This window comes from Streptomyces sp. NPDC029044 (assembly GCF_040637495.1).
GTDB lineage: Bacteria > Actinomycetota > Actinomycetes > Streptomycetales > Streptomycetaceae > Streptomyces.
In genome coordinates this window covers 1-56923 of sequence record NZ_JBEZWN010000046.1, presented here as the reverse complement: position 1 = coordinate 56923, position 56923 = coordinate 1, and the positions used below count along the sequence as shown (strand labels likewise).

Annotated in this window: 50 protein-coding genes and 1 pseudogene (1 of these 51 cut by a window edge); 32 read left to right on the top strand and 19 right to left on the bottom strand. The window is 72.5% G+C overall.

The features are described from left to right. From AB0E85_RS28945 to rhaI, 3 genes are all read right to left on the bottom strand, one after another. Positions 1–964, bottom strand: partial view of a rhamnulokinase family protein gene (locus AB0E85_RS28945; RefSeq protein ID WP_361933053.1) — the 5' portion only. It extends 500 nt beyond the left edge of the window; only the first 964 of its 1464 coding nucleotides appear in the window; it begins with the start codon at positions 962–964; its stop codon lies off the left edge, out of view. Next, positions 961–3000, bottom strand: a complete 2040-nt coding sequence (locus tag AB0E85_RS28940) for a bifunctional aldolase/short-chain dehydrogenase (protein WP_361933051.1) — start codon at positions 2998–3000, stop codon at positions 961–963. The genes AB0E85_RS28945 and AB0E85_RS28940 overlap by 4 nt, the downstream gene beginning before the upstream one ends. 115 nt (positions 3001–3115) lie before the next feature. Further along, positions 3116–4276, bottom strand: coding sequence for an L-rhamnose isomerase (gene rhaI, locus AB0E85_RS28935; RefSeq protein ID WP_361933048.1), 1161 nt, complete (start codon positions 4274–4276; stop codon positions 3116–3118). Positions 4277–4537: 261 nt separating this feature from the next. Here rhaI and AB0E85_RS28930 point away from each other — a divergent pair, with 261 nt between their 5' ends. The 14 genes from AB0E85_RS28930 to AB0E85_RS28865 all read left to right on the top strand — a co-directional run bounded on the left by AB0E85_RS28930 (position 4538) and on the right by AB0E85_RS28865 (position 22373). Further along, entirely contained in the window at positions 4538–6055 is a 1518-nt protein-coding gene (locus AB0E85_RS28930; protein WP_361933046.1) for a sugar ABC transporter ATP-binding protein, read from the top strand. Beyond that, on the top strand, positions 6052–7092 hold the full coding sequence (locus AB0E85_RS28925) for an ABC transporter permease (protein WP_361933043.1): 1041 nt from the start codon (positions 6052–6054) through the stop codon (positions 7090–7092). Before AB0E85_RS28930 ends, AB0E85_RS28925 begins: the two co-directional genes overlap by 4 nt. After that, positions 7085–8095 carry an ABC transporter permease gene (locus AB0E85_RS28920; protein ID WP_361933037.1) on the top strand — a complete coding sequence of 337 codons (1011 nt, stop codon included), beginning with the start codon at positions 7085–7087 and terminating at the stop codon, positions 8093–8095. The genes AB0E85_RS28925 and AB0E85_RS28920 overlap by 8 nt, the downstream gene beginning before the upstream one ends. A gap of 29 nt (positions 8096–8124) precedes the next feature. Beyond that, on the top strand, positions 8125–9207 hold the full coding sequence (gene rhaS / locus AB0E85_RS28915) for a rhamnose ABC transporter substrate-binding protein (RefSeq protein ID WP_361933035.1): 1083 nt from the start codon (positions 8125–8127) through the stop codon (positions 9205–9207). A 17-nt stretch (positions 9208–9224) separates the two neighbouring features. After that, complete coding sequence (locus tag AB0E85_RS28910) at positions 9225–9545, top strand: L-rhamnose mutarotase (protein WP_361933034.1); 321 nt, start codon at positions 9225–9227, stop codon at positions 9543–9545. A 16-nt stretch (positions 9546–9561) separates the two neighbouring features. Then, on the top strand, positions 9562–10986 hold the full coding sequence (locus tag AB0E85_RS28905; RefSeq protein WP_361933032.1) for a BNR repeat-containing protein: 1425 nt from the start codon (positions 9562–9564) through the stop codon (positions 10984–10986). An 87-nt stretch (positions 10987–11073) separates the two neighbouring features. Beyond that, entirely contained in the window at positions 11074–12099 is a 1026-nt protein-coding gene (locus tag AB0E85_RS28900) for a LacI family DNA-binding transcriptional regulator (RefSeq protein WP_361933030.1), read from the top strand. 120 nt (positions 12100–12219) lie between these two features. After that, positions 12220–13521, top strand: a complete 1302-nt coding sequence (locus AB0E85_RS28895) for an alpha/beta fold hydrolase (RefSeq protein WP_361933028.1) — start codon at positions 12220–12222, stop codon at positions 13519–13521. A gap of 50 nt (positions 13522–13571) precedes the next feature. Then, positions 13572–14306: a PIG-L deacetylase family protein gene (locus AB0E85_RS28890; protein ID WP_361933025.1), complete on the top strand. Its 735-nt coding sequence runs from the start codon at positions 13572–13574 to the stop codon at positions 14304–14306. Positions 14307–14339: 33 nt separating this feature from the next. Then, positions 14340–15236, top strand: coding sequence for an RNA polymerase sigma factor SigJ (gene sigJ, locus AB0E85_RS28885; RefSeq protein WP_361933023.1), 897 nt, complete (start codon positions 14340–14342; stop codon positions 15234–15236). A gap of 108 nt (positions 15237–15344) precedes the next feature. Beyond that, positions 15345–15716 (top strand): trypco2 family protein, encoded by a 372-nt coding sequence (locus AB0E85_RS28880; RefSeq protein WP_361933021.1) that lies wholly within the window; start codon positions 15345–15347, stop codon positions 15714–15716. Continuing rightward, complete coding sequence (locus AB0E85_RS28875; RefSeq protein ID WP_361933018.1) at positions 15713–19981, top strand: AAA family ATPase; 4269 nt, start codon at positions 15713–15715, stop codon at positions 19979–19981. The genes AB0E85_RS28880 and AB0E85_RS28875 overlap by 4 nt, the downstream gene beginning before the upstream one ends. A 3-nt stretch (positions 19982–19984) precedes the next feature. Further along, on the top strand, positions 19985–21511 hold the full coding sequence (locus tag AB0E85_RS28870; protein WP_361933016.1) for a tetratricopeptide repeat protein: 1527 nt from the start codon (positions 19985–19987) through the stop codon (positions 21509–21511). 31 nt (positions 21512–21542) lie between these two features. Continuing rightward, positions 21543–22373: a pentapeptide repeat-containing protein gene (locus tag AB0E85_RS28865; protein WP_361933013.1), complete on the top strand. Its 831-nt coding sequence runs from the start codon at positions 21543–21545 to the stop codon at positions 22371–22373. On the opposite strand, the gene AB0E85_RS28860 is transcribed toward AB0E85_RS28865, so the two are convergent. Further along, complete coding sequence (locus AB0E85_RS28860; protein ID WP_361933011.1) at positions 22335–23831, bottom strand: cytochrome P450; 1497 nt, start codon at positions 23829–23831, stop codon at positions 22335–22337. The two genes, AB0E85_RS28865 and AB0E85_RS28860, sit on opposite strands and share 39 nt — an antisense overlap. Before the next feature lie 109 nt (positions 23832–23940). Here AB0E85_RS28860 and AB0E85_RS28855 point away from each other — a divergent pair, with 109 nt between their 5' ends. Both AB0E85_RS28855 and AB0E85_RS28850 read left to right on the top strand, forming a co-directional pair. Further along, positions 23941–24549 carry a TetR/AcrR family transcriptional regulator gene (locus AB0E85_RS28855; RefSeq protein ID WP_361933008.1) on the top strand — a complete coding sequence of 203 codons (609 nt, stop codon included), beginning with the start codon at positions 23941–23943 and terminating at the stop codon, positions 24547–24549. A gap of 85 nt (positions 24550–24634) precedes the next feature. Then, positions 24635–25363, top strand: a complete 729-nt coding sequence (locus AB0E85_RS28850) for a DUF2470 domain-containing protein (RefSeq protein WP_361933005.1) — start codon at positions 24635–24637, stop codon at positions 25361–25363. Here the strand turns inward: AB0E85_RS28850 and AB0E85_RS28845 are convergent. The 5 genes and pseudogenes from AB0E85_RS28845 to AB0E85_RS28825 all read right to left on the bottom strand — a co-directional run bounded on the left by AB0E85_RS28845 (position 25331) and on the right by AB0E85_RS28825 (position 30375). Continuing rightward, positions 25331–26524 carry a lactonase family protein gene (locus AB0E85_RS28845; protein WP_361933072.1) on the bottom strand — a complete coding sequence of 398 codons (1194 nt, stop codon included), beginning with the start codon at positions 26522–26524 and terminating at the stop codon, positions 25331–25333. The genes AB0E85_RS28850 and AB0E85_RS28845 overlap by 33 nt on opposite strands. Before the next feature lie 91 nt (positions 26525–26615). Further along, positions 26616–27721 (bottom strand): annotated as a pseudogene (locus AB0E85_RS28840) (hypothetical protein). A 46-nt stretch (positions 27722–27767) separates the two neighbouring features. After that, positions 27768–29021 (bottom strand): aromatic acid exporter family protein, encoded by a 1254-nt coding sequence (locus tag AB0E85_RS28835; RefSeq protein WP_361933003.1) that lies wholly within the window; start codon positions 29019–29021, stop codon positions 27768–27770. 111 nt (positions 29022–29132) lie between these two features. After that, positions 29133–29627, bottom strand: coding sequence for an FBP domain-containing protein (locus AB0E85_RS28830; RefSeq protein WP_161366716.1), 495 nt, complete (start codon positions 29625–29627; stop codon positions 29133–29135). 100 nt (positions 29628–29727) lie between these two features. After that, positions 29728–30375, bottom strand: coding sequence for a PAS domain S-box protein (locus AB0E85_RS28825; protein ID WP_361933000.1), 648 nt, complete (start codon positions 30373–30375; stop codon positions 29728–29730). A gap of 152 nt (positions 30376–30527) precedes the next feature. Between AB0E85_RS28825 and AB0E85_RS28820 the strand changes: the two genes are divergently transcribed. The 4 genes from AB0E85_RS28820 (at position 30528) to AB0E85_RS28805 (ending at position 36449) form a co-directional block, all read left to right on the top strand. Then, on the top strand, positions 30528–33710 hold the full coding sequence (locus AB0E85_RS28820) for a cytochrome P450 (RefSeq protein ID WP_361932997.1): 3183 nt from the start codon (positions 30528–30530) through the stop codon (positions 33708–33710). Between the two features lie 30 nt (positions 33711–33740). Continuing rightward, entirely contained in the window at positions 33741–34715 is a 975-nt protein-coding gene (locus AB0E85_RS28815) for an aminoglycoside phosphotransferase family protein (RefSeq protein WP_361932994.1), read from the top strand. Between the two features lie 107 nt (positions 34716–34822). Further along, positions 34823–36112: an ROK family transcriptional regulator gene (locus AB0E85_RS28810; RefSeq protein WP_361932991.1), complete on the top strand. Its 1290-nt coding sequence runs from the start codon at positions 34823–34825 to the stop codon at positions 36110–36112. A gap of 61 nt (positions 36113–36173) precedes the next feature. After that, complete coding sequence (locus AB0E85_RS28805) at positions 36174–36449, top strand: hypothetical protein (RefSeq protein ID WP_361932988.1); 276 nt, start codon at positions 36174–36176, stop codon at positions 36447–36449. Positions 36450–36569: 120 nt separating this feature from the next. Here the strand turns inward: AB0E85_RS28805 and AB0E85_RS28800 are convergent, their stop codons facing one another. The 4 genes from AB0E85_RS28800 to AB0E85_RS28785 all read right to left on the bottom strand — a co-directional run bounded on the left by AB0E85_RS28800 (position 36570) and on the right by AB0E85_RS28785 (position 40775). Beyond that, positions 36570–37598: an SDR family oxidoreductase gene (locus AB0E85_RS28800; RefSeq protein ID WP_361932985.1), complete on the bottom strand. Its 1029-nt coding sequence runs from the start codon at positions 37596–37598 to the stop codon at positions 36570–36572. A gap of 83 nt (positions 37599–37681) precedes the next feature. After that, positions 37682–38824, bottom strand: a complete 1143-nt coding sequence (locus AB0E85_RS28795; RefSeq protein ID WP_361932982.1) for an FUSC family protein — start codon at positions 38822–38824, stop codon at positions 37682–37684. A 205-nt stretch (positions 38825–39029) separates the two neighbouring features. Further along, positions 39030–39695, bottom strand: coding sequence for an HAD family hydrolase (locus AB0E85_RS28790; protein ID WP_361932979.1), 666 nt, complete (start codon positions 39693–39695; stop codon positions 39030–39032). A 39-nt stretch (positions 39696–39734) separates the two neighbouring features. After that, a complete protein-coding gene (locus tag AB0E85_RS28785; RefSeq protein ID WP_361932977.1) occupies positions 39735–40775 on the bottom strand; it encodes a PHP domain-containing protein in 1041 nt (346 codons plus the stop codon). 122 nt (positions 40776–40897) lie between these two features. Between AB0E85_RS28785 and AB0E85_RS28780 the strand changes: the two genes are divergently transcribed. Both AB0E85_RS28780 and AB0E85_RS28775 read left to right on the top strand, forming a co-directional pair. Next, the gene (locus AB0E85_RS28780) at positions 40898–41707 is read left to right on the top strand and encodes an SDR family oxidoreductase (protein ID WP_361932974.1); all 810 of its coding nucleotides are present in this window, start codon (positions 40898–40900) and stop codon (positions 41705–41707) included. Positions 41708–41744: 37 nt separating this feature from the next. Then, positions 41745–41981 carry a hypothetical protein gene (locus AB0E85_RS28775; RefSeq protein WP_031110714.1) on the top strand — a complete coding sequence of 79 codons (237 nt, stop codon included), beginning with the start codon at positions 41745–41747 and terminating at the stop codon, positions 41979–41981. A 105-nt stretch (positions 41982–42086) separates the two neighbouring features. Here AB0E85_RS28775 and AB0E85_RS28770 read toward each other — a convergent pair whose 3' ends face one another. The 4 genes from AB0E85_RS28770 to AB0E85_RS28755 form a co-directional block, all read right to left on the bottom strand. Next, positions 42087–42632 (bottom strand): VanZ family protein, encoded by a 546-nt coding sequence (locus tag AB0E85_RS28770; protein ID WP_361932971.1) that lies wholly within the window; start codon positions 42630–42632, stop codon positions 42087–42089. A gap of 199 nt (positions 42633–42831) precedes the next feature. Then, the gene (locus AB0E85_RS28765) at positions 42832–43494 is read right to left on the bottom strand and encodes a DUF4230 domain-containing protein (RefSeq protein WP_361932968.1); all 663 of its coding nucleotides are present in this window, start codon (positions 43492–43494) and stop codon (positions 42832–42834) included. Positions 43495–43599: 105 nt separating this feature from the next. Continuing rightward, on the bottom strand, positions 43600–43977 hold the full coding sequence (locus AB0E85_RS28760) for an anti-sigma factor antagonist (RefSeq protein ID WP_359630493.1): 378 nt from the start codon (positions 43975–43977) through the stop codon (positions 43600–43602). Between the two features lie 190 nt (positions 43978–44167). Then, a complete protein-coding gene (locus AB0E85_RS28755; protein WP_361932965.1) occupies positions 44168–44605 on the bottom strand; it encodes a MarR family transcriptional regulator in 438 nt (145 codons plus the stop codon). Between the two features lie 103 nt (positions 44606–44708). Between AB0E85_RS28755 and AB0E85_RS28750 the strand changes: the two genes are divergently transcribed. After that, positions 44709–46163, top strand: a complete 1455-nt coding sequence (locus tag AB0E85_RS28750; protein WP_361932962.1) for an aldehyde dehydrogenase family protein — start codon at positions 44709–44711, stop codon at positions 46161–46163. 22 nt (positions 46164–46185) lie between these two features. After that, positions 46186–47292: an NAD(P)-dependent alcohol dehydrogenase gene (locus AB0E85_RS28745; protein WP_361932959.1), complete on the top strand. Its 1107-nt coding sequence runs from the start codon at positions 46186–46188 to the stop codon at positions 47290–47292. A gap of 307 nt (positions 47293–47599) precedes the next feature. Here AB0E85_RS28745 and AB0E85_RS28740 read toward each other — a convergent pair whose 3' ends face one another. Further along, the gene (locus AB0E85_RS28740) at positions 47600–48550 is read right to left on the bottom strand and encodes an NADP-dependent oxidoreductase (protein ID WP_361932957.1); all 951 of its coding nucleotides are present in this window, start codon (positions 48548–48550) and stop codon (positions 47600–47602) included. Between the two features lie 71 nt (positions 48551–48621). Here AB0E85_RS28740 and AB0E85_RS28735 point away from each other — a divergent pair, with 71 nt between their 5' ends. The 6 genes from AB0E85_RS28735 to AB0E85_RS28710 all read left to right on the top strand — a co-directional run bounded on the left by AB0E85_RS28735 (position 48622) and on the right by AB0E85_RS28710 (position 54228). Further along, positions 48622–49566 (top strand): helix-turn-helix domain-containing protein, encoded by a 945-nt coding sequence (locus AB0E85_RS28735; RefSeq protein WP_361932954.1) that lies wholly within the window; start codon positions 48622–48624, stop codon positions 49564–49566. Between the two features lie 270 nt (positions 49567–49836). Further along, a complete protein-coding gene (locus tag AB0E85_RS28730; protein WP_361932952.1) occupies positions 49837–51615 on the top strand; it encodes an ATP-binding protein in 1779 nt (592 codons plus the stop codon). 4 nt (positions 51616–51619) lie between these two features. Further along, a complete protein-coding gene (locus AB0E85_RS28725) occupies positions 51620–52030 on the top strand; it encodes a roadblock/LC7 domain-containing protein (RefSeq protein WP_003994857.1) in 411 nt (136 codons plus the stop codon). Continuing rightward, the gene (locus AB0E85_RS28720) at positions 52027–52398 is read left to right on the top strand and encodes a DUF742 domain-containing protein (RefSeq protein ID WP_358963019.1); all 372 of its coding nucleotides are present in this window, start codon (positions 52027–52029) and stop codon (positions 52396–52398) included. The genes AB0E85_RS28725 and AB0E85_RS28720 overlap by 4 nt, the downstream gene beginning before the upstream one ends. Continuing rightward, the gene (locus AB0E85_RS28715; protein WP_107459759.1) at positions 52379–52981 is read left to right on the top strand and encodes an ATP/GTP-binding protein; all 603 of its coding nucleotides are present in this window, start codon (positions 52379–52381) and stop codon (positions 52979–52981) included. The genes AB0E85_RS28720 and AB0E85_RS28715 overlap by 20 nt, the downstream gene beginning before the upstream one ends. Beyond that, the gene (locus AB0E85_RS28710; RefSeq protein WP_361932948.1) at positions 52978–54228 is read left to right on the top strand and encodes a cytochrome P450; all 1251 of its coding nucleotides are present in this window, start codon (positions 52978–52980) and stop codon (positions 54226–54228) included. Before AB0E85_RS28715 ends, AB0E85_RS28710 begins: the two co-directional genes overlap by 4 nt. A 47-nt stretch (positions 54229–54275) precedes the next feature. On the opposite strand, the gene AB0E85_RS28705 is transcribed toward AB0E85_RS28710, so the two are convergent. Further along, a complete protein-coding gene (locus AB0E85_RS28705; protein ID WP_361932946.1) occupies positions 54276–55307 on the bottom strand; it encodes a 7-epi-alpha-eudesmol synthase in 1032 nt (343 codons plus the stop codon). A gap of 307 nt (positions 55308–55614) precedes the next feature. Here AB0E85_RS28705 and AB0E85_RS28700 point away from each other — a divergent pair, with 307 nt between their 5' ends. Next, positions 55615–56079 (top strand): pyridoxamine 5'-phosphate oxidase family protein, encoded by a 465-nt coding sequence (locus AB0E85_RS28700; RefSeq protein WP_361932943.1) that lies wholly within the window; start codon positions 55615–55617, stop codon positions 56077–56079. A gap of 79 nt (positions 56080–56158) precedes the next feature. Beyond that, positions 56159–56551 (top strand): VOC family protein, encoded by a 393-nt coding sequence (locus tag AB0E85_RS28695; RefSeq protein ID WP_030845174.1) that lies wholly within the window; start codon positions 56159–56161, stop codon positions 56549–56551. Positions 56552–56923: the final 372 nt, after the last annotated feature.

The window sequence follows — 56923 nt, the reverse complement described above, 5'->3', positions numbered from 1 at the left end:
CGCCCAGGTCCGTCTCGCCCCAGGCTCGTACGCACTCCTGGAGCAGCCACAGCCCCATGATGTTGCGCAGGTAGCGGACCGTGCCGTCCAGCCCCAGCTCGTTGGTGAAGTTGGCCGCCCGGCTCTCCTCGGTCAGCACCGGCGCGTCCAGCTCCAGACCGGCCAGCGACCAGGTGCCGGTGCAGATGTACGCGAACCGCTCGCCCGAGGCCGGTACGGCGGCGACCGCGGAGGCGGTGTCGTGCGACCCGACGGCCGTCACCGGCACCGGACCGGCGAGCCCGGTCTCCTCCAGCACCTCGTCGCGCAGCAGCCCCGCCGGATCACCGGGGTGCCGCAACGCTGCGAACAGGCCCAGGTCGACACCGAGCCGGGAGGCGACGTCGTACGCCCAGTCGCGGGTGCGCGGGTCGATCAACTGGGTCGTGGACGCGTTGGTCAGCTCCGTGCCCTGCTCGCCGGTCAGCCAGTACGTCAGCAGGTCCGGCATCAGCAACAGCCGCCGGGCCGCGCCGAGCTGGGCCGTGGAGCGGGCGGCGGTGAGCTGGTACAGGGTGTTGAAGGGCGCGTACTGCAACCCGGTCGCGGCGTACAGCTCCTCGGCGGGCACGGTCGCCCACACCTTCTCCGCGACCCCCTCGGTCCGGGGGTCCCGGTAGTGCACGGGGTTGCCGAGCAGGGCCCCGTCCGCGTCCAGCAGCCCGTAGTCCACGGCCCAGCTGTCGATGCCGACGGAGTCGAGTCGTCCACCGCACTGGGCACCCGCCGCCCGCAGCCCGTCCAGCACCCCGGCGTACAGCCCGAGCGCGTCCCAGCGCAGCCCCTCGGGCACCCGGACGGGCCGGTTGGGGAAGCGGTGTGCCTCGGCGAGCTCCAGGCTGTCCGGGCCCACGCGGCCGACCATGACGCGCCCGCTGGACGCGCCCAGGTCGACCGCGGCGTACGACTTCTCGGCGGCGCTCATCGCAGGAAGGCGGCCGCGACGCCGGCGTCGACGGGGATGTGCAGACCGGTGGTGTGGGTGAGGTCTCCACCGGTCAGCGCGAACACGGCGTTGGCCACGTGCTCGGGGAGCACTTCGCGCTTGAGGATGGTCCGCTGGGCGTAGAACTCGCCCAGCTTCTCCTCGTCCACCCCGTACACCGCGGCCCGCTGGGCGCCCCACCCGCCGGCGAAGATCCCCGACCCGCGCACGACACCGTCCGGGTTGACCCCGTTGACGCGGATGCCGTGCTCGCCCAGCTCGGCGGCGAGCAGCCGCACCTGGTGCGCCTGGTCGGCCTTGGTGGCGGAGTAGGCGATGTTGTTGGGACCGGCGAACACGGCGTTCTTCGAGGCGATGTAGACGATGTCGCCGCCCAGCTCCTGGGCGGTCATCACCCGGGCGGCTTCCCGCGAGACGAGGAAGGACCCGCGCGCCATGATGTCGTGCTGGAGGTCCCAGTCCTTGGCGGAGGTCTCCAGCAGCGGCTTGGAGATCGAGATTCCGGCGTTGTTCACGACGAGATCCACGCCGCCGAAGGCCAGTACCGCCGCCCGGAAGGCCTCGGCGATCTGCTCCTCGGACGTGACGTCGACCGTCACCGCGACGGCCTTGTCGGGTCCGCCCAGCTCCTCGGCGACGGCCTCGGCGTTCTCCGCGTCGAGATCGGCGACGACCACACACGCGCCCTCGGCCACGAGCCGGTGCGCGATGGCCTTCCCGATCCCGCTCCCGGCACCCGTCACCAGCGCCACCCGGGTCGCCAGCGCCTTGGGCTTCGGCATCCGCTGGAGCTTGGCCTCCTCCAGCGCCCAGTACTCGATCCGGAACTTCTCGGACTCCTCGATCGGCGCGTACGTCGACACCGCCTCGGCCCCGCGCATCACGTTGATGGCGTTGACGTAGAACTCGCCCGCGACCCGGGCGGTCTGCTTGTCCTTGCCGAAGGAGAACATGCCCACGCCCGGCACCAGCACGATCGCCGGATCGGCGCCGCGCATGGCGGGGGAGCCGGGCTCGGCGTGCCGCCGGTAGTAGGCGGCGTACTCCTCGCGGTACTCGGCGTGCAGCTCCTTCAGCCGGGCGATCGCCTCGTCGAGCGGGGCGCTCGGCGGCAGGTCCAGCACCAGCGGCCGGACCTTCGTCCGCAGGAAGTGGTCCGGGCAGGACGTGCCCAGCGCGGCCAGCCGCGGGTGCTCCGCGCTCGCCAGGAAGCCGAGCACGACCTCGGAGTCGGTGAAGTGCCCCACCTGGGGCCGGTCCTGTGAGGCGAGGGCGCGCACGTACGGTGCGAGGGCGGCGGCCCGTTCCCGCCGCTCGTCGGTGTCCAGCGCCGCGTACCCGTCGATCACCGGACCGAAGGGCTCGGGCCTGCCCCGCTCGGCGAGGAACGTCTCGGCGGTCCGGATGATGTGCAGCGAGTTGCGCTCGCACTCCTCGGAGGTGTCGCCCCAGGCGGTGATCCCGTGGCCGCCGAGAACGCACCCGACGGCCTGCGGGTTGGCCTTCTTCACGGCGGCGATGTCCAGCCCGAGCTGGAAGCCGGGCCGCCGCCACGGCACCCACACCACACTGTCCCCGAAGCACTCGGCGGTCAGCTTCTCCCCGTCGGCGGCGCAGGCGAGCGCGATCCCCGAGTCCGGGTGCAGATGGTCGACGTGCGCGGCCTCGACCAGCCCGTGCATCGCGGTGTCGATGGACGGAGCGGCCCCGCCCTTTCCGTGCAGGCAGTAGTCGAACGCGGCGACCATCTCGTCCTCGCGCTCCACGCCCGGATAGACATCGACGAGCGCCCGCATCCGGTCCAGCCGCAGCACGGCCAGCCCCGCCTCGGTCAGCGTCCCGAGGTCACCGCCGGACCCCTTGACCCACATCAGCTCGACGTCCCCACCGGTGACGGGGTCGGTCTCGGTGCCCTTGGCGGAGGCGTTACCGCCGGCGTAGTTGGTGTTGCGGGGATCAGACCCAAGCCGGCGCGACCGGGCGAGGAGAGCGGCAGCTTCGGGATGAACAGCCATGCCAGTTCCTTTTCAAGAGAGAGGGAGGTGGGGGGCTCGCTTTCAGGGGCGCGGGGAACTGCGCGATCAACCACGGACGACCCGCACCCCGCAGACAACAGATCTCGGCAGGCGCTTACGCCCCCCACCCCGCCTGCTGCCCGCCAACCCGCTCGGCCACGATCTTCTCGGCCCACCCGGACGCCTTGTACGCGGCGATCGGGTTCGCGTGCAGCCCCATCTCGCCCCGGACCTCCGCGAGCAACGGCCGCACATCCGTGTTGTACGCGTCCATGATCACGGCATTCGCCCCGAGCACGTCACCGGACGCCTGTGCGTCGGCCAGGGCGGCGCGGTCGATCAGCAGCGCCTTCGCCGTGGCCTCCTGCACGTTCATCACCGACCGGATGATCGCCGGGATCTTCGCCTCGATGTTGTGGCACTGGTCGAGCATGAACGCGACCTCGGGCGAGAACCCACCGCCCCGCACGACCTCGTACATGATCCGGAACAGCTGGAACGGATCCGCGGCCCCGACCATGAGGTCGTCGTCCGCGTAGAACCGGGAGTTGAAGTCGAACCCGCCGAGCTTCCCCTCGCGCAGCAGCGTCGCCACGATGAACTCGATGTTGGTCCCCGGCGCGTGATGCCCCGTGTCGACGACGACCTGCGCCTTCGGCCCGAGCTTCAGACAGTGGGCGTAGGCGGTACCCCAGTCGGGCACGTCCGTCGCGTAGAACGCCGGCTCGAAGAACTTGTACTCCAGCAGCATCCGCTGCCCGTCGCCGAGCCGCTCGTAGACCTCGGCCAGCCCCTCGGCCAGCCGGTCCTGCCGCCCGCGGATGTCGTCCTGACCGGGATAGTTCGTGCCGTCGGCGAACCACAGCTTCAGATCCGCCGAGCCCGTCGCGTCCATGATGTCGACGCACTCCAGCAGGTGGTCCACGGCCTTCCGCCGCACGGAGGCCTCCGGATGGCAGATGCTCCCGAGCTTGTAGTCGTCGTCCTGGAAGGTGTTGGAGTTGATCGCTCCGAGCCGCACCCCACGCTGCTCGGCGTGCTTGGCCAGCGCCGCGTAGTCGTCGACCCTGTCCCACGGAATGTGCAGGGCCACGGTCGGGGCGACGCCCGTGAACTCGTGCACCTTCGCGGCGTCGTCCAGCTTCTCGAACGGAGTGCGCGGCACACCCTGCTGCGCGAACACCTTGAACCGTGTGCCCGAGTTCCCGTACGCCCACGACGGCGTCTCGACGGCCTGTGTCTTGAGAGCGGCCTTCGCCGCGGCGAGCTCGGTCACGTCAGGCTCCTGTGACATCGGGTCGTGACGACCACTGAATGAAACGATTCAGGACGCGAAGCTATGGGTCCCCCGAAGGGGTGTCAACCCCTCCGGCCAAGACGGTTTCCCGTGACCCGTGCGTGACCTTCTGTCCTCGAAACTTTTTCGACCGGAACCCATTGACGTGACATGCGCGGCCCGCCTAACGTCCCGGCAACCCAGTTGAAACCTTTCACGACGCCGAGAGGGCCGACCCGCCGGCGTCGTCGAGGAGCCCTCATGACCCACCCGTCCACCACGGGTCCGGCCCCGGTCCTCGCTCTGAAGGACGTCTCCAAGTCCTTCGGCGCGGTCCGTGCACTGCGGGACGTCTCCCTGGAGCTGTTTCCCGGGGAGGTGCACGCACTCGCCGGTGAGAACGGTGCCGGCAAGTCCACCCTCATCAAGACCCTCGCCGGGGTGCACCGCCCGGACGCCGGCCAGGTGCTGCTCGACGGTGCGCCCGTCGCCTTCCACGGCCCCGGCGACGCCCGCGACGCCGGCATCGCCGTGATCTACCAGGAGCCGACGCTCTTCCCCGACCTGTCGATCGCCGAGAACATCTACATGGGCCGCCAGCCGCGCCGCGCCCTCGGCCGGATCGACCACAAGGCCACCCACAACGCGACGGCCGCCCTGATGGAGCGCCTCGGTGTCGAACTCGACCCCGACCGGCCCGCCCGCGGCCTGTCCATCGCCGACCAGCAGATCGTCGAGATCGCCAAGGCCCTTTCCTTCGACGCCCGCGTCCTGATCATGGACGAGCCGACGGCCGCCCTCACCGGCAGTGAGGTCGCGCGCCTCTTCGGCGTCGTGCGCACCCTGCGCGACCAGGGCGCCGCCGTGCTGTTCATCTCCCACCGGCTGGAGGAGATCTTCGAGATCTGCCGGCGCGTCACCACCCTGCGCGACGGCGCCTGGATCGCCAGCGAGCCGCTGGAGGGCATGACCGAGGACGACCTCGTGCGCCGCATGGTCGGCCGCGATCTCGACGAGCTGTACCCCAAGCAGGAGGTCGAGCCGGGCGAGGTCGCCCTGAGCGTGCGCCGGCTGACCCGCGAGGGCGTGTTCACCGACGTCTCCTTCGACGTCCGGCACGGCGAGATCGTCGGTCTGGCCGGACTCGTCGGCGCCGGGCGTACGGAGGTCGCCCGGGCCGTGTTCGGCATCGACCGCTGGGACGCCGGCGAGGTCTCCGTCGACGGCAGGGCCCTGGTCAACGGCGCCCCGTCCACCGCGATGTCCGCCGGACTCGCCCTGGTTCCGGAGGACCGGCGCGCCCAGGGCCTGGTGATGGACATGTCCATCGAGCGCAACATCGGCCTCACCGGGCTCCGCACGACCGTGAAGGCCGGGCTCATGGACCGCGGCGCCGAGCGCAGCCGCTCCCTCGACTGGGCCGTCAGGCTCCAGGTGAAGTACGCCCGGATCGCCGACACCGTCAACACGCTCTCCGGCGGCAACCAGCAGAAGGTCGTGCTCGCCAAGTGGCTGGCCACCGGCCCGAAGGTGCTGATCGTCGACGAGCCCACCCGCGGCATCGACGTCGGCACCAAGGCCGAGGTGCACCGGCTGCTGTCCCAGCTGGCCGCGGACGGCGTGGCCGTCCTGATGATCTCCTCCGACCTGCCCGAGATCCTCGGCATGGCCGACCGCGTGCTGGTGATGCACGAGGGCCGCCTCACCGCCGAGATCCCCCGCACCGACGCCACCGAGGAAACCGTGATGGCCGCAGCCACCGGGAGGGCCGCCGCATGACGGTCGTCACCCCGCAAGAGGCCCCCGTGGCCGACGTGCCCAAGTCGAGCGGCACCCGGCTGGTCGACCGCGTCTTCAAGATGCGCGAACTCGCCATCCTGCTCGTCTTCCTGGTGATGATCGCCGTCACCCAGGCCGGCAACAGCGAGTTCCTGTCCGAACAGGGCATCAAGGACCTGCTGCTCAACGCGACGATCCTGGTCCTGGTCGCCACCGGCCAGTCCCTCGTCGTCATCACCCGCAACGTCGACCTGTCCGTCGGATCCACGCTCGGCATCAGCGCGTTCGCCGCCGGCGTCCACCTCCAGGGCGGTGGCGACCCCGTCGTGGCGATCGCCCTGGCCGTGCTGCTCGGCATCGGCTTCGGACTGCTCAACGGACTGCTCGTCAGCCTCGGTCAGGTGCCCGCGCTCGTCGTCACCCTCGGAACGCTCTACATCATCCGCGGCATCGACTCCATCTGGGTCGGCTCCCGCCAGATCACCGCGGCCGATCTGCCCGGCGGATTCGTCGACTTCGGCTCCGGCGGCATCTCCGCGGTGCCGTACCTGGCGCTGATCGCGCTGGCGGTGCTCGTCGCCACGGCCTACTACCTCAAGCACTTCGCCAGCGGCCGCGAGCTGTACGCGCTCGGCTCCAACCCCGAGGCCGCCCGCCTCGCCGGCATCCCCGTCCGCAAGCGGATCCTCGCCGCGTACACCTTCTGCGGCGCCCTCGCCGGACTCGCCGGCGCGATGTACCTCGCCCGGTTCGGCAACGTCGACTCCGGCACCGGCAACGGCTACGAACTCACCGTCGTCAGCGCGGTCGTGGTCGGCGGCGTCGTCTTCACCGGCGGCTCCGGCAGCGTCTACGGCGCGGCCCTCGGCGCGCTGCTGCTGACCTCCATCAACAGCGTGCTGCCCGCCCTCGGCGTCAGCTCCGTCTGGGTGCTCGCCATCAACGGCATCCTGCTCATCCTCGCCATCGCGGTCGACCGGATCGTCGCGCTGCGCGTGGCCTCCGCCCTGAAGAAGAGGAACGCCCGCCATGGCTGACATCTCCCCGAGCCGAGCGGCCGGCTGGTCCGGCCTCAAGAGGTGGGATTCCGCCGTAGGCGCCCTGCTCGTCGTGGTCCTGCTGTTCTCCTTCGGCTTCGTCGACGGGTTCGGCAACGCCCTCAACCTGTCGTTCCTGATCGGCAACACCCTGCCGATCGCGCTGATCGCACTGCCGATGACCCTGCTGGTCGTCTCCGGCGAGATCGACCTGTCGGTCGCCTCCACGGCCGGACTGTCCGGCGCCGTGATGGGCGCCCTGTGGAACCAGGGCATGACCATCGAGACGATCATCCCGATCTGCCTGCTGCTCGGTGTCGTGTGCGGGCTGGTCAACGGTCTGCTGGTGACCAGGCTGGGGCTGCCGTCCCTCGCCGTCACCATCGGCACGCTGGCCGCCTACCGGGGCATCGCGCAGATCGTGCTCGGCTCCGACGCGGTGACCGACTTCCCGACGCAGTACCTGGACTTCGCGGCCGGCCACATCGGCGACACGTTCATCCCGTACGCCTTCCTGCCGTTCCTCGTCCTGCTCGCCATCGCCGTGGTCGCGCTGCACGCCACACCGTTCGGACGCTCGCTGTTCGCGATCGGGGCGAGCGAGGAGGCCGCCCGATTCGCCGGCATCCGGGTCAAGCGGCAGAAGCTGATCCTGTTCACCCTGACCGGTCTGATGGCCTCCCTGACCGGCATCTTCTGGGCGCTGCACTACGCCAGCGCCCGCTACGACAACGCCACCGGTCTCGAACTGTCCGTCGTGGCCGCCGTGTTGCTCGGCGGCATCGACTTCGACGGCGGCAAGGGCACGCTGGGCGGTGCGATCGCCGGGGTGTTCCTCCTCGGCGCGCTGCAGAACGTGATGAGCCTCCAGGACGTCTCCGCCCAGTCGCAGATCGTCGTCACCGGCGTCCTGCTCGTCCTGTCCGTGCTCGGCCCCCGGGTCGTACGGCAGATCTCCACAGCGAGGGCGGGCCGCAGAGCCGCCTCGACTCCCACCTCGTAACCAGCCCTTCCTCGTAAAGGACCAACGCCATGCGTAAGTCAACCCTGCGCCGCAGCTGCGCGGCCCTCGCCACCGCCACCTCCCTCGCGCTCGCGCTCACCGCCTGCGGCGGCACCACCAAGAAGGACGTCGCGAACGAGGGTGCCTCCGCCGCCACCGCCGGCAAGGCCGACCCGAACGCGGCCACCAAGAAGGGCCTCACCGTCGGGTTCCTGCCCAAGCAGGTCAACAACCCCTACTTCACCAGCGCCGACAAGGGCGGCGAGAAGGCGCTCAAGGAGCTGGGATCCAGTTACAAGGAGGTCGGGCCGTCCAGCGCGACCGACACCGCCGGGCAGGTCTCCTACGTCAACACGCTCACCCAGCAGCAGGTCGACGCGATGGCCGTCTCCGCGCAGGACCCGGGCGCCCTGTGCACCGCCCTCAAGCAGGCCATGAAGAACGACATCAAGGTCGTCACCTACGACTCCGACACCACACCCGACTGCCGCAACGCCTTCGTCTCCCAGGCATCCGCCGAGGACCTGGGCCGCACCGAGGTGCAGCTGCTCGCCAAGCAGATCGGCTACAAGGGCGAGATCGCGATCCTGTCCGCCGCGCAGACCGCGACGAACCAGAACACCTGGATCGACTTCATGAAGGACGAGCTGAAGAAGCCCGAGTACAAGAACATGAAGCTGGTGAAGACCGCGTACGGCAACGACGACGCCCAGCAGTCCTTCCAGCAGACCCAGGGCCTGCTCCAGGAGTACCCGAACCTGAAGGGGATCATCTCCCCGACCACCGTCGGCATCAAGGCCGCCGCCCAGTACCTGTCGGGCTCCAAGTACAAGGGCAAGGTCAAGCTGACCGGCCTCGGCACCCCCAACGACATGCGCAAGTACGTCAAGAACGGCACCGTCGAGGCGTTCGAGCTGTGGGACCCGGCCAAGCTCGGCGAACTGGCCGCCCGCACCGCCGTCGCCCTGTCCTCCGGGCAGATCACCGGCAAGGAGGGTGAGACCTTCAAGGCCGGCTCCATGGGCGAGTACACCATCGGCAAGGACGGCGTGATCAGCCTCGGTAAGCCGACCGTGTTCGACGCCGAGAACATCGACCAGTTCAACTTCTAGACCCTGGGAGGTCGTTGATGCAGCGCGTGTGCTTCCTGCTGAAGGTCCGGGCGGAGCGCCTCGACGAGTACCGCGAGCGGCACGCCGCGGTGTGGCCCGAGATGCTCCGGGCGCTGAAGGAGACCGGCTGGCACAACTACTCGCTCTTCCTGCGCGAGGACGGACTGCTCGTCGGCTACCTGGAGACCGAGGACTTCGCGGCCGCCCAGGCCGCCATGGAAGCCACCGACGTCAACGCCCGCTGGCAGGCGGAGATGGCGCCGTTCTTCGAGTCGCTGGACGGCGCCCGGCCCGACGAGGCCATGAAACCGCTCACCGAAGTGTTCCACCTCGCATGACGATGGAGTCCACGAGATGCACAGACGTACGTTGCTGGCCGCCGCCCTCGCGGGAGCCGTGGTGACCCCCGCCCTCGCCTCCGGCACGGCACGGGCCGCCGACCCCGGCCCGTCGGTCACCCGCACCGGCACCACCACGCTCGACAGCCAGGCCCTCTTCTTCGTGTCCTACGACGGGCTGGTCAACAACAACGCCTTCCAGAAGAACGGCCTGCTGACCTACAAGGGCTACCAGTACGCCGTCTGGTACACCGCCGACCGGGGCGCCGTCGTCGGCCGCCGCGCCCTCGGGTCGAGCACCTGGTCGACCGTGAAGGTCGGGCACACCCTGCGCTACGACGACTCCCACAACGTCATCTCCATGGGCGTCTCCAAGGTCGACGGCCGCCTGCACCTCAACATGGACTCCCACAGCGACGGCTTCACCTACGTCAAGTCGGTCGCGGGACTGATGGACAACCCCGCGGGGCTGAGCTGGACCGCGAGCCGCTTCGGCGCGCCCCAGTCGACGCTCGACGGTCTGGCGCTGACCTCGCAGTTCACCTACCCCCAGTTCGTCTCCACCCCGGACGGCAAGCTCCAGCTGAGCTACCGCGTCGCCGTCTCCGGCAACGGCCGCAACGCCCTTGCCGAGTACGACGGCACCAGGTGGACCAACCTCGGCGAGTGGTCCAGCTCGACGGGCACGTACACCAGCGAGCACGGCTCCTCCACGGCCCGCAACATGTACCTGCACGGCATCGACTACGACCGGAACGGCCGGCTGCACTCCTTCTTCACCTGGCGCGAGCAGAACGGCGCCGTGATGTGCAGCAGCGGCGGCATCACCAACCACGACACCGGCTACGTCTACTCCGACGACCGGGGCCGCACCTGGCGCAACAACGCCGGCACCGTCGTCGGCGTCACCGGCGGCTCCGACAAGGTGTCCGTGACCGACGCCGGCCTGGTCGTCGACCCGCTCAACCCGGACCACTCCCTGATGAACCAGGAGAGCCAGTTCACCGACTCCGCGGGCCGGCCGCACGCGATCATCTCCTACGTTCCGGGCCGCTTCGGCCAGTGCACCACGAACTACGTCGCGAACCGGACCGCGAACGGCCGTGCCTTCCACGTCCGCAGGAACGCCTCCGGCACCTGGCAGAAGACCGAGATACCGGTCCCGCTGAACTCCAGCCAGCGCACCAAGCTGATCCTGGACAAGTACGACAACGCGTACGCGATCTTCCCGTTCGGCCGGATCGCGGGAGCCTCCGCCGCCTCCGGTTACACGGACTGGAGGATCCTCTTCGACGGCAGCGGCCTCAACGCCTTCGGCGAGGTCGTCATCGACGAGACGCGGGTCGCCCAGGACGGGGTGCTGTCCTTCATGTACCAGGAGAAGTCCAGCGGCACGACGCCCTCGGCGCTGCACGTGATCGACTTCCGCCTGCCCGCCTGACCGCATCCGGTTCCCGGGGCGGCGTGCCGGTAATGTGAAGCCGCCCCGGCCGCCGCCCCCTCGTCTCCCTCTGGAGGTCCCTGCCCGATGGCCCAGTCGGTGGGTATCAAGGACGTCGCCCGCGTCGCCGGAGTCTCCGTCGGCACGGTCTCGAACGTGATCAACCGCCCGGACACGGTCGCCACCGAGACCCGGGCCCGGGTGCTGTCCGCGATAGACCGGCTCGGCTACGTCCGCAGCGAGTCGGCCCGCCAGCTGCGTGCCGGCCGCAGCCGCATCATGGGGCTGCTCGTCCTCGACATGGGCAACCCCTTCTTCGTCGACGTGGCGCGCGGCGCCGAGCGCGCGGCCCGCCGGGCCGGACTCGGCGTCATGGTCTGCAACAGTGCCCAGGACCCGGGCGAAGAGGCCGAGTACCTCTCGCTCTTCGCCGAGCAGCGGGTGCGCGGCGTGCTGCTGACCCCGGCCGACGCCACGGGGCGCAACATCGAGGCGTTCCGCCGGCACGGCATCCCGTTCGTCCTGGTCGACCGGGTCGCCGAGGGCACCACCGAGTGCTCCGTCTCCGTCGACGACGTGGCCGGCGGCGCCCTGGCCGTACGCCACCTCGTCGACGCCGGGCACCGCTCCCTCGCTTACGTCAGCGGCCCGCCCGGACTGAACCAGGTCCGTGACCGGCGCACCGGCGCCCTCGAAGCGCTCGCCGAGGCCGGGCTCGGGCCCGACGCGCTGCGCGAGCTGCCCACCGAGCGGCTGGACGTCGCCGCCGGCCGCGACGCCGGGGCCCGCCTGCTCGGCCTCGCCGACCGGCCCACCGCCGTGTTCTGCGCCAACGACCTGCTCGCCCTCGGTGTGCTCCAGGCGATGTACGCGGCCGGGGTCGGCGTCCCCGACGACCTCGCCATCGTCGGCTACGACGACATCGAGTTCGCCGCCGCGGCCGCCGTCCCGCTCACCTCGGTGCGGCAGCCCGCCGTCACCATGGGCGCCATGGCCGCCGACCTGCTCCTGGAGGAGACGGAGGAGGAGGGCGCGGGGCGGCCACACGAGCACCGCAGGGTCGTCCTCCAGCCCGAGCTGGTGGTCCGCCGCTCCAGCCTGTCCGCCCGCTGAGCCGTCCGCCGGGTCTGAACCACCGTTCAGCAAGGTTTCATGATCGAAGGGCTCACGAGCGGACGTTCGCTGTGATGAACTGGGACGCGGCCCGAAAATCCGTCCGTCCCGGGAGCCCTGTTGACCCACAGCTACCGCCAGCCCGGAGTCGTCCTCACCGACCGCCGCTTCACCGTCCCCCTCGACCACGACCGCCCCGGCGGCGAGACGATCGAGCTGTACGCCCGCGAGGTCGTCGCGAGCGACAAGGCGCACCAGGACCTCCCGTGGCTGCTCTACCTCCAGGGCGGCCCCGGCTTCGGCGCGGACCGGTCCGTCGGCCGGCCGGGCTGGCTCGGCAGGGCCCTGAAGGAGTACCGCGTCCTCCTGCTCGACCAGCGCGGCACCGGCCACAGCACCCCCGCCAACCGCCAGACGCTCCCGCTGCGCGGCGGCCCGGCCGAGCAGGCCGGCTACCTCACGCACTTCCGCGCCGACGCGATCGTCCGCGACTGCGAGGCCATCCGCGCCGAGGTCACCGGCGGCACTCCCTGGACCGTCCTCGGCCAGAGCTTCGGCGGCTTCTGCGTGACCAGCTACCTCTCCCTGGCCCCCGAGGGCCTGGCCACGGCCGTCATCACCGGCGGCCTGCCCGCCCTGGACGCCCACGCCGACGACGTCTACCGCGCCGCCTTCCCGCGTATCGAACGCAAGGTCACCGCCCACTACGCCCGCTACCCGCAGGACGCCGAACGCGCCCGCCGCATCGCCGACCACCTGCTCCACCACGACGTGGTCCTGCCGGGCGGCTACCGGCTCACCGTCGAGGCCTTCCAGTCCCTCGGCATCGTCCTCGGCACCGGCGACGGCACCCACCGCCTGCACCACCTCCTGGAGAACGCCTTCGTCCGCACCCCGCAGGGCTCCACGCTCTCCGACGCGTTCCTGGAGCAGGCGCAGGCCATGCTCTCCTACGCCCGCCACCCGCTGTACGCCCTGATCCACGAGTCGATCTACGGCCAGGACGCCCGGCCCACCGACTGGTCGGCCGAGCGGGTCCGCGCCGAGTTCCCGCAGTTCGACGCCGCCAAGGCGCTCGCGGGCGACGAACCCCTCCTGTTCACGGGAGAGTCGATCCATCCGTGGATGTTCGAGTGCGACCCGGCCCTGCGCCCGCTGCGCGAGACCGCCGACCTGCTCGCCGCCCGCACGGACTGGACGCCCCTGTACGACCCGGCCCGCCTCGCCGCGAACGAGGTTCCGGTCGTGGCGGCCGTCTACCACGACGACATGTACGTCGACACGGCCCACTCCCTGCGCACCGCCCGCACGATCCGCGGGCTGCGCACCTGGATCACGGACGAGTTCGAGCACGACGGCATCCGCACCGGCGGGCCCCGCGTCCTCGACCGGCTGCTGGCCCTCGTGCGGGACGAGGCGTGATGCCGTGCCGTACGCCCCGTGATGTCGGTGGCGCCGATTAGTCTGCGGACATGACGACCACTCAACTCCAGCCCATGCCCGGCGACTGGCGGCGTGCCCTAGCGGTCGTGGCCCATCCGGACGACCTCGAGTACGGCTGCTCGGCGGCGATCGCGGCCTGGACGGACGAGGGCCGCGAGGTCGCCTACGTCCTCGCGACCCGGGGCGAGGCGGGCATCGACACCATCGAGCCCGCGCGGTGCGGGCCGCTGCGCGAGCGCGAGCAGCGGGCGAGCGCGGCGGTGGTCGGCGTGTCGGAGGTGGAGTTCCTCGACCACGAGGACGGCGTCGTCGAGTACGGCACCGCCCTGCGCCGCGACATCGCCGCCGCCATCCGCCGGTACCGGCCCGAGCTGGTCATCACGCTCAACCACCGCGACACCTGGGGCGGCGTCGCCTGGAACACCCCGGACCACGTGGCCGTCGGCCGGGCCACCCTCGACGCGGCCGGCGACGCCGGCAACCGCTGGATCTTCCCCGAGCTCGTCGAGCAGGGCCTCGACCCCTGGGACGGCGTGCGCTGGGTCGCGGTCGCGGGCTCCAGCACCCCCACGCACGCCGTCGACGCCACGGCCGGTATGGAGCGCGCGGTGGCCTCCCTGCTGGAACACCGCAGCTACATCGAGGTGTTGACCGACGAGGACCCGGAGACGTACGTACGCGGCTTCCTGACGGAGCACGCGGAGAGGACGGGGGAGCGGTTCGGTGGCCGCCCCGCGGTGGCGTTCGAACTGTTCAGCAGATGATCAGCGGTTGACCGACGGACAACGGGGGAGACCATGACGGGCAGCGAGGAACTGGCCGGGCGCTTCGAGGAGCACCGCGGCCACCTGAAGGCGGTCGCGTACCGCATGCTGGGGTCACTGGCCGAGGCGGAGGACGCCGTCCAGGAGGCCTGGCTGCGGCTGAGCCGCTCCGACGCGGACGACATCGGGAACCTGGGCGGCTGGCTGACGACCGTGACCGGTCGCATCTGCCTGGACCTGCTGCGCTCGCGCGCCGCACGCCACGAGGAACCGATGGGCGACGCTTTCGTCCCGGACCCGGTGCTCAGGCCTCTGGCGCACGTGATCGACCCGGCGGAGGAGGTGCTCCAGGCCGACTCGGTGGGCCTGGCCCTGCTCGTCGTGCTGGAGAACCTGACGCCCGACGAGCGGCTCGCGTTCGTGCTGCACGACATGTTCGCCGTGCCGTTCGACGACATCGCGCCGATCGTGGAGCGCAGCCCGGCCGCGACCCGGCAGCTGGCGAGCCGGGCGCGGCGCCGGGTGCGGGGCGCCACCCCGTCGGCCGATCCGGACCTCGGCCGGCAGAAGCAGGTGCTCGACGCCTTCCTGGCGGCCTCGCGCGGCGGTGATTTCGAGGCGTTGCTGGAACTGCTGCACCCGGACGTGGTGCTGCGGGCCGACTCGGGGGCGCTCGTGCGGGGCGCGGCCGCGTCCAAGGTCGTCCAGGGCGCGAAGACGGTGGCGGAGCAGGCGCTCCTGTTCGCCCGCTACGCACAGGCCGCTCAGCTGGTGCTGGTCAACGGCTCGGTCGGGGTCGTCCACGCCCCCGAGGGCCGCGTGCAGTCGGTCATGGGCGTCACGATCGCCGACGGCCGCATCACCGGCATGTACATCCTGGCCGACCCCGAGCGGCTGGAACGCCTGGAGGCACCCGGGTTCGCCGGCTGAGGTGCCCTCGCCCCCGGCCCGTCGGCGGGCCAGGTTGCGGGAATGGTCCGTGACTCCCGGTAGCCGGTGCGATACTGGGTGCGCACGCGACCATGAACGGGGGCACTTATGGGGGACGGCGGCCTGCCGCTGACGGAGGTCCTGGAGACGCTCCGCGGCCAACTCACCGAGCTGATGCGGGACACCGACGGCAAGGACCTCCTCTTCGCCCTGGGCGATGTCGAGTTGGAACTCGGCGTGGAAGTCACGCGGGGCGGCGGGCTCTCGGGGAAGGTCCGCTTCGGTGTCGTCGAGGCGGGAGCGGACGGGACGGCGGGCCGCCGTGCCACCCACACCGTCCGGGTGCGGCTGGAACCGCTCACGACCGCCGAGGGCCGGCGCGTCATGATCACCGACCCGGGGCGTGTGCTGACTCCCCGGCCGCCCCTGCCCCCCGCCGCCACCTCTCCGCACGGGGAGCGGCCCCCGGCCGCGCAGTGAACGCACGGGTCCTGGAGGTCTCGGCCGAGTCCGCCGGCGGTCTCCGCTACGGCACCGGCTTCGCCCTGTCGGCACGCCTGGTTCTGACGGCCCGGCATGTCGTGGCGGACGCGGACCGCATCAGCGTACGAGCGCTCGGGGACGACACCGTCCGGTCGTGCCGCCGCGTCTGGACGGGCGACCGGACCGACGCGGCGCTGCTGGAGGTCACCTGCGGCGACCTGGCACGGGATGATGTCCGGCTGGGCGGCCTCGCGGCCTTCGACGAGGCCGTGTGCCGGGCCGTGGGGTTCCCGCGCTTCCAGGTCGACCACGGCGTGGGCAACGACACGGAACAGGTCACCGGAACCATCGCACCGGAGACCGGAGCAGTCGGCGGACGGTGGCAGATGAAGGTCACCGGAGACGTGCCGCCCTCCCGCTGGGAAGGCCTGTCCGGCGCGGCGGTCTTCACCGCAGGTGTGCTCATCGGCCTCGTCACCGAGGCGCTGCGCGAGTTCACCCCCTCCCGGCTGCGTGTCGAACCGCTGACCCGTGTGACCGCCGAACCGGGGTTCGCCGACGCCTGGCGACGCGTGACGGGCTCGGCACCACCCGCCCTCGAAGCGGCCGACCTCACCTCCCTGGTGACCACGCGTGACGTCGTCCCTCACATCGGCTCCCCGGGAGCGCTCCTGCGGGCCGAGGTGGGCGCCGTACGGTTCTCCGGACGGGAGAGCGAACTCGGCCGGCTCCGACAGTGGTGCGAGGGCGACGGTCCGCGCGTCCACCTCGTGACCGGACCGGCAGGAGCCGGCAAGTCACGGCTGGCGTTGCGCCTCACGGCGGAACGCCGTGCGGCGGGGGAGTACGCGGGGACACTGCGAACTCCGTTGCCGGGCACCGGCCTGGAACGCCTGGCCCGGCTGACCCGGCCGGTGCTGTGCGTCGTGGACTACGCCGAGACCCGGCAGGAGGAACTGGCCGCACTGCTGTCGGCGCTCCGCGACCGGTCGGAAGGGGCGTCGCTGCGACTGCTGCTGCTCGCCCGCACGGACCGCGACTGGTACGAGCGGCTCCGCACCGAACACGGCCTGCTGACTCCGGACCCGATCCGGCTGGGCCACCACACGGACCCGGCCGCCACCCACGGCACGGCGTTCGCCGAGGCCGCCCACGACCTCGCCGCGGCCGTCCGCCGCCTTCCCGAAGCCTGGCCCATCGGCGATCCCGCCCTGCTGCGACCACCGCCGAACGCGCAGGAGTCACCCCTGGCGCTCCAGGCGGCAGCCCTGGTGGGCCTGTTGCAGACCGGTGGCTCCGCCGTCTGCGTACCGGAGGGCACCAGCGTCTGGGAGGTCCTGCTGCGCCACGAACGGCTGTACTGGGACCGCGCGGCCCGCAGCCGGGACCTCGGAGTCTCGCCCGAACTGCGTTCCGAACTCGTGGTCGCGGCCACGCTCTGCGCGCCCCGGCTGCTCGCCGAGGCGCGCCGGCTCGCCGCGGACGTCCTGCGCGCCGCCGATCCTCTCGAACCGCGCCCGCGCCTGGTGGCCGACTGGTTGCGCGACCTGTACCCCGGCGCGGACGGCACGTTCTGGGACGGCCTGCGTCCCGACCGGCTGGCCGAGCACGCGGTGATGAACACCCTGGTGGAGGAACCCGACCTGCTGGTCAGGCTCCTGCGGAACGCACCGGACCGGCAGGCCGACGCGGCCCTCACGCTGCTGTCCCGAGCCGGAGCACACCGCCCGGAGTCCGCCCCCGTCCTGCGGCGCCTGCTCACCGAACTGCCCCGTCTCGCGTCCCGGGCCGCACGGACCGCGGCAGGCAGTGAGCACCCGGCCCCCCTCGTCCGGGCCGTCGAGCACGTGGTCGAGCAGGAGGGGCTGACCGAGGAGGAGCTGTGGGACCTGGAGGAGGTCATCCCAGCGAGGACCGTCGTGCTCGGCGACGTCGCGGTGAAGGTGACCGAGGCGCTCGCCACCATCTGCGCCCGGTCGGCCCGGGCCGGCACCACCGACCGGGACCTCGCGTTCGTCGCGCTCCTCCGCCACGCGCAGCGACTCTCCGGGGCAGGCCGGGAGGCGGAGGCCCTCGCGGCCCACACGAAAGTCTTCGCCTCCGCCAAGGAGACCGCGGAGTCCGAGGGCTCCTTGTCGACCGACGTCGTCGTCGCCGCCACGGGTCTGGCACAGGCCTACAGCGACGTCGGCCACCACGACGACGCGCTCCGCGTCACTCGGATGCTCGCCGAGCTGGTGACGGACGAGACGGAGGATCGCGACCTGGCGGGCCGGCACGTGACGATGCTGCTCACGTTCGGTGCCCGGCTGGCCGAGGCGGGGCAGACGTCCGCGGCACTGGAGGTCGTCGACCAGGCGGTGTCGACGGCCCGGTGGCTCACCGGCGCGCCCGCGTCCGACGACCTGCTGGGCATGGCACTGGAGAGCCGCACGCGGATGCTCTTCATCGCGGGACGGCCCTACGAGGCGGTGGCCGCCGCACAGGAGGCGGTGACGGTCCGCCGTGCCGCCGCTCCGGCGGCCGACCGGCCTGACGGCCAACTCGGTTGGTGCCTGCGGGACCTGGCCCAGGCACTGGGAGCGATCGGCGCGCACACCGAGGAGCTGGCAGCTCTCCAGGAGAGCGTGCTGATCCACCGGGAACTGGCCGACGACGAACATCACCGGGTGGGCCTGCCCGAGGCGCTGGGGGAACTCAGCCGGTGCCTGTCCCGGCTCGGCCGGCCCGAGGAGGCCGTCGAGGCCGGCGCCGAACAGGTGGCCCTGCTGCGTCGCCTGACGTCCCTCGCGCCCGAGCGCTTCGAAGGCGACCTCGGCACTGCACTCCACGAGCACGCGGCCCGACTGCTGGACGCCGACCGCTTCACCGAGGCGAGGGCGGCCTCCGCCGAAGCGGAACGGCTCCGCCACGAACCCCCGGACGCGTGCCCGCCCTCGCCTGAACCGCCGCCCCTGCCCGAACTCCCGCCCTCCCCACCGGAAACGGAAGCACCCGCCATGCCGGAATCGCCGCTGGACGCAGCAGTCGACCAGCTCACGGACCTCGTGACCGCGCAGCCCGACGACGCCGGGTTGCGGCTGCTGATCGTCCAGGCCCTGGTCGCCGCCGGCCGGCCCGGCGAGGCGCTCCGGCATGCGCAGGAGGCCCTGCGTGCGGACCCGTCGAGTGCGGCAGCCCGCGAGGCCATGTCCGCCGCCCTGCTGCCGCGGCTCCCCGCTCCCGGCGAGAGCCCCGAGACTCCCGAGGCACCCGAAACCCCCGTCGCGTCCGGGCGGCCCGCGCCGCCCGAAGCCCCGGAGCGGGTGCGTCCCGCCACGCCGCAGCCTGCCGAGGGACACGGCCGGGTATGCACCGACACGGACGCCCCCGCCGACGAGGTGGTGGAGGTCGGGCGCTCGACCGTGAAACTGGCCGACGTGGCGGGGATGGCCGAGGTCAAGGCACGGCTGAACACGACGTTCTTCGCCCACCTGCGCAACCCCGAGATCTCCCGCAGCTACGGCCAGTCCGTGCGCGGCAGCCTGCTCCTGTACGGGCCGCCGGGCTGCGGCAAGACGTACATCGCCAAAGCGGTCGCGGGTGAACTCGACGTCGCCTTCATCTCGGTCACGCTCGCCGACACCCTCGACATGTGGATGGGCACCTCGGAGAAGAACATCCAGTCCGTCTTCCGCACCGCCCGGCGCACCAGCCCCTGCGTGCTGTTCCTGGACGAGGCCGACGCCATCGGCGGAAAGCGCTCCCTCAACCGGCACGCCAGCGGCATGCGCAACGTGGTGACACAACTGCTCACCGAGCTCGACTCCATCGGCTCCGACAACGACGGCGTCTTCGTCCTCGGGGCGAGCAACCATCCCTGGGACATCGACGACGCCCTGCTGCGCCCCGGCAGATTCGACCGGACGCTCTTCGTCGCGCCACCCGACGCCGAGGCCAGGGAGGCGATCATCCGGGCGCAGTTGCGCACCGTGCCGGCCTCGGACGTCGACACCCGCGCGCTGGCCTGCGCCACCGAGAACTACTCGGGGGCCGACGTGACCCATCTGTGCCGGTCGGCTATCGAGATCGCCATGCAGGACGCCCTGGCACAAGGCCGGATCAGAGGCGTGACGACGGCGGACTTCCACACCGCGCTCCGGGACGTCAGACCCTCGGTCGGCCCCTGGTTCGAGTCCGCGAAGAACGTGGTGGCCTTCGCGAAGCAGGACGACCGCTACCGCGACCTCATCACCTATCTCGGACACAGGAAGCGCAGGTGAACGGTGGAACCCTCCGACCTCCAACGGGTCACCCTGCTCTGCGCGACCCGGCGGTTCGGGGAAGCCCTGCGCCTCCTGGATCGGGAGCTGGCCCGAGATCCGGATGACTGGGCCGCGCTCACCATGCGGGCCGGATGCCTGCTCGGAACCGGTGACTCCGCCGGCGCTCTGCGGACGGCGAACCAGGCTGTCGCCGCCGCGCCCGACGAAGCCTGGTGTCACTTGGTCAAGGCCAGGATCCTGCTGGCCGTGGCGAATCCCGGCGAGGCCAGGACGTCCGTCGACCGGGCCGTCGGTCTCGACCCGCAGAGCCCGGCGGCCTGGGCGCTGCGGGCTCTGACGATCGGCACGTTCCTCGACCAGCACCGGCAGGTGCGCATGCGACGCGCCGACAGGCAGGCCGTGAAAGCGGCGGTCGACACGTATCTCCGGCTGACCGCGGGTGAGCTCAAGAGCCAGGAGGTGTCCGACGCCGCTCGTGGACTCCAGCTCGCCGAGTACGGCCGGGCGGCCCGCGCGCTCGTGCGGCGTGCCCTGAGCGATGACCCGCAGAGCGCTCAACTGGTGGAGACGCTGGGCGCGTTGGAAGCGACGAGAGGGAACACCCAGGGCGCGTGGCGAGGGCTCCACGCGGCCGTCCGCCGCGACGCCCAGCGGGCCTCGTCGGCGATGGAGGGTCTGCGCACGGTCTGGCACGGCGTGACGATGCTGGCGCTCCTCCACCTGCTGCGCCTGTCGAGCTTCCTCGCCCCGATGCTGGTGGCCGAGGAAGTCGTGGGGCTGAGCGCCGTTCCCCGGGGGATCGTCGGTTCGGTTCTGATGGTGCCCGTGCTCTGGGCCGTCCTCAGGCTGGTGCCGATGGCCTGGGGCGTGCGGGACACATTGCCGGACCTGCTCGGCCGGCGTACGACGTGGTACGCGTTCGCGCCGGCCTGTGTCGCCGCCGCCCCCGCCGTGTTCGCGCCCCGGGCGTGGAGCGCCGTGGCGCTGGGGGCGATGTGGGTCGCCTGGTTCGCCGCATGGCGGGTGCTGCGTCGTACGCATGACGGGCCCGCCTCACTGGCCCTGCTGCGCCGCGGCGTGGCGGAGTGGCCGCACTACGTCACCCGGTGCTGGCTCTTCGGGCTCGCGGGCGGCTTGATCATGCTCTGTGACCTGGTCACGGGCGGCTGGGAGCCGTTGAGCTTCACCGTCTCGGGCATCCTCGTCACCCGGTGCGCCCTGCTGCTCTTCGGTTTCACCTACCAGCACCCTTTGCTGCGCCGGCACTGGCGGAACTACCTGGGTGTCCGGTCGGGGCGCAGAACCGCGGTGCTGTGCGGTCTGGTGCTCGCCGTCGCGTGGGTTCCCGAACTCCCGGGGTACGCGCTGCTGGTGCTCGCCGCGGTCCCCGCCTGGCAGATCTGGGGCGGCCTGTCGTACCTCATCGAGTACGGCCGTCCCGACGAGGTGTTCCTGCACGGCGGCCGGATCTCCTACCGGGTGCGGCAGGGGCCGTACGCCCAGCGGCCGGAAGCGTGGCCGTCCTGACCAGGCCGCCGCGATCGGTAGCCTGGTGACCATGCGAGAACACGTGTCCGACCCATCTGACCTGCGCGGTGACTGCGAGCGGTGCTTCGGGTTGTGCTGTGTCGCCCTGCCCTTCGCCGCCTCGGCGGACTTCGCGGTGGACAAGGCCGCCGGCACGCCCTGCCGCAACCTCCGGGAGGACCACCGCTGCGGCATCCACGCCCGGCTCCGGCAGAAGGGGTTCACCGGCTGCACGGTCTACGACTGCTTCGGCGCCGGGCAGCAGGTCTCGCAGGTCACCTTCGGCGGGCGGGACTGGCGCACCGGGCCGCAGGAGGACGCCCGCCGCATGTTCGAGGTGTTCCCGGTCGTCAGGCAGCTGCACGAGCTGCTGTGGTACCTGACCGAGGCGCTCGCCCTGCCTGCGGCCCGGCCCATCCGGCCGGAGCTGGACAAGGCTCTGCGGAAGACCCGGGAACTCACCGCCGGAACCCCCGAGGAGCTCGCCGGGCTCGACGTGGCGGCGCACCGCCAGGAGATCAACGTCCTGCTGCTCAGGACGAGCGAGCTGGCCAGGGCCGGCACCAAGGGCCGCAAGAAGGACCGCCGGGGCGCGGATCTCATGGGCGCCCGGCTCAGGGGCGCCGACCTGCGCGGTGCCAGCCTGCGCGGCACCTACCTCATCGCCGCCGACCTCACCGGCGCGGACCTGCGGGGGGCCGATCTGATCGGCGCCGACCTGCGCGACGCGGATCTCACGGACGCCGATCTGACCGGCGCGTTCTTCCTCACCCAGCCGCAGCTGAACGCGGCGCGGGGGAGTGCCGGGACCCGGCTGCCCGGCTCAGTCGTCCGCCCCGGACACTGGACGGCGCAGGTCTGAACCCGGCTCACGCACCGGCGTGCGGCGCTCCGGGCGCAGTCGCAGGCCCTCCGGCATCAGCGTCAGCCGTTCCGTCACGCGCAGCCGGTAGGCCGGGTCGGCCCGCAGCTCGTAGCGCCGCAGCAGCAGCCCGAGCACCAGCGTGGCCTCGTGCAGCGCGAACTGGCGCCCGATGCAAGCCCGGGCGCCTGTCCCGAACGGCTTGAAGGTGTGCGCCGGCCGGGACCGCACGGCCTGCGCGTCGAAGCGGTCGGGGTCGAAGCGCTCGGCGTCGGCGCCCCACACCTCGGGGTCCCGGTGCAGCATCGGCGTCAGCACCAGCGCCCACGCCCCGCGCCGCATGGGGTGCTCCCCGGCCAGTACCGTGTCCTCGCGGGCCTGCCGGGAGAACGCGGGCGCGGTGGGCCACAGCCGCAGCGACTCGTCGAGCACCCGGCGGACGTAGCGCAGCCGGGCCACCTGTTCGTAGGCGGGTTCCGCCGCGTCACCCCACACGTGGTCCACCTCGGCGCGGGCCCGGGCCGCGATCCCGGGGTGGCGGGCGAGGTAGTGCAGGGCGAAGGAGAGCGCGCCGGAGGTCGTCTCGTGGCCCGCGACGAGGAACGTGATGACCTGGCGGCGGACGTTCTGCGGTGACAGCCGTTCCCCGGTGTCGGGATGGGCCGTCTCCAGCATGCGGTCGAGCAGATCGCCGTCGCCGCCGCCGGTGGCGCGCCGGGCCCGTACCAGTTCGTCGACCGTGTGGTTGAGGTGGGCGATGTCCGCCTCGTTGCGCCGGCTCGCGCTCCGCAGCAGCAGCGGGGCCAGCGGGAAGGGCACGGTGTTGAGCCGCTGCGCATAGGTCAGCGTGCCCACCATGGCCGTCACGAAGGGATGCGGCCGGGAGCGCTCGAACGAGCCGAAGTCGTGTCCGAAGCCGGTGCGCGCGATCGTCTCCAGCGTCAGCTTGGTCATGTCGCCGGGCACGTCCACCGCCCGGCCCGCGGCCGCCGCCCGGTCCCAGTGCTCCGTGAGCCGCTGCGCGACCGACAGCATCATCGGGTGGTAGCCGGCCATGGCATCGCGGCTGAACCCCGGCGCGAGCACATCGTGGGCCAGCTGCCAGTTGGGCTCGTGGTTGTACGCCGTGAACAGGCCGTCCCCGGCGACCGGCCGCAGGTTGGCCACCCCGAGCCCCACGTGTTTGGCGAACCGCGACTCGTCCGCGAGGTCGGCTGCGTGCCGGGCGCCCCACACGAACACGAACTCCTTGCCGAACGCCTGCCGCCGGAAGACGGGCCCCAGCCGGCGGGCGTAGCGCATCGACTCCTGCACGGGGGTGCTCCGGTTCACGCCGAGCACGTCACCGAGCAGCGGGACCCTGCGCGGCGGATGCGGAATGCGGTCCAGCTCCGGCCATCCCAGCTCGGCGCTGCGGAACCCCTTGGGCTCCCCGGTCCGTATCGGCGCCTGGGTCATGACGCGATCTCCCTTGATCCGGCGGCGGGTTCGCACGTGTTGTACGTGGGTTCAATAGCGCGCCTCAGTCTGGTCCCGTTGTTGAACCGACGTCAAGTAAAGTGCGGGCATGGCCGCGAACCAGAGCGGGCGCACGCGCCGCCGGCTCAGTACCGAGGAGCGCCGGGAGCAGCTCCTGTCGGTCGGGGCGCGGCTGTTCTCGGAGAGTCCCTTCGACGACGTGTGGATCGAGCAGGTCGCCGAGATCGCCGGGGTCTCGCGCGGGCTGCTCTACCACTACTTCCCGACCAAACGGGACTTCTTCGCGGCGGTCGTCGAGCGTGAGAGCGAGCGCATGCTGCGCATGACGGCTGCGGTGCCCGGCGTACCGGTCCGTGAGCAACTCGCGGCAGGGCTTGAGACGTTCCTGGAGTACGTCCAGGCGCACGCGCACGGCTATCGGGCCTTCCACCGCGCCGACGCGGCCGGGGACCAGGCGGTGCGGCGGGTCTACCAGCGGGCCCTGGCCGCGCAGGAGCGGCAGATCCTCGCCGCACTGGCCGCGGACCCCGAGTTCGGCCCGGCCTTCGAGGGGCGGCCGGAGATCCGGCTGGCCGTGCGCGGCTGGCTGGCGTTCACCACGGCCGTCTGTCTGGAGTGGCTGCGCGACGCGGAGTTGGGCCGGGAGCAGGTGCGCGAGCTGTGTGCACGCGCGCTGCTGGGCGTCCTCACTGGCTGAAAGGTCTCGCAAAGACCGCGTGACGTGGTTGGCGTGCACCCGGATCTTCGATAGGTTAGGTGAGGCTTACCTAAGGAGGTCTGGGATGGGTGACGACAGCCACAGCTGGACAGCGGCTCCCGCCGCCGCGGAGCGGGCGCGCTCGGTGCTCGCCGCCGCGTGGTCCTGCTCCGTGACCGCGGAGGGCACGAAGGAGGAGCTGGTCGGCGCGCACACCGTGGGCGAGGACGGTCGCCTGTGGGTGGACGTGCCCGAGGACAGCGCCCTGCTCGCGGCCGCGATCTGCGCGCCCCGCGGCGAGCCGTCCGCGGTGCTGGAGTTCGCCGACGTCGCGCCCGTCCCGGTCCGCAACCGGATCCGCGCCCGGCTGTGGCTCGCGGGCTGGTTCGCCGTCGAGGGCGAACGGCTCGCCTTCACGCCCACGCGCGTGGTGCTGCGGCAGCCGTCCGGCTCGGTGGTCGTGGACCTCGACGAGTTCGCCGCCGCCGTGCCCGACCCGCTCACCACGGCCGAGGCCCGGCTGCTGACCCACCTCGCCGACTGCCACGCCGACGCCGTCGAGCGGCTCACCCGGCTCGTCGACTCCGACAGCCTGCACGGCGCGGTCCGCGTGCAGCCCCTCGCCGTCGACCGGCACGGGCTGACGCTGCGCATCGAACGCGCCCGCGCCCACGGCGACGTACGCCTCGCCTTCCACGCGCCCGCCGACGACGTCGCACAGCTCACCGAACGCATGCACATCCTGCTCGGCCAGGCCAGTGCCGCGTCCTGCCCACGGGCCCTACAGCGGCAGCGCACAGACGGCGACGGGTGAGGGGAACGCTTCGCCCGCGCGCCGCAGTTCGCCGTTCGCCCCGTCCACGTGGAACACGGTGACGTCGGAAGACTTCTGATTCGCCGCGAACAGCAGTGTGCCCTCCGGAGAGAAGGCGATCTGCCGCGGGAAGTCCCCGCCCACCGGAACCGTCCCGAGCAGCCTGAGCCGGGCGCCGTCCGCCTCGACGGCGTACCGGGTGAGGCTGTTGTGGCCCCGGTTGGCGAGATAGGCGTGGCGGCCGTCGGGGGTCACCAGGATCTGCGCCGGGTAGCTGGTGCCCGAACCCGTGCCCGTGGACTGCGCCTCGACGACCTCCACCCGGCCGGAGGCCCGGTCGTACGAGCAGACCGCCACCGTGTTGTCGACCTCGTTGGCGAGGTACGCGTACCGGCCGCCCGGGTGGAACGTGAGGTGGCGCGGCCCCGCGCCCGGCCGGGTGTGCGCCTGCGCGACCTCGGTGAGCGTGCCGGCCTTGTCGTCCAGCCGGTACGTGTAGACGGTGTCCGTCCCCAGATCGACGGCGAGGACATGGCCCCCGTCCGGACTCGTGACGAACTGGTGCGCGTGCGGGCCCTGCTGGCCCGGGCCGGGCGGCGGAGCGGTGTGCCGGACGAGGTCGGTGCGCTCACCCAGGGCGCCCGAGGCGTCGATGGGATGCACGGCCACGCTGCCCGAGCCGTAGTTCGCGCTGAGCAGCCAGCGCCCGCCCGGATGCACCGACAGATGGCAGGGGGCCGCCCCGCCGGTGCCGCGGCTGCCCAGGACCTTCCGGTCGGCCAGCCGCACGGCGGTCACGGCACCGTCGTCGCGCTCGTCCACGGCGTACAGCGTGCGGCGGTCCGGGTGGAGCGCGAGATACGACGGGTCGCCGACGCCGGTGATGGTGCCGCCGCCGGTGATCCGGCCCGTCGCCGCGTCGTACGTGGCCAGGCCGATGCCCTTGCCGCCGCCCTCGGCGGACGTGTACGTGCCGAGGTACAGCGGCCGGGGCCCGGAGGGGCGGCGGGCCTCCCGCGACGCACTCGTGCTCGCCTCCGGCTCCGGGGCCGGAGTCGTCGCCGGCGCGGGTGCGTCGTCACAGGCCGGCAGCGCCGCCGCGGCGGCCCCGCCCGCCAGTGCGCCGACGAACCGGCGCCTGCTCCAGCCACCACTGTCCATGTCGCCCCTCAGGTCGTCACTCGTCCCCGTCGTGACAGCCACCCTGACGTTTCCGCGCCGCCGAGTGCAACAACGGCAGGGCCCGGGCCGCCTACCAGTCCCCGTCCGCGACCGGTTTGCCCGGGGCGTCCTTGAGCTGACGGGTCTGCCCCGGCGTGGGCGGCTGCCAGGGCTCGTGGTCGTCGCCGAGCCAGTCGCCGACCGGCTTCACGGACTGGAGCGTGCCGGCGGGGGCACGTCCTGCGCGTCCTCGTCGTAGTAGTCGAACCAGGGCAGGCCCGCCCGGGTGTACGCGGCCCGGTCGACGGGCGACGGCGGTGCGGCCTCGCCGGTGATGCGACGCCACTCCGGGGGAGTCACCAGGTGGACGAAGACCCGGCCCGCGGGCCGCTCCGACCAGTCCGTGAGCGGCCGGTCGTCCTGGTAGACCTCCTGCCGCAGGGAACCGCCGACGCCCAGACCCATCGCCGCGGCCGCACGGGGCGGGCCCGCCGGAGCGGCTCCCGCGGCCGGCGCGGGCACCGCCCCGGGCGCGGGCGGTGCCGCCATGGGCATCGGGGCGGCGAAGCCGGCCGAGACGGGCGGGGCCGCCATCGGCATCGCGGCGCCGTACCCACTCGGCGGCGGCATCGACCGCTGCCGCTGTGCGCGCTGCCGCTCCTCCTCGCGCCACCGCGCCAGCTCCCGGTCGTTCAGCGCGAAGGCCTGGAGCTGGACCCCGCCCCACACCTCCTCGCCCGTGACCTGCCCCTCCACGGTGGCGCCCAGGCCGAGCGGGACGGCCACGAACTGCCGGACCGTGCCCGTGCCGGAGTTGATGCCGTCCAGCCACGGCTGGCGGGGGAGCACCACGTAGTTCTGCGGGCCGCGGGAAAGACGGTCGCTCCAGGGCCGGCCCGAGACCGCGCACACCTTGCCGACCCCGACCTGGAGCGCGGCCGGCTCCGTCGTTCCCCCGAAACTCAGCCACATCGCCTCGCGCAGATAGACCGGCAGCATCACACCGCCGCGGTCCCGCCACGCCTCGGGAACCTTGTCCCCGTAGTCCGCGACCCGCCGGACCGGAAACTCTCCGAGGCCCGGCGGCAGCGGATGGGTGCCGGTCTCCGGCAGGCGCAGGGTGCGGAGGAACCGCACGGCGACCCCGCCCGGCAGCCGCAGTGTGTTCCCGTCGATCCGCACGCTCGTGTCGGCCATCGGCCCGCTCCTCGCATCAGACGCCGGCCCGCTGCCGGCGTTCCCCTCAGCGAGAACGCCCGCCGAACCCCGCACGGTTCCGCCACATCTGTTCCGTGACGCCGAGCCGCTCCCGCAGCCTGGTCAGACGGGGCATCCGGGCGCGCTGCTCGCGCGACACGCGGTCCAGTTCCTCGAACAGGCGCCGGGTGCGGTGCTCGGTGTCGAGCTCGTCGAGGATGCGGTTGACCTCCGCCAGGACGGCTCCCGGAAGCTGCCAGTGCCCGGGCGCCCGCTCCGCCTCCTCGCGCAGCAGCAGGGCCAGCTTGTCGCGGGTGCCCGCCGCCGTGCGCAGTTCCGCGGCGAGACGCTCCTCCGCGGACTCGGCGCTCGTGCTGAGGTGCGTGGTCACCAGCACCGCGAAACTCACCACCGCGTCGGCGATCTCGGACAGCAGCTGCTCCAGGGCCGCGCCCGTCTCGGCCTCGAACAGCGGTTCCGGTTCGCGTTCCTTCGCGAGGTCGGTGAGGGAGCGGGCGAGGACCCGCAGGACGACCGTGCAGATCTCCAGCGTGTCCAGGCCGGTGCGCAGCACGACCCGGTGCAGCACGCTGTCCTGCACGCGCGGGTTGAGCCGGAGGCTGTCCTCGGCCTGCCGGAGGGCCGCGTCCACCTCGACGATGTCGTGGTCCAGGCGGCGCGCCTCGTGCAGCTGCTTCTCCGCGCGGTCCACGGGCGTGCCGCCGGCGGCCTCCTCGCCCATGCGCAGCATCAGCTGCCGCAGCCGCCGGGCCAGATCGCCGATCGACTCGCCGGCCTCCTCCACCCACACCGGCGGAGCCAGCAGCAGGTTGCAGGCGAGACCGACGACCGCCCCGATCAGCGTCTCCACCACCCGGGCCCAGGCGGTGTCCCCCACAGTGGTGACCCCGAGGACGAGCATGGCGCTGATCGCGACCTCGGGTACGTACTCCTCCACCCGGACCAGCCGGCCCACGGCCAGCGAGGCCACCAGGAGCAGCGCAAGGCTCCACCAGGTCAGGCCCACCAGCAGGCTGAACGCGATGGCGAGGAGAACGCCGGTCACCACGGCGTTCACACGCCGGAAGCCGTTGGTCAGCGTGGCGTACAGCGTCACCTGGACGACCAGAAGGGCCGTCAGGGGAGCGGTGAGGGGCGCCGCCTCGGGGCTCAGGCGCAGCGCGATGACGTAGGCGATCGTCGCCGCGGTCGCGGACCGCAGCGTCTGGACGACCACGGGGTCACGACGCTTCCTGACGATCCGCCGGGCCTGCGCCGTCCACTCACGTACCTCTCGCATCCTCGGGCTGTTCCCCTTCCCCGGCGCCTCGAACGCATCCGTCGACCACGTCCGTGCGGGACGCTCACGAAGGACGTTAGTGCCGGGCCGGACCCCGGGCGACCGAGGGGGTCAGGCGGACACCTTGTCGAGGAAGGCGGCCAGATGGCCCGTGGTCCGCTCGATCTGCTCCTCCACGGTGAGGCTCTCCTCGAACCGGGACCCGGTCTCCAGCGCCTTCTTGCCGCGTACGTACAGGGAACAGGCGAGGTCGGTGCACATGTACGCCCCGACGGAGTTCCCCTCACGCCCGGCCGCCCCCGCCTTGCGGGCGGTCATCAGCGAGACCCCGCCCCGCGGGTGGGTCGTCAGGCACAGCGAACACATGCTGCGGTGCAGGAACCCGCGCTGCGCGGCCTGGAAGCGCATCGACACGCCGACGAGCCGCCCCGCCCGCTCGGTCACCAGATAGCTCCGGTCGGGCGCCCCCGGATCACGCCACCCGAGGAAGTCGAGATCGTCCCAGGGCCGCGTGCCGAGGTCCCGGGGCACGGCAAGGCGCTTGGCCTCGCCCTTCGAGCAGTTGATGAAGGAGGCGCGGATGTCCTGCTCGGTGAGCGGCTGCACAGGAGGCTCCTGGGGTGATCGTCGCGAAACCTAGAGGGCCTAGGTTTTGTGGATCAGGCCAGGTTAGACAGCGTCGGTGCCGAGGGCGACCGGATTTCCGTCAGGCCTCGGCACCCCGGACGCCCGGCGGCCACGCCCCGGGGGCCAGCACCCCCAGGGCGTACGCCCGGGCCACCAGTTCCGTGCGGTTGGAGGCTCCCCAGCGGGACGACAGGCGGCGCAGATGATAGGTCACCCCGTCCGTGGAGAGGGCCGTCTCCCGGGCTGTCCGGGCCGTGGTGGCGCCGGCGGCCAGAAGCGCCAGGATGCGGGCCTCCATCGGGGTGACCGGGGCCCCCGGCTCGGGTGCGGCGGGGGAGGGGGCGCGTTCGGCGTCCACCCGGAGCATCACCAGCAGCGCGGGGGTGTCCTCCACCGTGTCGCTGACCGGATCCGCCGTCAGTTCGCCGCAGCGCTCCACCCCGCCCGGGGCCCGCCAGCGCACCGACACCTGGTAGCGCGAGCGGTGGCGCAGGCGCAGCGCCTGCGCGATCCGCTCCACCTGTGTGGCCTCCCGCGGGCTGAACAGCTCCAGCACGTCACGGCCGCGCAGCCGCCCCGGCGTCGTACCGCACTCCGCGGCCATGGCCGGATTGGCCAGCAGCACCGCCCCGTACACGTCACACACCGCGACCGGCATCGCGACCCGGTCGAACAGCAGCAGGGCGCGGTTGCGCCACGTCACGGCCTCCTGCCGGGCCAGGTCCACGAGCCTCTCCTGCCATGCCGGGCCGCCTCCGCGCAAGAGCGGCACGTCTGCTCGCACTACACAATCATGCAGTGCCGCGGCGCCGCCCCCCGGGCCCGGTGGATCACGCTGGAGCGCAGTACTTCCGTACCGCGAAAGGCAGTTGCCGCGTCATGCCCCCCACCGGACAGAACTCCCCGACCGCCGACGCCCTCCCCGGCGTCCCCGTCGCCGACATCTCCGCCACCGGACCGGGCGGTGCGCCCGTCCAGCAGGCCATGGACCTGATGCGCGAGCACGGGCCCGTGTTCGTGCGGCGGCTGTACGGGCGGGACACCCTGTTCGTGGGCGACCTGGATCTCGTGGCCGACCTCGCGGACGAGCAGCGGTTCGCCAAGCACATCGGGCCGGGTCTGGAGAACGTCCGGGAGTTCGCCGCCGACGGCCTGTTCACGGCGTACAACGACGAGCCCAACTGGGCCAAGGCGCACGACATCCTGATGCCCGCCTTCGCGCTGGGATCGATGCGCACCTACCACCCCGTGATGCTGAAGGTGGCCCGCCGGCTCATCGCGTCCTGGGACCGCGACGCCAGCGCCGGGAGGCCGGTGAACGTCCCCGACGACATGACCCGCATGACCCTCGACACCATCGGACTCGCAGGGTTCGGCTACGACTTCGGCTCCTTCGAACGGGCGGAGCCGCACCCCTTCGTCGAGTCGATGGTCCGCTGCCTGGAGTGGAGCATGACCCGCCTGGCACGCGTCCCGGGCCAGGACCACTCGGCGCAGGACGCGGCCTTCCGCGACGACTCCGCCCACCTCGCCCGGGTCGTCGACGACGTCATCGCCGCCCGCACCGGCACCGACCAGAGTGACGCCGACGACCTCCTCGGCCTGATGCTCACGGCCGAGCACCCGGCCGACGGCACCACGCTCGACACCGCCAACATCCGCAACCAGGTCATCACCTTCCTGATCGCCGGCCACGAGACCACCTCCGGCGCCATGTCCTTCGCGCTGTACTACCTCGCCAAGCACCCCACCGCCCTCCAGCTGGTGCAGCGCGAGGCCGACACACTGTGGGGCGACCAGACCGACCCCGAGCCCACGTACGACGAGGTCGGCAGGCTCACCTACACCCGCCAGGTGCTCAACGAGGCCCTGCGGCTGTGGCCCACGGCCGCCGTGTTCTCCCGGCAGGCCCGCGAGGACACCCTGCTCGGCGGCCGCATCCCGCTGCGCGCCGGACAGTCCGCCCTGGTCCTCACGCCGATGCTGCACCGGCAGCCCGTGTGGGGCGACAACCCGGAGCTGTTCGACCCCTCCCGCTTCACACCCGAGGCGGAGGCCGGCCGGCCGGTGCACGCCTTCAAGCCGTTCGGCACCGGCGAGCGCGCCTGCATCGGGCGTCAGTTCGCGCTGCACGAGGCGACCATGCTGCTGGCCATGCTCGTCCACCGCTACCGGCTGCGCGACCATGCCGACTACCGCCTCACGGTCAAGGAGACCCTCACCCTCAAGCCCGAGGGCTTCACCCTCGCGCTCGCCCCGCGCACCGCCGCCGACCGCGTGCACACGCCGCTGCCCGGAGCCGCCCCCGCCCAGGACACCGAATCGTCCGAGCCGCAGGGTCTGCCCGCCCGTGTCCGCCCCGGCACCGCCGCCCTCTTCCTGCACGGCAGCAACTACGGAACCTGCCGCGACTTCGCCGCACAGCTCGCCGACGAGGCGGCCGCCGTGGGCTGCGCCACCGAGGTGGCACCCCTCGACGCCTACGCGGGCGGCCTGCCCACCGACCGGCCCGTCGTCATCACCGCCGCCTCCTACAACGGCCGCCCCACCGACGACGCCACCGCCTTCGCCGCCCGGCTGGAGGAGACCCACGACCTGTCCGGCGTGACGTACGCCGTCCTCGGCGTCGGTGACCGCAACTGGGCCGCCACCTACCAGCACGTCCCCACCCGCATCGACGAGCGGCTCGCCGCGTCCGGCGCCGGCCGGCTGCTGGAACGTGCCGCCGCCGACGCCTCCGGCGACCTCACCGGCACCGTTCGCGCCTTCACGGTCGCCCTGCGCACCGCCCTGCTGGAGCGCTACGGCGACCCGGACGCCGCCACGCCGGACCCCGGGCCCACGACCGCCTACGAGGTCCGCACTCTCACCGGCGGCCCGCTGGACGCCCTCGCCGAGCGGCACGGTCTCGTCCCCATGCGTGTCACCGAGGCCCGCGACCTCACCGCGCCCGGATACCCGCGCCGCAAGCGGTTCGTCCGTGTGGCGCTGCCCGACGGGGTCAGCTACCGCACGGCCGACCACCTCACCGTGCTGCCCGTCAACGCCCCGGACCTCGTCACCCGCGCCGCCGCCGCGCTCGGCGCCGACCTCGACGCCGTCCTGGACATCCGCCCCACCCGCCCGCGCCGCGACGGCATCGCCGTGGACCGGCCCGTGACGGTACGGCAGCTCCTCACCCACCACGTCGAGTTGCAGGAGCGCCCCGGCGCCGGGCAGCTGACCGCGCTCGCCGCCGCCAACCCGTGCCCGCCGGAGCGCGCGGCCCTGGCCGGCCTCACCGACGACCCGCGCACCCTCGTGGAGATCCTGGAAGACCACCCGGCGCTGCGCGGCGTGCTGGACTGGCCGCAGCTCCTGGACCTGCTCACCCCGCTGCGCCCGCGCCACTACTCCGTCTCCTCCTCCCCGGCCGTCGACCCCGGCCACGTGGACCTGATGGTCTCGCTGCTGGAGGCACCCGCCCGCTCCGGCAAGGGCCTCTATCGCGGCACCGGCTCCGGACACCTGGCCTCCGTGCAGCCCGGTGACACGCTGTACGCGCGCGTGCAGCCGTGCCGGGAGGCCTTCCGCATCGACGTCACCGGCGATGCGGCACCGGTCGTCATGGTCGCTGCGGGCACCGGCCTCGCCCCCTTCCGCGGCGTCATCGCCGACCGCACGGCGGCCCTCGCGGCGGGCACCGAACTCGCCCCGGCGCTGTGCTACTTCGGCTGCGACGGCCCTGACGCGGACTTCCTGCACGCCGCCGAACTGCGCGCCGCCGAAAGCGCCGGAGCCGTCGCGCTGCGCCCCGCCTTCAGCGAGACCCCCGAGGGCGAGGTGCGGTTCGTGCAGCACCGGATCGCCGCCGAGGCCGGCGAGGTCTGGACCCTGCTGGACGCCGGGGCGCGGGTGTACGTCTGCGGAGACGGTTCGCGGATGGCGCCCGGGGTGCGGGAGGCGTTCCGTACGCTGTTCCGGAAGCACACACCGGGCGCCGACGAGAGGGCCGCCGAGCAGTGGCTCGACGGGCTGATCGCGGACGGGCGTTACACCGAGGACGTGTACGCCGCCGGCTGACCGCGGACACAGGGGAGGGGTGGGCACACGGTGGTGGACTCCTGGGAACGGGCCCGGCACGTCCTTCAGGAGGCGGGGCTCGATCCCGGCCGCCTCGCCCACCTCGCCCCGCTGGCCGGCGGCACGTACAACACCGTCGAGGAACTGCGCCTCACCGACGGCAGCCGCTACGTGCTGAAGGTCCCGCCCCCCGCGGTCGTCCCCGGCCTGCGGCACGAGCGCGAGCTGCTGGTCTCGGAGGCCGAGTTCTACCGCGCGGCCGCACGCGTCGAGGTCACCGCACCGCACCTGGTGTCCATCGGCGACGGCTTCCTGCTGATGACGGCCTGCCCGGGCGACCCGTGGGACGGCACGCTCACCGACGCGGAACACGCATCCCTGCGCACGGAGCTGGGCCGGCAGGTGGCCCGGCTGCACCGCGTGACGGGCCCGGGCTTCGGCTACCCCTCCGGCGCCCTCGGCCCGCTCGCCCCCGACTGGCGGACGGCCTTCACCGGCATGATCGACGCCGTCCTCGACGACGCCCGGCGCTATCGCGCCCGGCTGCCGCGGCCCGTCGACGAGGTGGCCAGGACCGCCGCGTCCGCGTACGGCGCCCTCGACGAGGTCACCGTCCCGCACCTGGTCCACTTCGACCTGTGGCGGGGCAACATCCTCGTCGACCGCACGGCGGGAGAGGCCCGCATCGGGGGTCTCATCGACGGGGAGCGCATGTTCTGGGGCGACCCCCTGGCCGACTTCGTCTCCCTGGCGCTGCTGGGCGAGATCAGGAACGACGAGGAGTTCCTGGCCGGGTACCGGGAGGCCGGCGGCCGGGCCCGCTTCGACGCACCGGCCCGTCTGCGCCTCGCCCTGTACCGCGCCTACCTGTACCTGATCATGCTGACCGAGACGGTTCCCCGCCGGGTCGGCGAGGAGCAGGAGCGCTGGGTGCAGGAGAGGGTCGCCCCGGAACTCTGCGCGGCCCTGGACGAGATCACTCGGGCCGCCGGGCCGGCCCGTTAGCTCATCCCGGTTAGCTCACATCGTGAAATAAGGGGTGGGGGAAGGTCGCGCCACGCCCGCACGCGACGGTATGTTGCAGGTCGGACAGGGGATGCGAAGGGAGCCTCATGGCGGCGGGGAACGGGCGCACGGTACGCGATCTCAGGCGGGCCAACCGCACGGCCGTGCTGCAACGGCTCTACTTCGACGGCCCGCTCAGCCGCTTCGAACTCGGCCCGGCGACCGGCCTGAGCTCCGGCTCCGTCTCCAACGTCGTCGCCGACCTGGTCGCCGACGGACTGGTCGAGGAGGCCGGAAGCGTCGACTCCGACGGCGGCCGCCCCCGCACCCTGCTGCGTGTCGCACCCGGCAGCGGCCACATGATCGGCGTCGACGTCGGCGAGACCCGGGTGCGCGTCGAGCTGTTCGACCTCACCCTCACCGAACTCGCCCGCGCGGAGCACCCGCTCACCCCGCAGCGGTACGACGTCGAGGTCATCGTCGGCCACATCCGCCAGGGCATCGCCGAGGTGCTGGACACCGCGGGTCTCGCGCCCGAGCGGCTTCTCGGCGTCGGCATCGGCGTCCCCGGCATCGTCGAGCGCACCCCCGACCGCGGCGCGCTCGTGCACGGGCAGACCATCGGCTGGGACGCCGTCCCGCTGGAAGCCCTGCTCCGGACCGGCTCCCCGCTGCCCGACACCGTCCCGTACTTCATCGACAACGGCGCCAAGACGCTGGGCCAGGCCGAGATGTGGTTCGGCGCCGGACGCGGCGCCCGCAACGCCGTCGTCGTCCTGTTCGGCTCCGGCGTCGGCGCGAGCCTCGTCACCCCGGACGTGGAGCAGGGCCGCGCCGTCGAATGGGGGCATCTGACCGTACGGGTCCGGGGCCGCCGCTGCCGGTGCGGGGCGCTCGGCTGCCTGGAGGCCTACGCCGGTGCCGAGTCGCTGCTCGCCCGCTGGCGGGAGGAAGGCGGCCGGGCGCCCGACGGCACCGACGAGGAGACCGCCCTCACCACGATGCTCGCGGCGGCCCACCCGCCCGAGGGCGTGGCGGCCGACCCCGTGGCGCTGGCCGTCCTGGAGGAGACCGCCGAGTACCTGGGCGCGGGCCTGTCCGACCTGATCAACCTCTTCCAGCCCGAGCGCATCCTCATCGGAGGCTGGGCCGGCCTGGTGCTCGGCGCGCGCTTCCTGCCCGCCGTGCGCCGCCACGCCATGGCGTACGCGCTGCGCCACCCGGCCGGGAAGGTGACCGTCGACCTGGGGCGGCTCGGGCCCGACGCGGTCACGGTCGGTGCCGCGATCCTGCCGCTCGCCGACTTCTTCGCACGCGGCGGGCGGCGTCCCGACCCGGCGCCGGAGTACCCGCTCCCGGCCTGGCGCACCGCGCTTCAGGAGCGGACACCGCGCTGAGGTTTCGCCGATCACCGCGGAGGTACTCGCGTGGCGCCCGGACCACAGAAGGGAGCACGCCGTGACCGACCACCGCCTCGAAGGACCCGGCGAGAACGGTGACCCGATCCCGCGGGACATGCCGGACCAGCAGGCCGACGACGGCGAGGACCCGTGGGAGGTCGCCCCGCGCTTCACGGGCACCGGCAAGGACGACAAGCAGCACAGCGACGACGAGACCGACGAGCCCGCCGGTGACGTCCCCGACACGGACGAAGCGGGGACGGGCCGGCAGGGAGCACCGCACTCGGGAACGGTTCACCCCGAGCACCCGGTGCCGGACGAGCCCTCCGCCTGAGGAGGGCATCCCACCGAGGGCCGCAGCCGGCTGTGGGGGTCGGCTGCGGCCCTCGGGCATGTCCGGGCTCGCTCGCGCAGCCCGTGCTCGCGCAGCCCGTGCTCGCCCAGCCCGTCCGGATCAGCCGACCTTGCGTCCCCGCAGCGGCTCCGTCGGCGCCCCGGCGCCCTGCTGGAGGCCCAGCAGGAACTCCTCCAGCACCTCGGGCGCCGTGCGCTCCGGCCGCCAGCCGAGCTCCGCCCGCGCCCGCGTGCAGTCCATCAGCGGCAGCCGCAGCACCGCGTCGAACAGGTGTGGGGAGGCGGGCAGCAGGTGCAGGCCCCAGGCGGCGGCGATCGCCGACCGGGCCGCGCCGCGCGGCAGCCGCACCGGACGCGCGTCGAACATCTCGCTCAGCAACCGCGCGTCGACCGGCGGGTCGGCCGCCAGATTGAACGCGCCCCGGACGTCCGAGCGCAGCGCCAGCCGGTACGCGTTCGCCGCGTCGTCCGTGTGCAGCGCCTGCACCCGCAGCCCGGGGATGTCCGGCAGGAAGGGCAGCAGCTCCGGACGGGCAAGCGGGCCGGGCAGGAAGCGGCCGCCGAAGATGCGGCGCTGCTCACTGGCGGACTCCCGCCGGAACAGGAAGGCCGGCCGCATCCGCACCACCCGCGTCTCGGGGTGGTCGCGCTCGAACGTGTCCAGCGCCCGCTCCAGGTAGGCCTTCTCCCGGCAGTACGCGGCGTCCGGCCAGCCGTGCGTCGGCCACGACTCGTCCACCGCCTCGTCCTTCGGGCCGGGGGAGTACGCGCCGACCGACGAGGCGTGCACCAGCGCCGGTACGCCCGCCGCGGCCACCGCCTCGAAGACCCGCATGCTGCCGAGCACATTGGTGCGCCACGTCGCGGCCGGGTCGTGCGTCGGCTGGAAGGCCCATGCCAGGTGGACCACCGCGTCCGCGTCCGTGAACCGCTCCACCAGATCGGCCCGTTCGGACGCCAGATCGACGGCGGCCCAGTCCGTCTTCGGCGGCGACCAGTCGGGGATCCGCCGGGCCAGGCCCAGCACGGAGGCGACCTCCGGATCCTCCGACAGCAGACGCACCACGCTGGTCCCGACGTTGCCGGTGGCACCCGTGACCACGATCCTCATGCCCGTTGCGCTGCTCACCTCGTGCTCCTCTCGGCCGCGGTCCCCCGGGAGGTGACCGAGTACCCGGGGGCGCGGAAAGCACCACGGCGGACGGAGCCGTGTCACTCCTCCTGGTCGCCGGGGACGGTTTCCGCCCAGAGGTTCTCCGCCTGGAGCAGCAGCGTGCCCAGGACGGCCGCGTGGGCGGCCCCCTCCCCGGCGTGCCGGCGCAGGTTCTCCTGCAACTCCTCGTGCAGCTCTTGCATCGCCTTCTCCGTCTCTTCGCCCGGCCGGGCGGTCACGCTGCCCTCGAGCAGGCTGTCGGCCTCGGCGCACAGGGCGTCCCCGATCAGCTCCAGCAGACGCGCGTAGGCGCGCAGGGCCGGGCCCTCGGGCGGGGCGGGCGTCCGCTTGTCGTCGACCGACACCGCGAGGGCCCGGGTGAGCGTGGCGACGTGCGCGGTGACCCGGCCGAGCCGCTCGTCCTCGTCCACCGAGGGCAGGGCGCCCGCGTGCGGCACGCGGTGCAGGGCGCGCAGCGGGGCGTAGGTCAGGCGGAGGCTCTCCTGGCTCCAGCGCCGTGCCGAGCGCAGCGCCTGGAGGCGGTGGTCCAGCCGGGCCGAGGCACTGACCCAGCCGGCGGCGGTCTGCCCGTCCCACTCGCCCTCGCGCAGGTCACCGGCGACGGTGTGCAGCACGTCCCCCGTCTCCCGGGCGAGCGCCGCCAGGTTCGCGCGTACGTCGCGCAGGTGGATCGGCGGCAGGACGAGCGCGTTGACGGCGACGCCGATGACCGCGCCGATCGCGGCCTGCCCCACCCGGTGCCCGACGGCGGACAGGCTCACCATGCCCGAGGAGATGGTGAACAGGGCCGTGGTCGCCGCATAGATGCCCTGGTCGCCGAACCGGGGCCAGTTCGCCAGCAGCATCAGTACCGGTACCGACAGGGCGAGCGCGCCGGTCGTGTCGTCGGTGACGGCCTGCGCCGCCGAGGCGAGCAGGGTGCCGACGCAGATCGCCCCGAACTGCCGCGCGCCCTGCACCAGGGAGCTGAACACCGTGGCCTGCACCAGCACCAGCGCCACCCAGGGCGCCATCAGCGCCAGCGGGTCGCCCATCCAGACGCCGCCCACCAGCCAGGCCAGCACCGCCGCCCCGGCCGCCTTCAGCGACTGGACGACCAGATCCCGCTCCCGCCCGGGCCCCTGCCACGCCGCTCGCACGGCGTTCCAGGCGCCCCGCGTGTCGCGCCGCACGGCATCCACCGGCCGTACGGTGCGCGCTCCCTGTTCCAGGGGGCGCATCCGCCCCTGGGCCGTCGGCGCCCCCTGGGGCCGGCCATCCGTGCCCGCCGCCGTGCTTCTGTCCCTGTCCTTCCGCCCGCGGAGGGCTCCGGTCGCCCGCCGCACCGCATTCATCACACGCGTCATGCGCTGTGGGTATCCGCTCGACCGGCGGTTTCACGCCGCATCATGCGAGCGCCCCGTCGCCGAGGGCGGACAGGAGGTGTGCGGGGTCCGCGTAGACCGCGTCCGCTCCGGACTCCTCCAGGTCGGCGCGCGGGATGCCGCCGCACAGGACGCCCAGGCAGCGCACCCCGGCCCTGCTGCCCGCCCGCATGTCCCACACGGTGTCGCCGACGAACACCGCCCGCTCCGCCGGCGCCCCCACCAGCTCCAGGGCGTGCTCGACCGGCTCGGGCGCGGGCTTGCCCTCGGCGACGTCGTCGGCGGAGGCCGTGGCAGCGATGGCCTCGTCCGCGTCGATGGCCCGGCGCAGCGCGCTCAGCTCCGCGCCGCCCGCCGAGGTGGCGAGGACCACCGTCCAGCCGTCCCGGTGCAGCCGCCGCAGCAGCGCCCCGGCCTCCGGCAGCGCGGGCAGCCGGTCGAAGTACTGCCCGTACAGCGCCTTGTGACCGGCGCTGATGTCGGCGTCCCGGTTCTCGTCCCGGTCCTCGCCCAGCAGATGGGCGACCAGGTCGGTCGACGGCAGGCCCACGGCCCGGTGGATGGCGTGCATGGGCACGTCGTGGCCCGCCTGCCGGAACGCCTCCCACCAGGCCACGACGTGCAGATGGTTGGTGTCGACCAGCGTGCCGTCGACGTCGAACACGGCCGCCCGCCGCGTGCTTCCCATAGGTGCAGTTCCTTCCTCTCCGGCCGCGCGGGTACCACGTCAGCCGTCCGCCACGCCGGACGGCACGCGCCGCTCACGGGTCCAGGCCAGCAGCTCGTCGAGGGACCACGTGGTCACCACACGCTCGGGCGGCACCCCGCACTCCTCGGCCCGCCCGCACCCGTTGATCTGCCAGTCCAGCTGTCCCGGCGCGTGCGCGTCGGTGTCGATGGAGAACAGCACCCCCGCGTCCACCGCCCGGCGCAGCAGCCGCCGGGGCGGGTCCAGCCGCTCCGGCCTGCTGTTGATCTCCAGGGCCGTGCCCGTCTCGGCGAGCGCGGCGAACACGTCGTCCGCGTCGAACTCCGACTCCGGCCGACCCCGCCCGGTCACCAGCCGTCCCGTGCAGTGCCCGAGCACGTCCGAGTGCGGATCGCGTACGGCGGCCACCATCCGCCGGGTCATCGACCGGGCGTCCATGCGCAGCTTGGAGTGCACCGACACCACCACCACGTCCAGCCGGTCCAGCAGCTCCGGCTCCTGGTCGAGCGTGCCGTCCTCGAGGATGTCGCACTCGATGCCGGTCAGCAGCCGGAACGGCGCCCACGCCTCGTTCAGCTCCGCCACCACGTCCAGCTGCTCCCGCAGCCGCTCGGGCGACAGCCCCCGGGCGACCGTCAGCCGCGGCGAGTGATCGGTCAGCGCCGCCCACTCGTGGCCCAGGTCCGCGGCGGCCCGGCCCATCTCCTCGATCGGGCTGCCGCCGTCCGACCAGTCGGAGTGCAGATGACAGTCCCCGCGCAGCAGCGCCCGAAGTTTCTCCCCGCCCCGGACGGCCGGCTGCTCGTGCGCCTCGCCCTCCAGCTTCGACAGGTAGCCGGGCACCTGGCCGGCCAGCGCCTCCCGCACCACCTGCGCGGTCTTCGGGCCGACGCCCTTGAGCTTCTCCAGCGAGCCGTCCGCCGCCCGCCGGCGCACCTCGTCCCCGCCCAGGTCCTTCAGCACCCGGGCCGCCGTACGGAAGGCGCGCACGCGGTAGGTCGGTGCCAGGGACCGCTCCAGCAGGAAGGCGATCCGGTCCAGTGCCTCGACGGGGTCCATCGCCACCTCCACCTCAAGGGTTCCCCAGCGCCTCGCGGGCCGCACGACGGGCGGACGGTTTGCCCGGTGTCCCCCCGGGTACTGCGATGCCTCGTCCTGTCCCGCCGACGAGGAGGCTCGTCATGTCCGCCCCCAGCGCGTCCCCCAGCAAGGTCGCCGTGATCACCGGCGCCGACTCCGGCATCGGCCGCGCCACCGCCGTCCACCTGGCACGGGCGGGAATGGACGTCGGCATCACCTATCACAGTGACCGCAAGGGCGCCGAGGAGACGGCCGACGAGGTGCGTGCGCACGGGCAGCGGGCCGAGGTCGCCCGGATGGACCTCACCCGGCTGCCCGACGCCGCCGACACCGTCGACGACCTGTGCGAGCGGCTCGGCCGCATCGACGTGCTGGTCAACAACGCCGGGACCGGCACCATGACGCCCTACCTGGACCTGGAGCTGTCCGACGTGCGCGAGGTCCTGGACGTCGATCTCGTGGGGCCGTTCCTGTGCGGGCAGAAGGCGGCCCGGCACATGATCGACCACGGCGAGGGGGGCCGGATCGTCAACGTCACGTCCGTGCACGAGCACCAGCCCCGGGTGGGCGCCGCCCCCTACTGCGCCGCCAAGGGCGGACTCGGGCTGCTCACCCAGGTCATGGCACTCGAACTGGCCGAGCACCACATCACCGTCAACGCCGTCGCCCCGGGCGAGATCGCCACGCCCATGACGGGGCAGGAGGACACCGACCCGCACACCGAGAGCCGCCCGGGCATCCCGCTCGGCCGGCCCGGAGACGCCCGCGAGGTCGCCGCCGTCGTCGCCTTCCTCGCCGGCCCGGACGCCTCGTACGTCACCGGCGCGTCCTGGAGCGTCGACGGCGGCATGCTCCGGATGGGTCCGCAGGCCGGTTCGCACCTCACCGGTGACGACTGGCGCCGTCCCTGAACCCGCGCCGCCGCCGGTTGCGTTCTACGCTCGATGCATGACCGAAAGCGCGAGCCCGTACATATCCCACCCGCGGATCCTGGTGCTCGGGGTGCAACCGGGCACACCGCCGTTCCGGATCGTGCAGATCGACGGCCAGGTGGTCGGGGAAGCCCGGGCCGTCACCGACGTGCTGGCGGCCGCGGCCGCGTTCGGCATCACCGTGCACGACATGGACGACCCGGACGTGGTCCGGTGGGTGGGCGGAGACAAGTTCACCTGGACAGTGCACTAGTCGTTTGGATCACGCCGCAGACGCGGGGTGGACGGGCACTGTCCGGTCCCTGCGACCTGACCCCGACGACAGGCCTGGCCCCCCGGCGGTGCGGCGTGGTGGGCCCTACGCCTTGCCGGCCGGCGACTTCTCTCCCGCCCGGCCCCGGCGGGGCCTGCGTGCGTGGACGGCCCTGCTGAGGCGGCGTCCCAGGAGCAGATAACCGATGAGCGCGCCCGTCGTGTTGAGGATCACGTCGTCGATGTCGAAGGCGCGGCCGGTGACCAGCGCGCCCTGGGCGAACTCCACCAGGAGCATCACGGTCGCGGTCAGGAGCAGCACGCGCAGGATGCCGCGGGTGCGGGGGGCGACCACGGGCACGAGGACGCCGAACGGGATGCCCAGCAGGATGTTGCCGCCGATCTGCTTGAAAGCGTCGCGCAGTTCGGGCTGGTCGAGGTAGGCCTTCAGGGAGCTGCCCGGCGTCAGGTTGCTGTGGGTCAGCGCCTCCGAGGCGGGCGAGGGCTGGAGGGTCAGCCGGGCCAGCACCACCGCGAAGGCGACCATGAACGTGAACGCGCACAGCATCGCCAGCAGCCGGACGGGCAGCGGGAGCGGGCGTCGCTCGCTCCCGGACCCGGCGGTCCGGGGACGTGAGGCTGCACTGGCCATTCGGTCCTCCAGTCTTGAACTTCCCTGCGTGACACGGCGGTTACCCACGGTCTCGCCGACGATGCCGTGGGGCGTTCGTTCCCGGCCACGGTCCCCGGCGGTTTCGCCGTGGACCGCATCGCGGGGATCGCTCCCACCCTCCGTTTCCCACGTTCGGCCCGAGCACTCCTGGCGGGATCCCGCCGCGTACGGAAGCCGGTCAGTTCCCGTAGGAGACGCGCACCTCCTTGAAGCCCAGGGAGCGCAGCAGCCCTTCGAGCATGCCGGTGGTGTTGGACTCGGCGCGTGCGGTCAGCTCGCTCTCCTTCGCCGCGTCGCCGATGTGCCGCACCGCCAGCTTCTGCACGGCCTGTTCGCCGTTGGGGTTGTCCGAGAAGAGGTCGCCGAGGCGGTCGAAGAGACCGCGCTGCTTGGAGACCGCGTAGGAGCGGTCGGGGTCGAGGGATGGCTTGCCCAGCTGGGCGTGGGGCAGCCGGAGCGTGGCGGACGTGCGGTCGCCGTTGACCTTCACGTCGTTCTCGCCGATCTTGCCCAGGTCGACATAGGCGTCGACGGTGCCCGCGCCGACGTACAGGGTGCGGGTGCCGCGGATGGCGTCGGGCAGCAGCTTGGCGTCCTTCTCCAGGTCGACGACGACCTGGAAGTTGCCGGAAGCGGCGTCGTAACGGCTGATGTCCTGGATGGACTTCAGCAGTGCTGGGCCGGACCGGTCGTGGGTGTCCGTGCCGAACAGGTCCTTCAGGCCCGGGATCACGCTCAGCCGGAGCCCGGCGAAGAACACCACGAGCACCAGCACGAGCGCGGCCACCACCTTCGCCCAGCCGGGCATGCGCCTGGGGAGGCGCTTGACGGGAGTCGTCATGCGACGGCCCTCCTTCCTACTGTCCGGATGCCCGCCCCATCCCGCGCCAGACCGCCGAGTTGAAGAGTGAACGGGCCCGGCGGAAGCACGCGGGGCGCATGCCCGTCACGGACGGGAGGTGGCCTCCGGCTGCTCCAGCGCGGCGTCCAGCGTGGGCTGCGGGGGCAGGATCCGGGACAGACCGGTGATCCGCAGGACGCGCAGCGTGAGCGGGTGCGCGCAGACGAGGAGCACATGTCCCCGCCGGTCCAGCACCCGGCTGCGGGCCCGGTACAGCAGCCGCAGTCCGGAGCAGTCGAAGAAGTCGATACCGCTGAGGTCGATCACGACGCGGGCGGCGGGGCGGTCCGTCTCCCGGTCCAGGTGGGGTGCGATCTCCGCGGCCGCGGCGAGGTCGATCTCGCCGCGGAACTCCAGCACCGTGTGCCCACGCTCCTGGCGCACGCGCAGATGCCGGGTGAGCGGTGCAGGTTCCTGCCGCACGACGAGATCGCCTCCAGCCTGCTCCGTGCGTGGGAGGGGCCACGGCTCAACGCCGCTCCCCGCCCTGCAAGTTACCCTCCAACGAGTGAATTTGAGCATGTTCGATTGACATATGTCTTTGAATTCCGGCCGAGTTGGCCGAGGTGTACGCCGGGGCGTACGCGGGGGGCGCCGCAGGGGCGCGCTCCGGCTATGACAGCGCGTGCCAGGCCCTGGTGAGCGCCTGGCGGAACTGCTCCGTCTGGTGCGCCGTGAGATCGCGCACCATCCGCTCCTCCAGTTCCCGGACCGGTCCGGCGTGCCGGGCGAGCAGCTCGCGGCCGGAGTCGGTGAGCAGGATCAGCAGCTCCCGGCGGTTGCGGGGATTGCGTTCCCGGCGTACCAGGCCACGGCCCTCCAGGGAGCGGACCAGGTCGGCGATGGACTGGGCGGTGACGAAGGAGTCGCGCGCCAGCTGGGCCGCGGACAGCCCGTCGTGCCGCTCCAGCACGGTCAGCGCGGTGTACTGGAGAGCGGTGATCCCGGAAGGTCTGACCAGCTCGTCGAGGTGGGAGCGCACGACGAGCTCCACCTGCTTGACCATGTAGAGCAGGGAAGGGGGCGCCTTGGTCACCTGTGTGTCGAGCATGGGAGCAGGCTAGACCATTGACAGGAAACCTGTCCGTAAAGAGACTGCGCACAGACAGGAATCCTGTTTGTTGAAATCTTGGCGACGACGCTGAGGAGTGGCGATGACCACCTTCGAGAGCACACCCGGGCAGCTGTTCATCGGGGGCCGATGGCGCGAAGCCGCCGACGGAGCGCGCACCGAGGTGGTCGACCCGTCCCGGGGCACGGCCGTCACCACCGTCGCCGAGGCGGGCGCCGCCGACGTCGACGCCGCCGTACGCGCCGCCCGCGAGGCCTTCGACGACGGTGCCTGGTCCGGCCTGGGCGGCCGCGAGCGCGGCCGGGTGCTGCACCGCGTCGCCCGGCTGATCAGGGAGAACGCCGACGACCTCGCCGCACTGGAGAGCCTCGACGTCGGCAAGCCCATCACGCTGTGCGGCGCGGTCGACGTGACGAACGCGGCCAACGACTACGAGTACTTCGCGAACCTCGCCCAGAGCCAGGACGGCGCCCTGCGCGAGACCCCCATGAACGCCCTCGCCTACACCAGGCGCGAGCCCCTCGGCGTGGTCGCCGCGATCACCCCGTTCAACTTCCCGCTGATCCTCGCCGGCTCCAAGCTCGCCCCCGCCCTCGCGGCCGGCAACACCGTCGTCCACAAGCCCGCCGACGAGACGCCGCTCAGCGCCCTGTACATGGCCCGGCTGCTCCAGGAGGCGGGCGTCCCCGACGGCGTGGTCAACGTCGTGACCGGCACCGGCCCGGTGGCCGGCGAGGCGCTGCTGCGCCACCGCGGGGTCGACAAGGTCGCCTTCACCGGCTCCACCGCGATCGGCCGGCACGTGGCGAGCGTCGCGGGGGAGGCGCTCAAGCCCGTCACCATGGAGCTCGGCGGCAACGCCGCCCACATCGTGTTCGAGGACGCCGACCTGGAAAAGGCGGTCGGCGCGGTCATCAAGGGCTTCGTCTTCAACACCGGCCAGTTCTGCATGGGCGGCCCGCGCCTGCTGGTGGCCCGCTCGGTGTACCCGACCCTGCTCGGCATCCTCGCCGAGGCCGTGCCCGGCGTGCCCATCGGAGACCCGCGCGACCCGGCCACGGTCGTCGGCCCGATGGCGGCCGAGAAGCACCTGAAGAAGGTCGAGGAGTACGTCGCCCTGGCCCGCATGGAGGGCGCCCGCATCGTCTGCGGCGGCGAACGGCTCGACCTCGACGGCGGCTACTACTACAAGCCCACCGTCATCGCCGACCTGGCGAACGACTCCCGCGTGATCCAGGAGGAGATCTTCGGGCCGGTCCTCACCGTGCAGCCCTTCGACGACGAGGACGAGGCCGTCGCCCTCGCCAACTCCACGCCCTACGGCCTGGCCTCGGGTGTCCAGACCGGCAGCCTCGCCCGCGCGCACCGGGTCGCCGGCCGGCTCCAGGCCGGCATCGTCTGGGTCAACGACTGGGCGATGCTCGACCCCGCGGTGCCCTTCGGCGGGGTGAAGGACTCCGGCTACGGCCGCGAGTACGGGCCCGAGGCCCTCGCCGGTTACACCAAGGTCAAGTCCGTCGTCGTCTCGCTCGGCTGAGAACCGTCCAGGAGTCATCACGATGCCCACCACCACCCGAGCCGCGGTCGTCGAGTCCGGCGGCGCGCCCTTCACCCTCTCCGACGTCGTCCTCGACGCACCCGGCCCGCACGAGGCGCTGGTCCGCATGGCCGCCGCCGGCCTGTGCCACACCGACCTCGGGGTGGCGAGCGGCGGACTGCCCTTCCCCCTGCCCGGCGTCCTGGGCCACGAGGGGGCCGGCGTCGTCGAGGCCGTCGGCTCCGCCGTCACCGGCGTCGCGCCGGGCGACCACGTCCTGCTCTCCTTCACCTCCTGCGGCGACTGCCGCAACTGCCGCGGCGGGCACCCCGCGTACTGCGCGACCTGGCTGCCGCTGAACCTGATCGGCGGCAGCCGGGCCGACGGCACCAGCACCATCAGCCGGGGCGGCGAGGCCCTGGGCGGCCACTTCTTCGGCCAGTCCTCCTTCGCCGAACTGGCCCTCGCCGACGAGCGCAGCCTCGTGAAGGTCGACCCGGACGTGCCGCTCGCGTCGATCGCCCCGCTGGGCTGCGGCGTACAGACCGGTGTGGGCGCCGTGTGGAACGTCCTGAAGCCGGAGACCGGCGGCACGGTCGTCGTCCTGGGCGCGGGGGCGGTCGGCCTGTCGGCCGTCATGGCGGCGGCCCTCACCCCGGCCACCAGGATCGTCGCCGTCGACCGGGTCGCCGAACGCCTGTCGCTGGCCGAGGAACTGGGAGCCACCCACACCGTCGACACGAGCGGGACGGACCTCGCCCCGGCCCTCGCCGAGATCACCGGCGGGCAGGGCGCGGACGGGGTCGTCGAGACCACGGGCAACGTCGGTGTCCTGCGGCAGGGCGTCGACGCCCTGGCCGCGCGCGGCACCCTGGTCGTCGTCGGCGCCCCGCCCTTCGGCACGGAGGTCGCCCTGGACGTCAACGGCCTCCTCGGCGGCAAGCGGATCGTCGGCCTCACCCTCGGCGACAGCGAGACCCAGACCATGATCCCGGCCCTGGTCCGCCTGGTGAAGGACGGCCGCCTCCCGCTGGACCGCCTGATCAGCACGTATCCCTTCGGGGACATCGACCGGGCCGTCCAGGACATGAGGTCGGGCAAGACGATCAAGCCGGTCCTGACGTTCTGACGCGGTCTGCCCGGGCATCGCACCATGGCTGCGCTGCTTGGGCCGGGCGCCTCGGAGTTCGGGGGTTCTGGTTTCCGGGCGGGCGCGGGACGTCAGCGGCCAGTCGCGCAGTTCCCGGCGCTCCCCTGAAAGACCGCCCCCCGCCGGCCGCGCGGAAACGACCGGCCGGGCCGACAGGGAGACCGGGACCCGCCACCTTCGGCGGTGCCCCGCCTTCGAATGGCCGCTGCTGAGAAAGGCCGCCGCTGAGAAGCACGCCTTCAAGGGGCGCGGCACAGGGACGGGCGCCGCGCCCGGGTCGGCGTGCTCAGTCGTTCAGCAGCACCAGCTTCCCCGTCGTCCGGCCGGTGTCGCCGAGGGTGTGTGCCTCGGCGGCCTCGGCCAGCGGGAAGGTACCGGCGATCGTGGCGCGCAGCTTGCCCGCCCCGACCAGTTCCGCGATCGCCTCCATGCCGCTGCGGTCGGCGTCCACCAGCATCCGCAGCGCCCGGACACCGAGCCGCTCGGCCTCCTCGTAGAGGTCGTCCGAGCCGACCGGGAGGATCGACACCAGGACGCCGCCGGGGCGCAGCACGCGCAGCGAGCGCAGGGCGTTGTCGCCGCCGATCGTGTCCAGGACGACGTCGGCGTCCTTCACCGCCTCGGTGAAGTCCGTCTCGCGGTAGTCGATGGTCTCGTCGACACCGATCCCGCGCAGGAACTCGTGCTTGCCCGCGCTCGCGGTGCCGATGACGTACGCGCCGCGCGCCTTGGCGATCTGCACCGCCACGTGCCCGACCCCGCCCGCCGCCGCGTGGATCAGTACCCGCTGCCCGGGCCGGAGGTCCGCATGCTCGGTCAGTGCCTGCCAGGCGGTGAGCGAGACCAGCGGGAGCGCGCCCGCCTGGGTGTGGTCGACCCCGGCCGGCTTGCGGGCGAGGGCGCGCACCGGGGCGATGACGTACTCGGCGTGCGAGCCGTGCCCGTACGGGTACGGCAGCATGCCGAAGACCTCGTCACCGGGCGCGAAGGCCACCACGCCGATGCCGAGCGCCTCCACCACACCGGAGACGTCCCAGCCCAGGACGAAGGGCGGCTCGCCCAGGAACCCGCCGGTCGCCCGGTGCTTCCAGTCGGTCGGGTTGACCCCGGCGGCCCGCACCCGGACCAGCACCTCGTTCGGCTTCGGTACCGGGCGCTCGATCTCCACTTCCTTCAGGACCCCGGGACCGCCGAGGACGTCCTGGCTGATGGCTCGCATCGTGTTCTGTGTGCTCATGGTCAACCAGCGTGCCGGTCCGCGGACCCCGCGCCAATGGCAAGATTGCCAACATTCGATACGATCGTGCCATGCGACGTGAACGAGTGGTGGTCCTGGCCCTGGACGGGGTGTACCCCTTCGAGCTCGGCATCCCCAGCCGGATCCTCGGCGCGGCCGACGGCCGGTACGAGGTCATCACCTGCTCGGTCGACGGCCGTCCGGTACGCACCGACGCGGACTTCGGCGTCACCGTGGAGCACGGCCCCGAGGTCCTGGCCACGGCGGACACGGTCGTGATCGCGCCCGTGGCTCCCGACCGTCTGGCCGACGAGGTGTCCGAGGAGGTCCTGGCCGCCCTCGCGCTCATCCGCCCCGGAACCCGCATCGTCTCCATCTGCACCGGCGCCTTCGTGCTCGCTGCCGCAGGCCTCCTCGACGGACGCCGGGCGACCACCCACTGGCAGGTCGCCGACCACTTCCGGCGCATGTTCCCGCGGGTCGACCTCGACCCGGACGTGCTCTTCGTCGACGACCACCCGTTCCTCACCTCCGCCGGGGCCGCCTCCGGCGTGGACATCTGCCTGCACCTCGTCCGCAAGGACCACGGCAGCCGCCTCGCCAACAGCGTCGCCCGCCGCTGCGTCGTCCCGCCCTTCCGGGACGGCGGCCAGGCCCAGTACATCGAGCAGCCCGTACCCGAGCAGGGCGCCGCGAGCACCGCGGCCACCCGTGCCTGGGCCCTGGAGCGCCTCGGCGAACCCCTCACCCTGGCCGACCTTTCCGGCCACGCGCGGATGAGCCGGCGCACCTTCGCCCGCCGCTTCCACGACGAGGTGGGTCTCAGCCCCGGCCGCTGGCTGATCCAGCAGCGCGTGGCGCGAGCCCGGCAGCTGCTGGAATCCAGCGACCTGACGGTTGATCAGATCGCCGGCCGGGTCGGCTTCGCGACCGGTGCCTCCCTGCGCCAGCACCTGAACACGGCGATCGGTGTCTCCCCGCAGGCCTACCGCCGCACCTTCCAGACCGCGCGCTGACACCGAAGGCGGGAGGCAGGCGCCTGCTCACCTGATACGACGCCAATTCCACTGACAGCAAAGCCATTTGTCGACCTGTTGCCTTCTTTCGGAGCGTGACGGAACCCTCACGTCCGGAGGGGGGCGAGATTGATCCTTTCGGGTCCAAACCCGATAGGGTTCCGATCGGCGCTGCGAGTTGACGCGATCGCGTCCAGTCGACTCGCGGTGCGTACTCATGAGTGCGATCCACACCCCCCCCGTTCGATCGTGTTGCTTCGAAGGATGCAGATGGAACTCGCCACTCCGCCACCGGCGGCGCGGGCCCCTGTCGCCTGGTACAGCTGGTGGTTGATGCCGCTGGGCTTGGGAGGCGGGACCGTTGCCGCCACGTTCATGAGCTCGGATCGAATAACCGCGGCCGTCGCCGGAGTCGCGGCGACGGCGGCCGGTGCCGTGTGCGTACGGCTGCTGCTGCGCACCCGGGCACAACTGCACCGGGCGGAAGGCTCCTTCCGCGCCACACAGGCCGAGCACAACCAGCAGTGGCAGCAGCATGTGGCGGGCCTGGAACGCAAGTTCGCCGCCGACCGCGCCACCCTGGAATCCCGGCTCAACGAGCAGAACGCCGCGTACGAGCGACGCCTGGCCGACCAGAGCTCGACGTACGAGACGCAGCTCGCCGACCAGAGGACCTCGTACGAGACGCAGCTCGCCGACCGGTCCCGGGCCTATGAGGAACGGCTGACCGAGCAGGCCACCTCCTACGAGGCCCAGCTCGCCGACCAGGCCGAGGTCTTGCAGGAACAGCTCTCCCACCAGCTCGCCGCCGTCGCCCGGCTCGCCGACGAGCAGCTGCCCGACGCGATGGAGAAGCTGCGCGCCGGTGACGCCATCGACGACCTGCTGCCCACCGTCAACCAGTGCGCCAAGGTCAGTTCGGAGCTCCAGGCCGAACTGCGCAAACTGCTGCGCACCTCCCTGATCGGCCTGGAGGCGGAGTTCGACCGCTCCACCTCCGCCGAACAGGCCGTGATCAGCATCGGCAACCGCATCCACGTCCTGACCAGCAAACTCCGCGGCCGTCTGCACGAGATGCAGGGCGAGCATGGCCGTCTGCCGGCCGTCGCCCGGGGCCTGATGGAGCTCGACCAGGAGCTCGGCCCCGCCGACTCGCTCGCCGCGAGCATCGGCGTGCTCGGCGGCTCCGACCGGCCCGGCCGGCAGTGGCAGGAGCCGCAGCGGCTGCTGAGCGTGGTGCGCGGCGGCATCGGCCGGATCAAGGACTTCCACCGGATCCAGGTGCGCCACCTGCCCGAACTGGGCGTCGACGGCGGCCTCGTCGACCACCTCACGCTGGTCCTGGCCCACCTCCTGGACAACGCGGCCCGCTACTCGCCGCCCACCGAGCCGGTGCTCATCTCCGGCAAGGAGGTCCCCAACGGCGTCGGCATCGAGATCCAGGACTCCGGCAAGGGCCTGAGCGAGGAGAAGAAGCGCGAGGCCGAGCACGCCCTCGCGGGCACCGCGCCCGGCGCGGGCCTCGGCGGCATCACCGAGGACGCCAACATCGGCCTGCGTGTCGTCGGTGCCCTCGCCCGCCGCTACGGCATCCGCGTCACCTTCGCGGACTCGCCGTGGCTCGGAACCTCCGTGGTGGTCGTGGTCCCGCACAAGTACTTCAGCCCGCTGCCCGCGGCCGCGACCGCACCGGCCGCGCCCGCCCCGGAGGTCCGCACCGCCACCGCCACCGCCACCGCCACCCCGGCCCCGGCCCGCGCGACGGCCACCGTGCCCGAACCACGGGCCGCGCAGACGGAGGCCGCGGAGACCACGCCCGGCGGACTGCCCCGGCGCCGCAGCAAGCGGAACGAGACCGAGGCGCCCCGGCCGGCCGGACGGGCCGACGGGGGCACTGTCGCCGCCGTTCCGCCGGACGCGTCCTTCTCGGGTCTCGCCGCCTTCGCCACCGCCGGACGCGACGCGGCGGAGGCCTCCGAGCCGGCCGGCGAACGCGACACCCTGGCCGGCCGCGAGTACACCGAGCACCGCACCGAAGAGAGCGACTAGTCCCATGACGCAACAAGGAACAGATGTGAGCTGGGCGCTCCGCGATCTCGTCGAGAGCATCCAGGAGATCCGTTTCGCCCTCGTGGCCTCCAGCGACGGCAAGGCCATCACCTCCTACGGCGCCGAAGACCCCGACGACGTCGACCGCTTCGCGGCCGTGGTGGCCGGCCTCCAGGCCCTGGCCCAGCCGGTCGCCGAGCAGTTCCCCAAGTACGCCGGGCAGCTGCGCCTCGCGATGATCGAGGTGGACGGCGGGCACCTCTTCGTGGTGCGCGCGGGTGTGGAGACCTACCTCGGTGTCCTCGCCAGGGAGGGCCTCGACCAGGGCCTGCTCGGGCACCAGATGCGGGACCTGGCCCGCAGGATGGGTGAGCTCCTCGGCACCACTCCGCGCCTGGAGGAGCACTCTGGATGAGTGCTCCCCGCAGACCGTCGGACCCGTCCGGTCTCGAGCGCTACTACGTCCTCACGGGAGGGCGCAGCGGACCGGGCGGTTCGGCGTCGAGCCTCGACGTGGCGACCCTCGTCGTCTCCCGCGCCGCCCCGTTAGCGGGCATGCAGCACGAACACGAGGAGATCCTCCGCCGCTGCCGCGACCCGCTGTCGGTCGCAGAGCTCGGCGCTCACCTCGGGCTCCCCTTCAACATTCTCGCGGTGCTGCTGTCGGACCTGCTGGACGCAGGTCGCGTCGAAGCCCGTAACCCCATCCCGGCGCACGACGCCGGCCGCGGGCCCGACCTCGCGCTCCTTGAGGAGGTACTCAGTGGACTTGAAAGGCTTTGACCAACCCGGAGGCTCGGCCGGGGAGACCCGCTCGGTGAAGGTGATGATCGCGGGCGGGTTCGGCACCGGGAAGACCACCATGGTCCGGTCGGTCAGCGACATCAAGCCGCTCACCACCGAGGAGACCCTCACCCAGGCCAGTGCCGACGTCGACCACCTCATCGGCGTCGCCGACAAGACGCAGACCACCGTCAGCCTGGACTTCGGCAAGATCGGCATCAACGAGAGCCTGGTGCTGTACCTGTTCGGCACGCCCGGGCAGGAACGGTTCTGGTTCCTGTGGAACGGGCTGTTCAAGGGGGCCCTCGGGGCGGTCGTCCTGGTGGACACGCGCCGCCTGGAGTCCAGTTTCCGGGCGATCGAGGAGATGGAGCGGCTGGAAGTCCCCTTCGTGGTCGCGCTGAACGTCTTCCCCGACTCGCGGAACTACCCGGTGGAGGAGATCCGGGACGCCCTGGACATCCCCGAGCACACCCCGGTCGTGGCCTTCGACGCCCGCGACCGGGCCTCCAGCCGGGACGTCCTGGTCGCCCTGATCCACCATCTGAAGGAACGCTCGGCCGTGGCCCTGGAGCCCCGATGAACGACTCGACCGAATCCGGACTCCAGGCCGCGCGCGGCTGCCCCGTCGCCCACCACGGCGCCGACCTGACCAGGCTGTACGGCCCGGACGCCGCGACCGACCCGACGGGCATCTACGAGCGGCTGCGCAAGGAGCACGGCTCGGTGGCGCCGGTCCTGCTCGAAGGCGACGTGCCCGCCTGGCTGGTGCTCGGCTACCGCGACAACCGGCGGGTGCTCGACAACCCCCGGCAGTTCAGCCGGGACGCGAGGATCTGGCGGGACTGGGCCGACGGGCGCGTCGACGAGACCTCACCGCTGATCCCGATGATCGGCTGGCGCCCGGACTGCGTCTCCCAGGACGGCGAGCCGCACCGCAGACTGCGCGCCGCCGTCACCGACGGGCTCCAGGCGGCGGCCGCCCGCGGTATCCGGCGCCACGCGACCCGCATCGCGAACAGGCAGATCGACGCCTTCGCGGACACCGGGCAGGCCGACCTCGTGTCGGACTACGCCGAGTACCTGCCGATGCTCGTGCTCTCCCGCATCCTCGGGCTGCCCGAGGCGGAGGGCCGCGACCTGGTCGAGTCCTGCGCCCAGGTCCTCAAGGGCGGCGAGGACGCCCTCGCGCACAACGAGCGCATCATGGGGATCCTCGGTGAGCTGGCCGAGCGCAAGCGGGCCGAGCCCGGCGGCGACTTCACCACCGCCCTGCTCGGGCACGCGGCCGGTCTCGACGAGGACGAGGTGGTCAGCCATCTGCGTCTGGTGCTGATCGCCGCCCACACCACGACCAGCAACCTGCTGGCCCGGGTGCTCCAGATGATCCTCACCGACACCACCCGGCTCTCCGGACTGATCAGCGGCCAGCTGAACATCTCCGCCGTGGTGGAGGAGGTCATGTGGAACAGCCCGCCGCTGGCGGTGCTTCCGGGCCGGTTCGCCGCGAGCGACCTGGAGCTCGGCGGCCACCAGATCCAGGAGGGCGACCTGCTGGTGCTGGGTCTCGCTGCGGGCAATTGCGACCCCGACGTCCGGCCGGACTCCGGTGTCTCGGTCCAGGGCAACCAGGCACACCTGGCGTTCAGTTCGGGTCCGCACGAGTGCCCCGGGCAGGGCATCGGCCAGTCCATCATCGAGATCGCGGTGGACGTCCTGCTGCACCGCCTGCCGGGCCTGACCCTGGCCGTCCCGCCGGACGAGCTCTCCTCGACCGCCTCCACGTGGGAATCCCGGCTGGACCGACTGCCGGTCGAGTTCGCCGTGTAGCGCCGTCGCACGGTGCCCGGCCGGACGCCCGGCCGGGCACCGTGGTGTCATACGGTCAGCAGGTCGTCCACCGAACCGCGTCCGGCGAGTTCGGCCGTGGCCACCGCGCCCTCCTTCGCCGCCGCGTAGCGACCGGTGGTCAGTGCCCACTCGTAGTTGCCGTTGATCCAGTGCTGGATGGCCTCCACCCCCATCCGCACCCGGTCCCGCTCCGCCTCGTCGAGCCGGAGTTCGTCGCACATCTGCGGGACGCGCTCCTGGAGTGCGAGGTACTCGTCGAGGCAGGCGATCGTCATCCGGTACGCCTCGTCCGTGGCCTCCTGCCAGGAGCAGCCCCGCTCCCGGCGCAGCACGGCGATGAGGTTGTGGCCGTCGCCGCGGCGTTTCTCGCGCTCGAAGGAGTGGATGTCGTTCATGAACCCGATGGTGTCCGCGGCCAGATCGCGCATCCGCTCCATCACCGGATGCGCCATGGCCTGCGCCGGCACCTCGAAGCCGCGGCTGCGCTCACCGGCGTCGATGCTGTGGTGGATGCCGACCGTACGGCGCCGGAAGGCGGTGTACTCGTCGAGTCCCAGCGTTCCTTCCAGGCCCCGGGCGGCCAGATCGACCTCCTCGCAGTGCGCGACGAGGAACCGCCCCCAGGAGGCGGCGAAGCGCGACTGCCACGTCAGGGACATGCCATTCGAGAGATGGTTCCACACCTCGGCCCAGGCCACGGATATCGGACAGACCACGCGGGGCGGGCTGCCCGCCGGGCGCAGGGGAGTCACGATCAGCTCCCGGGCGACCTCCGCTATGCGCTCGGCGCGGTCCGGCCTGCCGGCATCGAACTGGTCGTCGAAGAGGAAGGCCAGCGAGAACCAGTTCATCAGGACGACCATGTCGTCCGCCGACGCGTGCGGATAGGTACGGGCCGCGGCCAGGGGCAGGTCCCAGGACTTGTACTCCTCGAACCCGTCCCGGCTGTGGACCAGGCGCATTTCCCACACCCAGCGCAGATGTCGTGCCCGGGCGAACTCCAGGTGCTCGCTGACAGGGGTGTCGAAAGGCAGGTCGAACCGGACGTCCTGAGGCATGTGCTTCCTTTCGGGAGACGGACCGCAGAGCCCCCCGCCCCTGCGAGCGGACGGTGCCAGGACCGGCCGCACACTCGAACTCGGCTTCGCAGTCCGAACGTTGAACCGAGAAGCGGTACGAGACTGCCCAAGGCGCGAACAAGCCATTCCGTGACACGGCCGTGATCTCGGTTACGGCGGAAAGCGCTTGAGCTGCGTACACTCCCTCCTCCCTCACAGGCGGCGGCCTGTCCGCCGGGCCTCCGGCGCACCGGGGCGCCACACTGGTCCGAGTCCGTCCGACGACTCGTCAGGAGGCCCACCCGCGATGACGTCCGCACCCGTACGCAGCGCCGAGCAGCGCAAGAAGGACACCCTGCACCGCCTGGACCACGACGTGGACGCCTGGGTCGCCACGGCCGACGGCGCGTCGGGCACGCCCTACCTCGTCCCGCTGTCCTTCCTCTGGAACGGCTCGTACCTGCTGTTCGCCACACCCGCCTCCAGCCCCACCGGACGGAACCTGGCCGCGTCCGGCCGGGCCCGGGTGGGCATCGGGCCGACCCGTGACGTCGTCCTCGTCGAGGGCACCGTCGAAACGGTCCAGCCCGCCGAGCTGGCCGAGCAGGACGCCGAACTCTTCGCCGCCAAGACGGGGTTCGACCCCCGCCGGCTCGCCACGCCGTACCTGTACTTCCGTGTCGTCCCGCGGCGGGTGCAGGCCTGGCGGGAGGCCGACGAACTCGACGGCCGTGAACTCATGCGTGACGGACGGTGGTTGAAGGCCGACTGAATCGGCCGGACCGGGATATCCGCAAGGTACGGATCCGCGGGGCACGACCGCCCCGCGGCCGGAATCCCGCGGAGGAGACATGGCACTGGTGAAAGCGGGGGTCCTCGTGCTCGACTGCGCCGAGCCCGAGAAGCTCGCCGTGTTCTACAAGGAACTGCTGGAGGGGGAGGAGTCGGACGCCACCGCCAACCGGGTGGAGATCAAGAGCGCCGACGGTTTCCGGATCGCACTGCGCCGGGACGTCAACGCGACCCCGCCCAGCTGGCCCCGCCCGGAGAACTCCCTCCAGGCCCACCTGGAGTTCGTGGTGGACGACCTCGACGCGGTGGAACGCCGCGTCATCAGCCTCGGCGGCCGCCCCCTGGAGGCCAAGGAGCCCTCGGGCCCGCTGGAGGAGCGCGGCTACGCCGATCCGGCCGGCCACTCCTTCACCCTGCGCCGCACCGCTCCGACGGCACCCAAGCAGGGCTGAGCGGGCGGTTCAGCCCGTCGCCGGCCACGGCCGGATCCCGCGTCAGGTCGTGACGAGGGTACGGGCCATGACTACAGGGACGGCCGTGCCGGCGAGGATGCTCAGCACGGCGTTACGACGCCACAGGTGCGGGCCGGCGGTGACGGCCGGGGTGGCCGGCGGACCGGCGCGCACGGCCGGGCGACGGACAGGTCGCGCAGACAGCGGACGACCGGGAACACCGTCACACCGGCGGGCATGCGCGTGCTGAGGGAGCGCCCGGTGGCGCCCGCCCGCTGCGGGCTGAGAGCGGCGAAGGACGAGAGTGCGGGCCGGCCCCCCCCCGCGGGCCCCCGGCGGGGGCGCGGCGGGGGGCAGGACCGGCCGCCCCAC

Bases quoted from the DNA above. Each gene is read 5' to 3' on its own strand.
- AB0E85_RS28890 (WP_361933025.1), top strand. From the start codon at position 13,572: ATGACGACCACTCAACTCCAGCCCATGCCCGGCGACTGGCGGCGTGCC.
- AB0E85_RS28785 (WP_361932977.1), bottom strand. From the start codon at position 40,775: ATGGACCCCGTCGAGGCACTGGACCGGATCGCCTTCCTGCTGGAGCGG.
- AB0E85_RS28910 (WP_361933034.1), top strand. From the start codon at position 9,225: ATGCAGCGCGTGTGCTTCCTGCTGAAGGTCCGGGCGGAGCGCCTCGAC.
- AB0E85_RS28865 (WP_361933013.1), top strand. From the start codon at position 21,543: ATGCGAGAACACGTGTCCGACCCATCTGACCTGCGCGGTGACTGCGAG.
- AB0E85_RS28820 (WP_361932997.1), top strand. From the start codon at position 30,528: ATGCCCCCCACCGGACAGAACTCCCCGACCGCCGACGCCCTCCCCGGC.
- AB0E85_RS28765 (WP_361932968.1), bottom strand. From the start codon at position 43,494: ATGACGACTCCCGTCAAGCGCCTCCCCAGGCGCATGCCCGGCTGGGCG.
- AB0E85_RS28905 (WP_361933032.1), top strand. From the start codon at position 9,562: ATGCACAGACGTACGTTGCTGGCCGCCGCCCTCGCGGGAGCCGTGGTG.
- AB0E85_RS28940 (WP_361933051.1), bottom strand. From the start codon at position 3,000: ATGGCTGTTCATCCCGAAGCTGCCGCTCTCCTCGCCCGGTCGCGCCGG.
- AB0E85_RS28810 (WP_361932991.1), top strand. From the start codon at position 34,823: ATGGCGGCGGGGAACGGGCGCACGGTACGCGATCTCAGGCGGGCCAAC.
- AB0E85_RS28845 (WP_361933072.1), bottom strand. From the start codon at position 26,524: ATGGACAGTGGTGGCTGGAGCAGGCGCCGGTTCGTCGGCGCACTGGCG.
- AB0E85_RS28880 (WP_361933021.1), top strand. From the start codon at position 15,345: ATGGGGGACGGCGGCCTGCCGCTGACGGAGGTCCTGGAGACGCTCCGC.
- AB0E85_RS28855 (WP_361933008.1), top strand. From the start codon at position 23,941: ATGGCCGCGAACCAGAGCGGGCGCACGCGCCGCCGGCTCAGTACCGAG.
- AB0E85_RS28695 (WP_030845174.1), top strand. From the start codon at position 56,159: ATGGCACTGGTGAAAGCGGGGGTCCTCGTGCTCGACTGCGCCGAGCCC.
- AB0E85_RS28705 (WP_361932946.1), bottom strand. From the start codon at position 55,307: ATGCCTCAGGACGTCCGGTTCGACCTGCCTTTCGACACCCCTGTCAGC.
- AB0E85_RS28730 (WP_361932952.1), top strand. From the start codon at position 49,837: ATGGAACTCGCCACTCCGCCACCGGCGGCGCGGGCCCCTGTCGCCTGG.
- AB0E85_RS28850 (WP_361933005.1), top strand. From the start codon at position 24,635: ATGGGTGACGACAGCCACAGCTGGACAGCGGCTCCCGCCGCCGCGGAG.
- rhaS (WP_361933035.1), top strand. From the start codon at position 8,125: ATGCGTAAGTCAACCCTGCGCCGCAGCTGCGCGGCCCTCGCCACCGCC.
- AB0E85_RS28740 (WP_361932957.1), bottom strand. From the start codon at position 48,550: ATGAGCACACAGAACACGATGCGAGCCATCAGCCAGGACGTCCTCGGC.
- AB0E85_RS28930 (WP_361933046.1), top strand. From the start codon at position 4,538: ATGACCCACCCGTCCACCACGGGTCCGGCCCCGGTCCTCGCTCTGAAG.
- AB0E85_RS28835 (WP_361933003.1), bottom strand. From the start codon at position 29,021: ATGCGAGAGGTACGTGAGTGGACGGCGCAGGCCCGGCGGATCGTCAGG.
- AB0E85_RS28735 (WP_361932954.1), top strand. From the start codon at position 48,622: ATGCGACGTGAACGAGTGGTGGTCCTGGCCCTGGACGGGGTGTACCCC.
- AB0E85_RS28755 (WP_361932965.1), bottom strand. From the start codon at position 44,605: ATGCTCGACACACAGGTGACCAAGGCGCCCCCTTCCCTGCTCTACATG.
- AB0E85_RS28725 (WP_003994857.1), top strand. From the start codon at position 51,620: ATGACGCAACAAGGAACAGATGTGAGCTGGGCGCTCCGCGATCTCGTC.
- sigJ (WP_361933023.1), top strand. From the start codon at position 14,340: ATGACGGGCAGCGAGGAACTGGCCGGGCGCTTCGAGGAGCACCGCGGC.
- AB0E85_RS28790 (WP_361932979.1), bottom strand. From the start codon at position 39,695: ATGGGAAGCACGCGGCGGGCGGCCGTGTTCGACGTCGACGGCACGCTG.
- AB0E85_RS28750 (WP_361932962.1), top strand. From the start codon at position 44,709: ATGACCACCTTCGAGAGCACACCCGGGCAGCTGTTCATCGGGGGCCGA.
- AB0E85_RS28925 (WP_361933043.1), top strand. From the start codon at position 6,052: ATGACGGTCGTCACCCCGCAAGAGGCCCCCGTGGCCGACGTGCCCAAG.
- AB0E85_RS28770 (WP_361932971.1), bottom strand. From the start codon at position 42,632: ATGGCCAGTGCAGCCTCACGTCCCCGGACCGCCGGGTCCGGGAGCGAG.
- AB0E85_RS28920 (WP_361933037.1), top strand. From the start codon at position 7,085: ATGGCTGACATCTCCCCGAGCCGAGCGGCCGGCTGGTCCGGCCTCAAG.
- AB0E85_RS28780 (WP_361932974.1), top strand. From the start codon at position 40,898: ATGTCCGCCCCCAGCGCGTCCCCCAGCAAGGTCGCCGTGATCACCGGC.
- AB0E85_RS28860 (WP_361933011.1), bottom strand. From the start codon at position 23,831: ATGACCCAGGCGCCGATACGGACCGGGGAGCCCAAGGGGTTCCGCAGC.
- AB0E85_RS28710 (WP_361932948.1), top strand. From the start codon at position 52,978: ATGAACGACTCGACCGAATCCGGACTCCAGGCCGCGCGCGGCTGCCCC.
- AB0E85_RS28745 (WP_361932959.1), top strand. From the start codon at position 46,186: ATGCCCACCACCACCCGAGCCGCGGTCGTCGAGTCCGGCGGCGCGCCC.
- AB0E85_RS28700 (WP_361932943.1), top strand. From the start codon at position 55,615: ATGACGTCCGCACCCGTACGCAGCGCCGAGCAGCGCAAGAAGGACACC.
- AB0E85_RS28720 (WP_358963019.1), top strand. From the start codon at position 52,027: ATGAGTGCTCCCCGCAGACCGTCGGACCCGTCCGGTCTCGAGCGCTAC.
- AB0E85_RS28775 (WP_031110714.1), top strand. From the start codon at position 41,745: ATGACCGAAAGCGCGAGCCCGTACATATCCCACCCGCGGATCCTGGTG.
- AB0E85_RS28900 (WP_361933030.1), top strand. From the start codon at position 11,074: ATGGCCCAGTCGGTGGGTATCAAGGACGTCGCCCGCGTCGCCGGAGTC.